The organism is Kitasatospora sp. NPDC051984 (assembly GCF_044593455.1).
Classification (GTDB): domain Bacteria; phylum Actinomycetota; class Actinomycetes; order Streptomycetales; family Streptomycetaceae; genus Kitasatospora.
In genome coordinates this window covers 1-53,944 of record NZ_JBIUCB010000024.1, presented here as the reverse complement: position 1 = coordinate 53,944, position 53,944 = coordinate 1, and the positions used below count along the sequence as shown (strand labels likewise).

General features: G+C 71.4%; 60 protein-coding genes and 1 pseudogene (1 of these 61 cut by a window edge). 30 read left to right on the top strand and 31 right to left on the bottom strand.

The features are described from left to right. A protein-coding gene (locus tag ACIHEI_RS31335; RefSeq protein ID WP_396609095.1) for a GNAT family N-acetyltransferase crosses the window boundary here: on the top strand, positions 1-411 show its 3' portion. The gene continues 387 nt to the left of window position 1, outside the view; only the last 411 of its 798 coding nucleotides appear in the window; its start codon lies beyond the left edge, outside the window; its stop codon occupies positions 409-411. Positions 412-418: 7 nt separating this feature from the next. Here ACIHEI_RS31335 and ACIHEI_RS31330 read toward each other — a convergent pair whose 3' ends face one another. Continuing rightward, a complete protein-coding gene (locus ACIHEI_RS31330; protein WP_396609094.1) occupies positions 419-1,195 on the bottom strand; it encodes a class I SAM-dependent methyltransferase in 777 nt (258 codons plus the stop codon). Further along, complete coding sequence (locus ACIHEI_RS31325; RefSeq protein ID WP_396609093.1) at positions 1,192-1,557, bottom strand: S26 family signal peptidase; 366 nt, start codon at positions 1,555-1,557, stop codon at positions 1,192-1,194. Before ACIHEI_RS31325 ends, ACIHEI_RS31330 begins: the two co-directional genes overlap by 4 nt. 159 nt (positions 1,558-1,716) lie before the next feature. Between ACIHEI_RS31325 and ACIHEI_RS31320 the strand changes: the two genes are divergently transcribed. Next, positions 1,717-2,316: a hypothetical protein gene (locus ACIHEI_RS31320; RefSeq protein ID WP_396609092.1), complete on the top strand. Its 600-nt coding sequence runs from the start codon at positions 1,717-1,719 to the stop codon at positions 2,314-2,316. A gap of 109 nt (positions 2,317-2,425) precedes the next feature. Continuing rightward, positions 2,426-2,623, top strand: coding sequence for a hypothetical protein (locus tag ACIHEI_RS31315; RefSeq protein ID WP_396609091.1), 198 nt, complete (start codon positions 2,426-2,428; stop codon positions 2,621-2,623). Between the two features lie 38 nt (positions 2,624-2,661). Here ACIHEI_RS31315 and ACIHEI_RS31310 read toward each other — a convergent pair whose 3' ends face one another. Then, positions 2,662-3,402, bottom strand: a complete 741-nt coding sequence (locus ACIHEI_RS31310; RefSeq protein WP_396609090.1) for an alpha/beta hydrolase — start codon at positions 3,400-3,402, stop codon at positions 2,662-2,664. 255 nt (positions 3,403-3,657) lie between these two features. Here ACIHEI_RS31310 and ACIHEI_RS31305 point away from each other — a divergent pair, with 255 nt between their 5' ends. Beyond that, positions 3,658-4,278 (top strand): GNAT family N-acetyltransferase, encoded by a 621-nt coding sequence (locus ACIHEI_RS31305; RefSeq protein WP_396609089.1) that lies wholly within the window; start codon positions 3,658-3,660, stop codon positions 4,276-4,278. A 38-nt stretch (positions 4,279-4,316) separates the two neighbouring features. Here the strand turns inward: ACIHEI_RS31305 and ACIHEI_RS31300 are convergent, their stop codons facing one another. Then, positions 4,317-4,946, bottom strand: a complete 630-nt coding sequence (locus ACIHEI_RS31300) for an NAD(P)-dependent oxidoreductase (protein ID WP_396609088.1) — start codon at positions 4,944-4,946, stop codon at positions 4,317-4,319. Between the two features lie 102 nt (positions 4,947-5,048). Here ACIHEI_RS31300 and ACIHEI_RS31295 point away from each other — a divergent pair, with 102 nt between their 5' ends. After that, entirely contained in the window at positions 5,049-5,420 is a 372-nt protein-coding gene (locus ACIHEI_RS31295) for a winged helix-turn-helix transcriptional regulator (protein WP_387641519.1), read from the top strand. Here ACIHEI_RS31295 and ACIHEI_RS31290 read toward each other — a convergent pair. Next, positions 5,417-6,247, bottom strand: a complete 831-nt coding sequence (locus ACIHEI_RS31290) for a class I SAM-dependent methyltransferase (protein ID WP_396609087.1) — start codon at positions 6,245-6,247, stop codon at positions 5,417-5,419. The genes ACIHEI_RS31295 and ACIHEI_RS31290 overlap by 4 nt on opposite strands. Positions 6,248-6,598: 351 nt before the next feature. Then, a complete protein-coding gene (locus ACIHEI_RS31285) occupies positions 6,599-7,096 on the bottom strand; it encodes an FBP domain-containing protein (protein WP_396609086.1) in 498 nt (165 codons plus the stop codon). Positions 7,097-7,183: 87 nt separating this feature from the next. Between ACIHEI_RS31285 and ACIHEI_RS31280 the strand changes: the two genes are divergently transcribed. Continuing rightward, entirely contained in the window at positions 7,184-7,753 is a 570-nt protein-coding gene (locus ACIHEI_RS31280; protein WP_387641511.1) for a TetR/AcrR family transcriptional regulator, read from the top strand. Positions 7,754-8,123: 370 nt separating this feature from the next. Here the strand turns inward: ACIHEI_RS31280 and msrA are convergent, their stop codons facing one another. Next, positions 8,124-8,627 (bottom strand): peptide-methionine (S)-S-oxide reductase MsrA, encoded by a 504-nt coding sequence (gene msrA, locus ACIHEI_RS31275; protein WP_392954530.1) that lies wholly within the window; start codon positions 8,625-8,627, stop codon positions 8,124-8,126. 131 nt (positions 8,628-8,758) lie between these two features. Then, complete coding sequence (locus ACIHEI_RS31270) at positions 8,759-9,337, bottom strand: YbaK/EbsC family protein (RefSeq protein WP_392954528.1); 579 nt, start codon at positions 9,335-9,337, stop codon at positions 8,759-8,761. A gap of 148 nt (positions 9,338-9,485) precedes the next feature. On the opposite strand from ACIHEI_RS31270, the gene ACIHEI_RS31265 reads away from it, so the two are divergent. Next, the gene (locus ACIHEI_RS31265; protein WP_396609085.1) at positions 9,486-10,766 is read left to right on the top strand and encodes a YhgE/Pip domain-containing protein; all 1,281 of its coding nucleotides are present in this window, start codon (positions 9,486-9,488) and stop codon (positions 10,764-10,766) included. Positions 10,767-10,855: 89 nt separating this feature from the next. Here the strand turns inward: ACIHEI_RS31265 and ACIHEI_RS31260 are convergent, their stop codons facing one another. Together ACIHEI_RS31260 and ACIHEI_RS31255 are read right to left on the bottom strand one after the other, a co-directional pair. Next, positions 10,856-11,425, bottom strand: a complete 570-nt coding sequence (locus tag ACIHEI_RS31260) for a maleylpyruvate isomerase N-terminal domain-containing protein (RefSeq protein ID WP_396609084.1) — start codon at positions 11,423-11,425, stop codon at positions 10,856-10,858. 41 nt (positions 11,426-11,466) lie between these two features. After that, complete coding sequence (locus ACIHEI_RS31255; RefSeq protein ID WP_387641497.1) at positions 11,467-11,841, bottom strand: VOC family protein; 375 nt, start codon at positions 11,839-11,841, stop codon at positions 11,467-11,469. Positions 11,842-12,124: 283 nt separating this feature from the next. On the opposite strand from ACIHEI_RS31255, the gene ACIHEI_RS31250 reads away from it, so the two are divergent. Next, complete coding sequence (locus tag ACIHEI_RS31250) at positions 12,125-12,850, top strand: class I SAM-dependent methyltransferase (protein WP_396609083.1); 726 nt, start codon at positions 12,125-12,127, stop codon at positions 12,848-12,850. A gap of 7 nt (positions 12,851-12,857) precedes the next feature. On the opposite strand, the gene ACIHEI_RS31245 is transcribed toward ACIHEI_RS31250, so the two are convergent. The 7 genes from ACIHEI_RS31245 to ACIHEI_RS31215 all read right to left on the bottom strand — a co-directional run bounded on the left by ACIHEI_RS31245 (position 12,858) and on the right by ACIHEI_RS31215 (position 18,219). After that, entirely contained in the window at positions 12,858-13,064 is a 207-nt protein-coding gene (locus ACIHEI_RS31245) for an Imm7 family immunity protein (RefSeq protein ID WP_396609082.1), read from the bottom strand. A gap of 10 nt (positions 13,065-13,074) precedes the next feature. Continuing rightward, positions 13,075-13,482, bottom strand: coding sequence for a DUF6193 family natural product biosynthesis protein (locus tag ACIHEI_RS31240; protein WP_396609081.1), 408 nt, complete (start codon positions 13,480-13,482; stop codon positions 13,075-13,077). Positions 13,483-13,506: 24 nt separating this feature from the next. Further along, on the bottom strand, positions 13,507-14,277 hold the full coding sequence (locus ACIHEI_RS31235; protein WP_396609080.1) for a MerR family transcriptional regulator: 771 nt from the start codon (positions 14,275-14,277) through the stop codon (positions 13,507-13,509). A gap of 86 nt (positions 14,278-14,363) precedes the next feature. Further along, positions 14,364-15,188, bottom strand: coding sequence for an alpha/beta fold hydrolase (locus ACIHEI_RS31230; protein ID WP_396609079.1), 825 nt, complete (start codon positions 15,186-15,188; stop codon positions 14,364-14,366). A 49-nt stretch (positions 15,189-15,237) separates the two neighbouring features. Then, the gene (locus tag ACIHEI_RS31225) at positions 15,238-16,176 is read right to left on the bottom strand and encodes a sigma-70 family RNA polymerase sigma factor (protein ID WP_396609078.1); all 939 of its coding nucleotides are present in this window, start codon (positions 16,174-16,176) and stop codon (positions 15,238-15,240) included. Positions 16,177-16,186: 10 nt separating this feature from the next. Further along, the gene (locus ACIHEI_RS31220; RefSeq protein WP_396609077.1) at positions 16,187-17,401 is read right to left on the bottom strand and encodes an NAD(P)/FAD-dependent oxidoreductase; all 1,215 of its coding nucleotides are present in this window, start codon (positions 17,399-17,401) and stop codon (positions 16,187-16,189) included. A gap of 80 nt (positions 17,402-17,481) precedes the next feature. Then, on the bottom strand, positions 17,482-18,219 hold the full coding sequence (locus ACIHEI_RS31215; RefSeq protein ID WP_396609076.1) for a transcriptional regulator: 738 nt from the start codon (positions 18,217-18,219) through the stop codon (positions 17,482-17,484). Here ACIHEI_RS31215 and ACIHEI_RS31210 point away from each other — a divergent pair. Further along, positions 18,170-18,580 (top strand): aldo/keto reductase, encoded by a 411-nt coding sequence (locus tag ACIHEI_RS31210; protein ID WP_396609075.1) that lies wholly within the window; start codon positions 18,170-18,172, stop codon positions 18,578-18,580. The genes ACIHEI_RS31215 and ACIHEI_RS31210 overlap by 50 nt on opposite strands. Before the next feature lie 13 nt (positions 18,581-18,593). Here the strand turns inward: ACIHEI_RS31210 and ACIHEI_RS31205 are convergent, their stop codons facing one another. Beyond that, positions 18,594-19,202 carry a TetR/AcrR family transcriptional regulator gene (locus ACIHEI_RS31205; RefSeq protein WP_387641473.1) on the bottom strand — a complete coding sequence of 203 codons (609 nt, stop codon included), beginning with the start codon at positions 19,200-19,202 and terminating at the stop codon, positions 18,594-18,596. Between the two features lie 91 nt (positions 19,203-19,293). On the opposite strand from ACIHEI_RS31205, the gene ACIHEI_RS31200 reads away from it, so the two are divergent. Then, the gene (locus ACIHEI_RS31200; RefSeq protein ID WP_396609074.1) at positions 19,294-19,677 is read left to right on the top strand and encodes a DUF4345 domain-containing protein; all 384 of its coding nucleotides are present in this window, start codon (positions 19,294-19,296) and stop codon (positions 19,675-19,677) included. A 193-nt stretch (positions 19,678-19,870) separates the two neighbouring features. Here ACIHEI_RS31200 and ACIHEI_RS31195 read toward each other — a convergent pair whose 3' ends face one another. Beyond that, on the bottom strand, positions 19,871-20,413 hold the full coding sequence (locus ACIHEI_RS31195) for a HEAT repeat domain-containing protein (RefSeq protein ID WP_396609073.1): 543 nt from the start codon (positions 20,411-20,413) through the stop codon (positions 19,871-19,873). A 106-nt stretch (positions 20,414-20,519) separates the two neighbouring features. Further along, positions 20,520-20,870, bottom strand: coding sequence for a 5-carboxymethyl-2-hydroxymuconate Delta-isomerase (locus tag ACIHEI_RS31190; protein ID WP_387641464.1), 351 nt, complete (start codon positions 20,868-20,870; stop codon positions 20,520-20,522). A gap of 485 nt (positions 20,871-21,355) precedes the next feature. Between ACIHEI_RS31190 and ACIHEI_RS31185 the strand changes: the two genes are divergently transcribed. After that, positions 21,356-22,174 (top strand): MBL fold metallo-hydrolase, encoded by an 819-nt coding sequence (locus ACIHEI_RS31185; protein WP_396609072.1) that lies wholly within the window; start codon positions 21,356-21,358, stop codon positions 22,172-22,174. Positions 22,175-22,205: 31 nt separating this feature from the next. Here the strand turns inward: ACIHEI_RS31185 and ACIHEI_RS31180 are convergent, their stop codons facing one another. After that, on the bottom strand, positions 22,206-22,580 hold the full coding sequence (locus ACIHEI_RS31180) for a nuclear transport factor 2 family protein (RefSeq protein ID WP_396609071.1): 375 nt from the start codon (positions 22,578-22,580) through the stop codon (positions 22,206-22,208). A 310-nt stretch (positions 22,581-22,890) separates the two neighbouring features. On the opposite strand from ACIHEI_RS31180, the gene ACIHEI_RS31175 reads away from it, so the two are divergent. Together ACIHEI_RS31175 and ACIHEI_RS31170 are read left to right on the top strand one after the other, a co-directional pair. Next, on the top strand, positions 22,891-23,385 hold the full coding sequence (locus tag ACIHEI_RS31175; protein ID WP_396609070.1) for a cupin domain-containing protein: 495 nt from the start codon (positions 22,891-22,893) through the stop codon (positions 23,383-23,385). 451 nt (positions 23,386-23,836) lie between these two features. Further along, positions 23,837-24,127, top strand: a complete 291-nt coding sequence (locus ACIHEI_RS31170; RefSeq protein WP_396609069.1) for a hypothetical protein — start codon at positions 23,837-23,839, stop codon at positions 24,125-24,127. A 161-nt stretch (positions 24,128-24,288) separates the two neighbouring features. On the opposite strand, the gene ACIHEI_RS31165 is transcribed toward ACIHEI_RS31170, so the two are convergent. Continuing rightward, complete coding sequence (locus tag ACIHEI_RS31165) at positions 24,289-25,320, bottom strand: NAD-dependent epimerase/dehydratase family protein (protein ID WP_396609068.1); 1,032 nt, start codon at positions 25,318-25,320, stop codon at positions 24,289-24,291. 90 nt (positions 25,321-25,410) lie between these two features. Here ACIHEI_RS31165 and ACIHEI_RS31160 point away from each other — a divergent pair, with 90 nt between their 5' ends. Beyond that, positions 25,411-25,998, top strand: a complete 588-nt coding sequence (locus tag ACIHEI_RS31160) for a hypothetical protein (RefSeq protein WP_396609067.1) — start codon at positions 25,411-25,413, stop codon at positions 25,996-25,998. A gap of 216 nt (positions 25,999-26,214) precedes the next feature. Here ACIHEI_RS31160 and ACIHEI_RS31155 read toward each other — a convergent pair whose 3' ends face one another. Continuing rightward, a complete protein-coding gene (locus tag ACIHEI_RS31155) occupies positions 26,215-26,427 on the bottom strand; it encodes a hypothetical protein (RefSeq protein WP_396609066.1) in 213 nt (70 codons plus the stop codon). A 425-nt stretch (positions 26,428-26,852) separates the two neighbouring features. On the opposite strand from ACIHEI_RS31155, the gene ACIHEI_RS31150 reads away from it, so the two are divergent. The 3 genes from ACIHEI_RS31150 to ACIHEI_RS31140 all read left to right on the top strand — a co-directional run bounded on the left by ACIHEI_RS31150 (position 26,853) and on the right by ACIHEI_RS31140 (position 29,794). Then, positions 26,853-27,650: a hypothetical protein gene (locus ACIHEI_RS31150; protein WP_396609065.1), complete on the top strand. Its 798-nt coding sequence runs from the start codon at positions 26,853-26,855 to the stop codon at positions 27,648-27,650. Between the two features lie 946 nt (positions 27,651-28,596). Further along, the gene (locus ACIHEI_RS31145; RefSeq protein WP_387641439.1) at positions 28,597-29,109 is read left to right on the top strand and encodes a tetratricopeptide repeat protein; all 513 of its coding nucleotides are present in this window, start codon (positions 28,597-28,599) and stop codon (positions 29,107-29,109) included. A gap of 262 nt (positions 29,110-29,371) precedes the next feature. Further along, entirely contained in the window at positions 29,372-29,794 is a 423-nt protein-coding gene (locus ACIHEI_RS31140) for a transposase (RefSeq protein WP_396609064.1), read from the top strand. Positions 29,795-29,827: 33 nt separating this feature from the next. On the opposite strand, the gene ACIHEI_RS31135 is transcribed toward ACIHEI_RS31140, so the two are convergent. After that, positions 29,828-30,256 (bottom strand): DUF6086 family protein, encoded by a 429-nt coding sequence (locus tag ACIHEI_RS31135; protein ID WP_396609063.1) that lies wholly within the window; start codon positions 30,254-30,256, stop codon positions 29,828-29,830. 638 nt (positions 30,257-30,894) lie between these two features. Between ACIHEI_RS31135 and ACIHEI_RS31130 the strand changes: the two genes are divergently transcribed. The 3 genes from ACIHEI_RS31130 to ACIHEI_RS31120 all read left to right on the top strand — a co-directional run bounded on the left by ACIHEI_RS31130 (position 30,895) and on the right by ACIHEI_RS31120 (position 35,767). After that, positions 30,895-31,941, top strand: coding sequence for a hypothetical protein (locus tag ACIHEI_RS31130; RefSeq protein ID WP_396609062.1), 1,047 nt, complete (start codon positions 30,895-30,897; stop codon positions 31,939-31,941). Between the two features lie 354 nt (positions 31,942-32,295). Beyond that, on the top strand, positions 32,296-33,123 hold the full coding sequence (locus ACIHEI_RS31125; protein WP_396609061.1) for an ABC transporter ATP-binding protein: 828 nt from the start codon (positions 32,296-32,298) through the stop codon (positions 33,121-33,123). Between the two features lie 121 nt (positions 33,124-33,244). After that, a complete protein-coding gene (locus ACIHEI_RS31120; protein WP_396609060.1) occupies positions 33,245-35,767 on the top strand; it encodes an FtsX-like permease family protein in 2,523 nt (840 codons plus the stop codon). A 121-nt stretch (positions 35,768-35,888) separates the two neighbouring features. On the opposite strand, the gene ACIHEI_RS31115 is transcribed toward ACIHEI_RS31120, so the two are convergent. Continuing rightward, the gene (locus tag ACIHEI_RS31115; RefSeq protein WP_396609059.1) at positions 35,889-37,265 is read right to left on the bottom strand and encodes an oxygenase MpaB family protein; all 1,377 of its coding nucleotides are present in this window, start codon (positions 37,263-37,265) and stop codon (positions 35,889-35,891) included. 284 nt (positions 37,266-37,549) lie between these two features. After that, positions 37,550-38,050, bottom strand: coding sequence for a DUF4253 domain-containing protein (locus ACIHEI_RS31110; RefSeq protein ID WP_396609058.1), 501 nt, complete (start codon positions 38,048-38,050; stop codon positions 37,550-37,552). Positions 38,051-38,332: 282 nt separating this feature from the next. On the opposite strand from ACIHEI_RS31110, the gene ACIHEI_RS31105 reads away from it, so the two are divergent. Then, positions 38,333-39,370 (top strand): NlpC/P60 family protein, encoded by a 1,038-nt coding sequence (locus ACIHEI_RS31105; RefSeq protein ID WP_396609057.1) that lies wholly within the window; start codon positions 38,333-38,335, stop codon positions 39,368-39,370. A gap of 36 nt (positions 39,371-39,406) precedes the next feature. On the opposite strand, the gene ACIHEI_RS31100 is transcribed toward ACIHEI_RS31105, so the two are convergent. Next, a complete protein-coding gene (locus ACIHEI_RS31100; protein ID WP_396609056.1) occupies positions 39,407-40,360 on the bottom strand; it encodes an EamA family transporter in 954 nt (317 codons plus the stop codon). Between the two features lie 91 nt (positions 40,361-40,451). On the opposite strand from ACIHEI_RS31100, the gene ACIHEI_RS31095 reads away from it, so the two are divergent. The 3 genes from ACIHEI_RS31095 (at position 40,452) to ACIHEI_RS31085 (ending at position 44,048) form a co-directional block, all read left to right on the top strand. Continuing rightward, positions 40,452-41,336, top strand: coding sequence for a LysR family transcriptional regulator (locus ACIHEI_RS31095; protein ID WP_396609055.1), 885 nt, complete (start codon positions 40,452-40,454; stop codon positions 41,334-41,336). A 241-nt stretch (positions 41,337-41,577) separates the two neighbouring features. Continuing rightward, entirely contained in the window at positions 41,578-42,897 is a 1,320-nt protein-coding gene (locus tag ACIHEI_RS31090) for a bifunctional o-acetylhomoserine/o-acetylserine sulfhydrylase (protein ID WP_396609054.1), read from the top strand. Positions 42,898-42,905: 8 nt separating this feature from the next. Then, positions 42,906-44,048, top strand: coding sequence for a homoserine O-acetyltransferase (locus ACIHEI_RS31085; RefSeq protein WP_396609053.1), 1,143 nt, complete (start codon positions 42,906-42,908; stop codon positions 44,046-44,048). A gap of 32 nt (positions 44,049-44,080) precedes the next feature. Here ACIHEI_RS31085 and ACIHEI_RS31080 read toward each other — a convergent pair whose 3' ends face one another. Then, a complete protein-coding gene (locus tag ACIHEI_RS31080) occupies positions 44,081-44,503 on the bottom strand; it encodes a DUF350 domain-containing protein (protein ID WP_392954455.1) in 423 nt (140 codons plus the stop codon). 145 nt (positions 44,504-44,648) lie between these two features. On the opposite strand from ACIHEI_RS31080, the gene ACIHEI_RS31075 reads away from it, so the two are divergent. From ACIHEI_RS31075 to ACIHEI_RS31065, 3 genes are all read left to right on the top strand, one after another. Then, the gene (locus ACIHEI_RS31075) at positions 44,649-44,987 is read left to right on the top strand and encodes a hypothetical protein (RefSeq protein WP_392954453.1); all 339 of its coding nucleotides are present in this window, start codon (positions 44,649-44,651) and stop codon (positions 44,985-44,987) included. Between the two features lie 6 nt (positions 44,988-44,993). Then, a complete protein-coding gene (locus ACIHEI_RS31070; protein ID WP_387641400.1) occupies positions 44,994-46,223 on the top strand; it encodes a glutathionylspermidine synthase family protein in 1,230 nt (409 codons plus the stop codon). A gap of 137 nt (positions 46,224-46,360) precedes the next feature. Continuing rightward, positions 46,361-46,513: a hypothetical protein gene (locus ACIHEI_RS31065; RefSeq protein ID WP_387641398.1), complete on the top strand. Its 153-nt coding sequence runs from the start codon at positions 46,361-46,363 to the stop codon at positions 46,511-46,513. A 78-nt stretch (positions 46,514-46,591) separates the two neighbouring features. On the opposite strand, the gene ACIHEI_RS31060 is transcribed toward ACIHEI_RS31065, so the two are convergent. Beyond that, a complete protein-coding gene (locus ACIHEI_RS31060) occupies positions 46,592-49,417 on the bottom strand; it encodes an AAA family ATPase (protein ID WP_396609052.1) in 2,826 nt (941 codons plus the stop codon). Between the two features lie 381 nt (positions 49,418-49,798). Between ACIHEI_RS31060 and ACIHEI_RS31055 the strand changes: the two genes are divergently transcribed. Continuing rightward, positions 49,799-50,293, top strand: coding sequence for a DUF5709 domain-containing protein (locus tag ACIHEI_RS31055; RefSeq protein ID WP_396609051.1), 495 nt, complete (start codon positions 49,799-49,801; stop codon positions 50,291-50,293). A 33-nt stretch (positions 50,294-50,326) separates the two neighbouring features. Here ACIHEI_RS31055 and ACIHEI_RS31050 read toward each other — a convergent pair whose 3' ends face one another. Both ACIHEI_RS31050 and ACIHEI_RS31045 read right to left on the bottom strand, forming a co-directional pair. Further along, positions 50,327-51,058 carry a carbon-nitrogen hydrolase family protein gene (locus ACIHEI_RS31050; protein WP_396609050.1) on the bottom strand — a complete coding sequence of 244 codons (732 nt, stop codon included), beginning with the start codon at positions 51,056-51,058 and terminating at the stop codon, positions 50,327-50,329. Between the two features lie 483 nt (positions 51,059-51,541). Continuing rightward, positions 51,542-52,114, bottom strand: a complete 573-nt coding sequence (locus ACIHEI_RS31045) for a chloramphenicol phosphotransferase CPT family protein (RefSeq protein ID WP_396609049.1) — start codon at positions 52,112-52,114, stop codon at positions 51,542-51,544. A 547-nt stretch (positions 52,115-52,661) separates the two neighbouring features. On the opposite strand from ACIHEI_RS31045, the gene ACIHEI_RS31040 reads away from it, so the two are divergent. Further along, a complete protein-coding gene (locus tag ACIHEI_RS31040) occupies positions 52,662-52,877 on the top strand; it encodes a heavy-metal-associated domain-containing protein (RefSeq protein ID WP_396609048.1) in 216 nt (71 codons plus the stop codon). 734 nt (positions 52,878-53,611) lie between these two features. Then, positions 53,612-53,944, top strand: a pseudogene (locus ACIHEI_RS31035) (hypothetical protein); the annotation flags it as partial.

The window sequence follows — 53,944 nt, the reverse complement described above, 5'->3', positions numbered from 1 at the left end:
ACGACGGCCCTCGACGGGCTGACGATCGAGGCCGCCGGGTTCCGCGGCGAACTCCCGCCCGCCGAACGGATCGAGGCGGTCGCGGCGAAGAACGCGGAGACCGTCCCGGCCGGCCACGGCGGCCTGCTCGTCGCCTATGTGGACGGCGAGCCCGTCGGCACCGGCGGCGTCTCGGTGGTGGACGGCGTCGCCCGGCTCACCGGCGGCGTGACCGCCGAGCCGTGGCGGGGTCGCGGGGTGTACCGCGCGGTGCTGGGCGCCCGGCTGAACTACGGTGCGGCGCACGGCGCGACGATGGCGCTGGTCAAGGCCAACCCGGCCACGTCCGGCCCGATCCTGCGCAAGTCCGGCTTCACCAGCTTCGGCCCGGAACCGGTGTACGCCATCCCCCTCCACGAGGACCGGCCCTGACCGCAGTTCACAGCCGACGGGCCCGCAGCACCCCCGTCAGCATCGGCAGGACGAACTCGCCGTCCGCCGTCTCCGGCCGGCCCGCCAGGTAGTCCCGGGCCCGGGCCAGCCGCGCCTCCCGTTCGGGCTCCGGCATGACCAGCAGGCCCGCCTTGGTGGCGAGCGTCGCCACCAGCGAATCGGCGGTCCGGCGCTGGCCGTGCGGGAATTCGGCCTGCTCGGCGGCCCCGAACCGGGCGGGCCCGCCGGCCGGGGGCAGGTGCATCCGGGCCGTCCCGGTGCGCCAGCTCGCGGGGACGTCGCGCGGCCCGATCGCCGCGCTCCCGCCGGCCTCGGCGAGCCCGGCGACCCAGGCGACTCCGTCGTCGAACAGGTTCCACAGGCCGGCCAGCGCCCCGCCGGGGGCGAGCACCCGGGCGATCTCGGGGCCGGCCGCGTCCATGTCGAACCAGTGCATCGCGTTGCCGGACAGCACGGCGTCAACCGACCCGTCCGGCAACGGAATCGACTCCGCACACCCCGTCAGCGCCCGCACCTCCGGCAGTTCCCGGCGCAGCTGGGACAGCATCGCGGGGTCGGGTTCGACGGCGACGACCTCGGCGCCCGCCGCGAGCAGGCACCCGGTGAGCTTGCCCGTCCCGGCCCCGAGGTCCAGCACCCGCCGCCCGGGCGCCGGTTCGAGCGCCCACCGGACGGCGGCCGGCGCGTAGTCCGGACGGTGCGCGGCGTACGCTCCGGCTGCGGCGCCGAACGACGAACGGTGTCGCAGGTGTTCGTCCTTCACGCGGAATCACCCGACCCGACCGGCATCGTCCGGCTCGACGCACCGGGCCGCGCCACGCCGTCGATCGAGACGCAGATGCCGAAGACCCGGTCGTGGCCCGTCCAGCCGTTCACGCGGCCCCGGTTGTTGCTGATCTGCACGCGCCGCCGGGCCGGATCGAGGGCGGACACCAGGTGGAGGTACACGGTGCCGGCGACCCGGGCGAGCACGATGTCGCCGACCTTCAGCAGTGTCGGGTCCACCGGTGCGACGAGCACCGACTGCCGACTGCGAATCAGCGGCACCATCGACGAACCGCTCGGCCGGAACTCAACGGTGGCCCCGTCGGCGACTCTTGCCGCCACGCCGTCCAATGCTCCCATTCGACGATCATGGCGGCTCCTTCTCGGTCGTTCCACCGAATTTCGGGCCCCGAACCTGAGTACGAGTACTCTGTCGGACGATCCATCGCACACGGAAGGATCGCCTGCCGGGGGGACGGGCCGCCCAGGGCCCGCCACAGTCTTTTGGGAGTACTCGCCGTGAAGCGTCCTGTCCTGGTCCTCGCCGCCGCCCTGTTCGCCACCGCCGGGGCCCTGACCGGCTGCGGCAGCAAGCACGTGACCGACTCCGGTCAGGCGGCCCCGACCCCGCAGACCTCGGCCGGCGTCAACCAGGCCCAGCAGGAGGCGCAGGAGCGCTGGCAGCAGCAACTCGCCGAAGTGGACCGGAAGTTCCCCGACGTGGCGAAGCTCTGCGCGGACAAGGCCACCACGGTGCCCACTCCGCCGCCCGCCACCTCCGGGACCGACCCGGAGAACTCCAAGTACGCCGAGAACCACGCCTACTTGCAGATGGCCACCCTGACGGACAACCAGCGCTGCCGCGGCGAGGCCCACGCGGCCCGCATCACGGCCGCCGTCAAGTCCGCCCCCATCGACGTGAGCCAGGCCCGCACCCTGATGACCGGCCTCGGCTACCCCGACGCCAACTTCACCCCCTACGGCGACGGCATCCACTTCACCCTCTCCGTCCCCGGCCCGGGCGGCTGCCTCACCGGCAACCTCTCCTCCGCCGCCCGCATCGAGGTCCACGGCGCCTACCTCGAAGGCGGCTGCGAACGCCCCCGCGGCGGCCACTGACCGATCCGGAAGGTGGCGGCGGCGCACCGCGACAACTCACACTGAGGAAGGCGAAGTTGTGACTCGGGGGGACGAAGTCGTCAGGGCCCTGCTGGCGGCGATCGCGGCCTTGGACGACCTCGTCGCGGTGGGCCATGACTCGCATATCACGCTGAACGCCCTGGAAGAGATCGCCCACGAGCTGGGCAGCATGGAGCCGGAGGAGCGCCGGCGGCTCATCGAGGGGCTGGACCGCGTTGCCGCACAGGAACCTGAACGAGCGGCTTGGATCGGAAGCATTCCCGACGCACTGGGGCTCGATCGCTGAACCCTTCGCTGCACTGCCGCCGCCTTCAGCGCGTCATCTCACAACCGACGGCCGGAGTTGCGCGCAGCGACGCCCGCCGCGCGCGCCAGCACCTCGGCGGTCCGCGTCCCCGCCCGCACGGCGTGGTCGGCGGTGCTGGGCAGGCAGCGGGCGTGTTCGGGGACGAACTCGGTCATGATGACGCCGGCGTGGTCGGTCACGTCCTCGTGGAGCAGCACCGGCCGGCCCCGTTCCGTGAGAGCCGTGAACAACTCGCGTGACCGCTCGACGTCCACCACCGCGTCGGCGGTGCCGTGCACCAGCCACACCGGTACCGGCGCCCCCTCGTCGCCGCCCACGCGCAGGTCGTCGAGCGGAACGGTACCGGTGGTCGGCGCCACCGATCCGTACGCGCCGGCGATTCCCACCACGGCTTGCGGCCTCCAGTCGCCAAAGGCTCCGGGGTTCACGGCGACGCCCACGGCGGCCTTGCCGCCCAGCGACCAGCCGGCGAGCGCGATCCGCTCGGGATCCCCGCCGAACTCGGCCACGTGCTGCCGCGCGAAGGCGGCCGACTCCCTCAGGTGCGTTCGCCCGCCGTCCGGGGCGTCGGGACGCCAGTCCGGCACCAGGACCACGACGCCCCGCTCCGCCGCGGCGCGGGCGACGGGCGCGAGGACGTCCCGTTCGTCGGGGCCCCGGCCGTGCCAGAGCAGCACCGCGGGCACCGGCTCCGGCGCGTCCGCGGGCCGGTGGACGTCCATGAGCTTGCCACTGGCCCCGTATCTGACGACAACCATGGTGGTCACCGCGACACCCCCGACTCGTCGGACCACGAAAGGCCTCACGCTACCAACCCCGGTCGACCGACCTGACGTCACCTCGACTCGCCGCCCCAGCCCTTCCCGGAAATCGAGGTGCCGGGGGCGCGGCAGGCCGGGCAGGATGCGGTGATGACGAACTCTTCGCTACCGCAAGCCGCTTGGCGTCTCTGGGAAGGCCTGGCCGGGGCAGCCTTCCCGCCACCGCCACCCGGCGGGGTGACCGTCGCCGTCGTGCCGCGCTCCGGTCTGTGCCCACCCGGGTGGGTCGGGCTGATCGCACTCGGGGGTGCGGTGCTGGCGACGGCGCCGGACGAGCGGCGGGCGCGGCTGGTGCGCGCGGCGCTGCGGAAGGACCCGACGGCGGTGGCCGGGGATGCCGAGCGGCTGCGCGAACTCCTCCCGATCGGCGAGTTGCTGGGGCCGGCCACGCTCTCCTACCTCGCCCCGGACGGGCTCCGACCCCAACCACCCACCACCGTCTCGACAGTCCAACTCCCGCCCACCGACCCCCGGTTGCGCGACCTGGAGAGCCGGGCCGGAGAGCAGGACGCCGACGAGGCCGGACTCGAAGACCTCACCTCCCCCGTCTTCACCGTGCTCGCCGACGACCGGGCGATCGCCGCCTGCGGCTACCGCGCCTGGCCGTTCGAAACGGCCCATCTCGGCGTGCTCACCGACCCGGCCCACCGCGGCCTCGGCCTCGCCGGTCACACCGCCGCCGCCTCCGCCCGGCACGCCCTCGCCGCCGGCCTTCTCCCCCAGTGGCGCGCCCGCGTCCCGGCCTCCCGCCGGGTCGCCGCCCGGCTCGGCTTCCGCGAACTCGGCACCCAGGTGTCCGCCGAGGTGCGCTGAGCGTTCAGGCCCCGGCGATGCCGAGGTGCGCTGAGCGTTCAGGCCCCGGCGATGCCGAGGTGGGTGCGGTGGTGGCGCGGGGTGTCGATCTCGTCGAGCAGGGCGCGGGCGAAGTCGGCGTGGGTGACGCGGGCGGCGAAGTCGCCGGTCGTGACGGTGTAGTGGCCGGTGGGTGCGGCGGTGTGGTCGAAGTCGCCGGCGGGGCTGACGATCAGCCAGTCCAGCACGGTACCGGCGGCGCGGTACACGGCGCTGCCGGCGGCGTGGGCGCGCGAGAACGGGCGGTACTCCTGCGGAAAGCCGGGGGCGTCCATCAGCGGTGTGCCGGGGGCGAGTTCGAGGGTGGCGGCCAGGCCGAGGGTGATCAGCCGTTCGACGCCTGCCCGTTCCAGTCCGTCGACCAGGGCGTGCGCGGCGGCGGCGAAGAACGCGTCCGGCCGGGCACCGGCGTCGTACGCGGCCATGACGGCGGCGTCGTGCCCGGCCGCCAGGTCGGCGACGACACCGGCATCGGTGACGTCACCGGCCACCACATGGAGGCCCGCCAGGTCCGGGTGGGCGTCGGGGTTCCGCACCACGGCGGTGACGTGGTGCCCTCGGCGGACGGCGTCCGCGACGGCCGCACGTCCGACGCGTCCGCCCGCACCGAAGATGATGATCCTGCGCATGAGTTGCTCCCTCGACCTGTCGCACTGCCGGTAGTGCCTCCGGACGGTAGCCACCCCTCTGGTTTCCGCCCGGATACCGGGGCGCGGCGCTACGGTGGGCCAATGCGCGAGCCCCTGGACCCGGAGATGTTCGATCCGGTGTGCCCGTCCGAGCTGGTGCCGATCCGGGTGGGCGGCGACAAGTGGGCGGGCATGATCGTCCAGTGCCTGGCGGACGGGCCCCGCCGCTTCTCCGAACTCCGGGTCCCGCTGCGCACCATCACGCCCAAGGTGCTCACCGCGTCGCTACGGTCGCTGGAACGCGACGGCTTCGTCCTCCGCACCGTCCACCCCGGCCCCGCCCGCCGCGTCGACTACGAGCTGACGCCGCTCGGCCGCAGCCTCCTCGACCTGCTGGCCACCGCCCGTACCTGGGCCGAAACCCACCTGGACGAACTGCTGGACGCCCGCGAAGCGGCCGACCGCACTGCCTAACGCCGCGCAGCCACCAGCACCGCCGCATGCGGCAGCTCCAACCCGCCGTCCTCGCCCACGAATTCGGCCGCCAGCCGATCGAACTCGCGCCGCACCCCGGCCCGCACCTCCGGCGACTGGCGGCGCAACAGCTCCCCCAGGAACGCGACCCCGTCGGCCGGGCCGCCCCACCACGTCTCCACGGCCGTACGGTGGTTCCACGCCACCACCCGGCCGTCCACCCCGCCGAAACCGGCTGCGGCAAGCAACGCGAGGAAGCCGTCGACCTCGGTGACGGCCCGCAGGGCGGCAGGTGGCGGGGGCAGGTCGGTGGGGCGGACGGCCCCGGCGGCCTCGAAGGCGCGGCCGAGCAGGGACTGTCCGGGCGGTGCGGGGGCGGCCCAGGTGGTGAGGGCGAGTCGCCCACCGGGGCGCAGCACGCGGCGCAGTTCGGCGAGCGCCTCGGCGGGTCGTCCGACGTGGTTGAGCACGAAGTTGCCGACCACCGCGTCGAACGTGCCGTCCGCGAACGGGAGTTCGGGCAGCGTGGCTACGTGCAGCTCGGCCTCGGGCGCGGCGCGCCTCGCTTCGGCCAGCATGCTCGGTTCGGCGTCCACGGCGGTGACGCGGGCACCGCGCGCACAGGCCGCCGCGGCGGCGGTGCCCGTCCCGGTACCGACGTCCAGCACCGCGCTGCCGGGCCCGACGCCGGCGGCGTCGAGCAGCGCGGGCACGGGGTGGGCGCACAGCCGGGCGACGCTCGCGGCGTAGGCGGTGGCCCGGCCCGCCCAGATCCGGCGCTCCAGCGCGTCGAACGCGTCCACGTCCGCCTCGGCGATCCCGCTCATTCCTGCCCCCTCCGGCATGTCGACTCGCTTCTGTCCTGTCTCAGCGAAGCGAAGGTTGAACAGTCTCACCAGAGGTTAAGTACACCGCCGGGAGGTCTGAGCACCCAGGCCCTGGTCGGCTACCGGTCAACTGGTCCATCGCCGGGGAGCATTGGTGACCGCCGCTGCAAACTCCGGCCTTCCCGGCGGGCCCTGGTCCGGTGAGCGTCGTATCTCCCGGCGCTCCCGCGAGCTTCCCCACCGCCACCCTCGCCCCTTGGCAGCCGAATCGCTCAATCTTCGGTGAGACGAAGCTGGCGGTCACCAGGGTTCGGCGAGAACGCGCAGCCTTCGTCGAGGCGGGGACACCTGTCAACTCGCTTCCGAGCCCTCCACCTTGGCGAGGAAGCCTGCCAGATTGTCTCGTACGCGATCGATCCGCTGTTCCACCGTCAGCGATTCGTGGATCCGGGTGCCGGTTTCGCGCAGGCCGCGGACGTACAGCGAGCAGGCGAGGTCGCTGCACATGTACGCGCCGACGGAGTTGCCCTGGCGGCCGGCGGGGCCGGCGAGCGGGGCGACGAGGAGGGAGACGCCGCCGGTGTGGGTGGTGACGCAGAGGGAGCAGATGCTGCGCCGGGGCTGCCAACTGGCGGCGGCGGAGCTGCGCAGGACGACGGCTCGGGGGCGGTCGTCGTGGACGGTGACCAGGTAGGCGCGGTCGGGGGCCTGCGGGTCGCGCCAGCCGAGGAAGTCGAGGTCGGACCAGGGCAGGTCGGCCAGGTCGCGGGGGAGGTTGAGGCGTTTCGCCTCGCCCTTGGAGCAGTTCAGGAACGCGGCGCGGATCTCGGGATCGGTCAGCTCTCTCACGAAGCGCCACGTTAATTTGCCTAAGTCGTTTAGGCAAATGGATAATCACCGGAGAAGGAACGATCGAGCAGCAGGAGGCGGGTCCAGTTGGCGCGTGCAGGTCTGTCGGCGGAGGTCCTGACCAGGGCGGGTGCGGAGCTGGCCGACGAGGTGGGCTTCGAGCAGGTCACGGTGACGGAGCTGGCGCGGCGCTTCGATGTGAAGGTGGCCAGCCTGTACTCGCACGTGAAGAGCTCGCAGGACCTGAAGGTGCGGATCGCCCTGCTGGCGCTCACCGAACTCGCCGACCGGGCCGCCGACGCGGTGGCCGGACGGGCGGGCCGCGACGCGCTGGCCGCGTTCGCCGAGGCGTACCGCGGCTACGCCGTCGAGCACCCGGGGCGCTACCAGGCCACCCGCCTGCGGCTGGACCCGGAGACTGCGGCAAGCAGCGCGGCGCCCCGCCACGCCCAGCTGACCAGGGCGATCCTGCGCGGCTACCACCTGCCGGAGCCGGACCAGACCCACGCGGTCCGCCTGCTCGGCGGCGCGTTCCACGGCTACATCGAACTCGAGGCCGCCGGCGGCTTCGCCCACACACCGGTCGACCCCCAGGCGTCCTGGGACTGGATCGTCGACTCCCTGGACACCCTCCTGCGCGCCCGCGCCGAACACTGACCCGACCCGGAACCACCCGCCCCGAAACCTGCTGCGCCCCCGCGCCAAGCACTGACCCCACCCGGAACCACTCGCCCTGAAACCACCCGCCCCGAAACCGGCTGCGCGCCCGCGCCGAGCACTGACCCCACCCGGCTCGACCCGGCTCGACCCGAAACACGCGACCGCCGACCGGGCATACCCGATCGGCGGCCAACCCCCGACTACGCGTCAGGCGCCGTCACGCACCGGCAGCTTCACCCCGGCCGCAGCTGACACCACCCCGAACCACCGACCGCCGACCGCCGACCACCGACCACCGGCCGTCGACCGACACACGATCAACCGCACCCGGCCGACGATCATCCCCGCACCGCCCGCCGACCCGCCGTCAGGCGTCTCGCACCGGCAGCTTCCACCCCGGCCGCGGGAAGTGGCAGGTGTAGCCGTTGGGGTAGTGCTGGAGGTAGTCCTGGTGCTCCGGCTCGGCCTCCCAGAAGTCGCCCACCGGCGTCACCTCGGTGACCACCTTTCCGGGCCACAGGCCGCTCGCGTCGACGTCGGCGATGGTGTCGAGCGCGGTGGCGCGCTGCTGCTCGTCGCCGTAGAAGATCGCGGAGCGGTAGCTGCTGCCGATGTCGTTGCCCTGCCGGTCCACGGTGCTCGGGTCGTGGATCTGGAAGAAGTACTCCAGCAGCGTGCGGTAGCTGATTCGCTCCGGGTCGTAGACGATCTCCAGCGCCTCGGCGTGGCCGGGGTGGTTGCGGTAGGTGGCGTGCGCGTTCTCGCCGCCGGTGTAGCCGGTGCGGGTCGACTGGACGCCGGGGAGGTTGCGGATCAGCTCCTGCATTCCCCAGAAGCAGCCGCCGGCCAGGACAGCCCGGTCCGTGGTCATCTCGTTCTCACTCCTCGCGTGGGACGTCCGCACCCCTGGTGCGGTGCGTGGCCCGTCCGCCGGGGCGCTGCCCGGCGGGACCATCCCCTCCAACCTCGGCCGTCCGCCCGGTGTTCCCGCTGCCGAAAGGTTCAGCCGGCCAGCCCGTCCAGCACCTGCGCGCCGGGCAGTGCGGCCAGTGCCGCGCCAGGCAGGATCAGCTTGCCGCGGCGCCGTCCGCTGCCGATCAGCACCCACGGGGTGGCGGCGACGGCGGCGTCGATCAGCAGTGGCCAGTGCGCGGGCAGGCCGACGGGGGTGATGCCGCCGTACTCCATGCCGCTCTCGCCGACGGCGGTGTCCATGGGCGCGAACGAGGCCTTCCGCGCGCCGAGGTGACCGCGCACCGCCTTGTTGACGTCGAGTCGGGTGGTGGCCAGCACGAGCCCGGCGGCCAGCGTGGTCTCGCCGCCGCGCTTGGCGGCGACCACCACGCAGTTCGCGGACGCCTCGGCGGGGACGTCGTACGCGGCGCAGAACACGGCGGTGTCGGCGAGTTCCGGGTCGGTGTCCACGTACCGCACGGCGCCGGCGAGTTCGGCGTCCCAGTGCTTCAGCGCGGCCGCCACCGGCCCGGCCAGTTCGGCGACGGCGTCCAGCGCCCGCCGCACGTCCGGAAAGTTCCCGAACGGCGCCGTCACCTGCTCGTCCAGGGAGTCCTGTTCGTCCATGGACCAACCCTAGCGAACGCCCCCGCGCAACCGGAGCTGGCCCATTGGGGTGAGCCCGGCCGGTGTCGCGGCCGTTCGGACGGCGCCCGGACCCTATCGTCATGGGGGTTTCGGGGGACGGCAGCTGGCGTCGACAGGGTGGAGTGGCATGGCGACCGAGGTTCCCCCGCAACGACCCGCCCGGCAGGCCCGCGCGTGGCAGGTGCTGCGCCGGTGGCGGATGTGGCTGGTCCCCGGCGTCCTGAGCGCGCTGGTCGCGCTGGTGCTGTCGCTGCTGTACATGGGCGGCATCCTGACCCCGACGGACCATCTGCACCGGATGCCGATCGCGCTGGTGGACGCGGACGCCGGACCGCCGTTGCCGGGCCAATCCGCGCCGCTGGGAGTGGAGTTGACGGACGCGGTGGCGGCGGGGACGCCACCGGGGCAGGTCCAGTGGCAGCGGGTGTCGCGCGAGCGGGCACAGGAGCTGCTGGCCTCGGGGCAGGTGTACGGGGCGCTGGTGGTGCCGGAGGACTTCTCCCGCACCGTGGCCGCGCTGACGACGAACCAGGCCTCGGCGCGTCCGGTGCTGTTCGCACTGACCAATCCGGGCACCGGTTCGCTGGCGTCCTCGCTGGCGAGCCAGATCACCCAGCAGTCGGCGCACCGCTCCTCGCAGGCGCTCGGCAAGCAGCTGACGGCGGCCGCGCCGAACGCCTCCGCGACGGCGCGGCTGCTGCTGGCCGACCCGGTGGACGTCCGTGTGCAGCCGGGGCATCCGATCGGACGGCACAGCGGGCTCGGACTGAGCGCCTTTTACTACACGCTGCTGCTGGTGCTGGCGGGGTTCCTGAGCGCCAACCTGGTGCACAACGGGGTGGACACGTCGCTCGGTTACGCGGACAGCGAGATCGGGCCGTGGCACTGGCGCCGGCCGACGGTGCCGATCAACCGGACCCAGACGCTGGTGGTGAAGATGGAGATGACCGCGGGGCTGTCCGTCGTCACCACCACGATGATCATGCTGGCGACGATCGGCATCCTCGGCATGGACGCCCCGCACCTGCCGCTGCTGTGGGTGTTCTCGTTCGCCGCCTGCGTCACGGTGGGCCTGGGCGTGCAGGCGATCAACGCGGCGTTCGGCACGCTCGGCCAGCTGGTGGCGATGTTCGTCTTCATCGCGCTCGCACTGCCGTCCTCGGGCGCGACGGTCCCGCTCGAGGCCACGCCGTCCTTCTACCACTTCCTCGGCGCGTTCGAACCGATGCGCCAGGTCGCGGGCGGGGTGCGGGCGATCCTGTACTTCGACGCGCAGGCCGACGCCGGGCTGACCCGGGCCTGGGTGATGATCGCGGTGGGCTTCGTGGTGGCGCTGGTCTTCGGCTTCGCGATGACCTTCTACTACGACCGCAAGGGCCTGCACCGGATGGTCCCGACGCCGTCCTGACCACCGCGCTCAGGACGCGCCGGCTGCACGACTCGCGCCGCCCTGACCACCGCCCAGGACGACAGCACCGCCCAGGACGACACCACCGCTCAGGACGAAAGCGCCGCTCGCCACCCCCACGACTCACGCCGCGCCAGGCCCGGCAGTTCGCCGCGTCCGGTGCACCAGAGCAGCACCCGCACCGGGTCGCCGGCCGGCGCGTCTTGGAACAGCCGGGCCAGCACGGCGGCGCAGAGCGCCGGCGGCGGGGTGCGGTCGAGGCCGAGGCCGGTGGCGATGTCGTGGGTGTGCAGCAGGATTTCGGCGACGCCCATCGCGGCGAAGCCGGTCCGGTCGGCCGGCCCCCAGTGCCAGGCCCGCAGGTCGGGCCCGGCGGCGGCCAGCGCGAGAGCCAGCAACTCGCCGCAGGCCAGCGCGATCTGCAAGGTGGTGACGGGGGCGGTGCCCGGCCGGACCGTCAGGTCGAACGGCAGGTACCGGTCGTCGGGACGGGCCGCCAGCTGCCCGGCGTAGGCGAGCAGATCGTGGCCGATGTGCGCCAGCGTCTCCTGGCACGACCACTCCAGCCCGCCGGCCGGGACGCTCCAGTCGGCGTCCAGGTGCGGGGCGAGGGTGAGTTGCAGCTCCGCGAGGGCCGCGCGCAGATCCTGATCGTCCATCAGGTCATCCTCGCACCCGCACCATGGAACAGCTACGGCGCCTACAGGTAGGGGCGGGTGATCAGCTCCAGGCCGTGCCCGGCCGGGTCGAGCAGGTAGACGCCGCGCCCGCCGTGCTCGGTGTTGGTCTCGCCGAGGCGCTGCATCTGCGGGTCGGCCCAGTGCGGGATGTCGCGCTCGCACAGCAGCGCGTAGGCGCGGTCGAAGTGCTCGTCGTCGAGCAGGAACGCGTAGTGGTGCATCTGGATCTCCACCGGCGGCTCGGCGAACTGGAGCAGCACGCCGTCGGCGATCGTCAGGTTGCTGAACGGCCCCCAGGACGGGGCCTCTTCGGCTTCCAGCAGCTCGCGGTAGAAGAGCGCGGAGACCGCGCGATCCACGGCCGGGATGATGGTGTGGTTGAAAGCAGCAGGCATGGTGGTAGGTGAACCTCTTTCCGGTCTCGGGGGGTTGGCGCAGGCATGGCCGGCCTGCTCGGTCTGGGCGGTTACGTGCTCCCAGGACCGGGCGGTCCCCTGACCGGTGGGCACCCCGAAGGCACCCGGGGCGGCCTCAGCCGCCCACCGGTTCACCAATCCGTGCGTGGCCCATGGCCGTTCCGGTGTTCACCCGAGCACCGTACGCAACACCCCGTCCCGGCGACAACCGGTTTTTCCAGCCCTCCCCGAACGGCAGGTGCCCGGGCGTACCCTCGCCCGCATGGCCGACGAGTGCTTCACCGACCCCCAACTGGCCGCGCTCTACGACACGCTGGACCCGGACCGCTCCGACCTGCTCTCCTATGTCGCCCTGGCCGACGAGCTCGGCGCCCGCAGCGTCCTCGATCTCGGCTGCGGCACCGGCGTGTTCGCCCTGCTGCTGGCCGAGCGCGGCATCGAGGTGACGGGCGTGGACCCGGCGGCGGCCTCCGTCGAGGTGGCCCGGGCCAAGCCGGGCGGCGACGGCGTCCGCTGGATCTGCGGCGACGCGACCACGCTGCCGCTGCTGCGGGTCGACCTGGTCACCATGACGGCCAACGTCGCCCAGGCGATCACCGACCCCGCCGACTGGCTAGCGACCCTGCGCGGCGCCCACGCGGCACTCCGCCCCGGCGGCCACCTCGTCTTCGAGACCCGCGACCCGTCCCGCCGCGCCTGGGAGGGCTGGACCCGGGAGGCCACCCACCAGCTCGACGACCTGCCGGAGGTCGGCCAGGTGGAGTCCTGGATCGACCTGCTGGACGTCAACAGGCCGCTGGTGACGTTCCGTTCGCACTACGTCTTCGCCTCGGACGGCCGGCACCTCACCTCCGACTCCACCCTGCGCTTTCGCGAACGCGCCGAGGTGACGGCCGACCTTCAGGCGGCGGGCTTCGACCTCTCCGAGGTCCGCGACGCACCCGACCGCCCGGGCCGCGAGTTCGTCTTCCTGGCCCGCCGCCCCTGACCTCGCGTCAGGAGACCCAGGGGTCCTCCAGCACCGGGATGCACGGTGACAGGTGGGTGTCCTCGTGCACGCTCACCTGCCCCCGCACCATCCGGTGCACCTCCTCGATGGCCTCCACCAGCCGCCACAGGCGCGCCTGTTCCGCCGCGAAGTCCTCGTCGTCCTCCGCGTCGGCGCGTTCCCGGATGGTCACCCAGCCGTGGTACTCGAACATGCCCGGCAGCCTACCCGGCGCCCATCGGCCGCAGCGCCGAGCCGAGAATCACGGGCCCGATGTCGGACGGGAGTTCGCGCACGGCGCACGCGACCGCCTCCGCCGCGGTGGTGAAGCGTCCGAGGTTGGGCGCGAGAATCCCGGTGCCCACCCCGAAATCACCGTCGCCGTTCGCCGACACGACGGGGCCGACCGCCGCCATCAGGGGCCCGGTGGTGGTGGAGAAGCGCAGTCCCCAGTGGCTGGTGAAGGGATACAGGGCCCGCAGCACCGGCTCCGTGTAGGCGGCCTCGATCAACTGCCGGTACGAATCGGCCCAGGAGTACTCCATCGCGGCCGCCTCCGCGCGCTTGAACTGCCACTGGGACTCCACCACCTGATCAACCGTGGCGTCGGCGGGGTTCGGTGAGTCGTTCACGTCCCTCATCGTCCCAGATCGCCGTCAGGGCGGTTCGGTGCCGGCCGCGCGCAGCTTCTGCTGGATCAGCGCGGTGAGCCGGCGCCACCCCGGCCGGTCGTCCTCGCCGTGGTGGGTGAGCAGGTCGTGGCGGGTGACGGCGTCGTCGTGGTGCTGAAGGCCGGTCAGGGTGGGCAGCAGGGACGGGTCGGCGAGGAAGTGCTGGGCCATCTCCTCGGCGAGGTCCTCGATCCGGGGGTCGTCGGCCGCCCAACTCCCGGCGCTCCAGGTGAGTTTGATCAGGGCGACGTGCCGGGGGTCGTCCAGGCCGTGCTCGATCTGCGCAAGATAGTCCTCGAAGCCCTCCGGCATCAGTGCCCGGACCAGGATCAGGCCCTCGCGCGCGATGGCCATGTCCTGGGCGGAGAAACCGAATCCAGGCATCCGGTCGAGAATGGCGCAGGCCCGGTCGGGCAGCAGCACCCGGTCGCCGGTGGCGAGGCGGCGCAGCGTGGCGCGGCGGGCGGTCAGTTCCTCGACCCGCCGGGTGAGGTTCTCCTCGACCTGGTCGAGCGCGGTCGCGAATTCCTCGCCCTCGGCGTCCAGGATCGGCCCGATCTCGGCCAGTGGCACGCCCGCCCCGGCCAGGGTGCGGACCTGGACCAGGCGCAGCAGTTCGGCGGTGCCGTAGCGCCGGTAGCCGGAGCTGTCGCGGCGGGGTTCGGCGACGAGACCGGTGCGGTGGTAGACCCGAACGGCCTTCACCGTGATGCCGGCGAACGCGGCGGCCTGGCCGATGGTGATCCCGTCCGTCATCCCGCCTGCCGATCCGCCTGCCGATCCGCCTGCCGACCCGCCTACCGACCCGCCTGCCACTCCGCCTGTCATCCCGTCAGAAAACCTCACTGCAAGCTGTCCTGTCCAACCTCCCGAACCGCGGTGGCGATGGCCCGGAAGTCCTTGCGCACGATGGTGGTGTGCTTGCTCGGGACGGTGGCGCTGACCTGCACGTGCGGGTTGCGGGCGAGGATCGGGTCGAGGGTGGCGCGCATCGCGGCGAGCCCTTCCGCGGTGCCGCCGAGGCTGGCGCCGGTGGCGACCAGGAAACGCATGGGAAAGGTCACTCGGTCGAACACCGGGTCACTGTCGGCGACGATCTCGTTCAGTTCGATGTTGATCTCGGCGTGCTGTTCGGCGGACATTCGCGCGGCCATCCCCAGCGGCCGGACCAGCGGCATGATCCAGCCGAACTTCCGGAACATGGTGCGGATCTGCTCGCGGCCGGCCTCCCGGCCGCCCTCGACGGTGGCGAGGTAGTCCCAGGGGTAGCCGCCGTCGACCATCACCACGCCGGCGGTCCGGTCCGGGTTGCGGGTGCTCCAGTGCAGGGCCAGCGCGGCGCCGTAGGACCAGCCGACCAGCAGCGGCCGCTGCACCCCGGTGGCGTCCAGGACGGCGTCGATGTCGCGCAGGCAGGCGGCGAACGAGTAGTCGGCCGACTGCTTCGAGCGGCCGCGGGCCCGTTCGTCGAAGGTGATGTGACGGTGGCCGTCGCCGAGTTCGGCGATGACGTGCCGCCAGTTCCGCTGCGTGGCGTAGGAGCCGTTGAGGTAGAGCACGGGCTGCCCGGGGCCGCCGGTGTCGGTGACGGCGAGCGCCGTGTCCTCCACCGGGACCAGCCCGGACCAGGCAGCGTTGCGGGTCTTCGTGTTCGCGTTCTTCGTCATGCCCTCCAGCGTGGGGCTTGACCTTGGGTCAAGGTCAAGCCGCTTCCGCTCACCACTCGGCGACCACCGGCGCCCCGGGTTCGTGGTGCTGCCAGGCCGCGTCGAGCCGGACGAGCCGGGCGGGGGCGGCGACGCCGCACAGGCCGGCGACCTTGCCGTCGCGCAGTTCCAGTACCACGGCGCCCTTGACCCGGCCGTCGACCACGGCGACGACCGCCGGGGCACCGTTGACCTGCGCGATGTGCAGCGCGGAGATGCCGCCCGCCAGCCGTCGTTTGGCGGGGGTGGACCGGAAGCCGGCCCGCAGGCCGGCGGCGATCTGTTCGCGGCTGGTGAGCCGCAGCAGCCGCTTGGCCAGGCCCGCGCCGTCCGAGACCGCGGTGGCGTCGGCGGTGAGCATCGCCACCAACTGGTCGACCCGCCCGGAGGTGGCGGCGATCAGGAACTCCTCGGCCACCCGCCTCGCGGACGCCGGATCCGTCTCGGGGCCGCCGCGCCGCTCGGCGGCCACCCGCCGGCGCGCCCGGTGGACGTGCTGCTGGCTCGCGGACTCGCTGATGTCGAGGATCCCGGCGATCTCGGCGTGCGGGTAGGCGAACGCCTCGCGCAGCACGTACGCGGCGCGTTCGACGGGCGCGAGGCGCTGCATCACGGTCAGCACGGCCAGCGACACCGACTCGCGCTGCTCGAAGGTGTCGGCGGGGCCGAGCATCGGGTCGCCCTGGAGCAGCGGTTCGGGGAGCAGGTCGCCGGCGGCCCGCTCGTACCGGGCGTGGGCCGAACGGAGTTGGTCGAGGCAGAGGTTGGTGACGACCTTGGTCAGCCATGCCTCGGGCACCTCGATCCGGTCGCGGTCGGCGGCCTGCCAGCGCAGGAAGGCGTCCTGCACGGCGTCCTCCGCGTCGCCGGCCGAACCGAGCAGACGGTACGCGAGCGAGGCCAGCCGGCTCCGGCTGGCCTCGAAGCGGTCGATGGCGGCGCTGTCCATGCACAACAACTTAGGCGGCGCTCCGCGTGCGGGTCTGCTGGGGGGTCTGTGCGGGGCTCTTCACCGGAACTGCCGTCAGGTGGCGCCTGCGCCTGGGCATGCCGTAGGTCGGGTGCGCGATGGTCCACGCGGAGGCCTTGAGCACGCTCGTCTTGAACCGCACGGCGGTCCGGCCGCCCAGGTACCAGGACTTGGAGCGTTCGGCGCCGTCCACCATCTGCACGAGCGCGTCCCGCTGCCCGAGGCTGATGTGGTTGCCGAAGTACTTCAGCGCGGAGACCGGGGTCTCCCGGCCCGTCAGGCGGGCGATGATGGCGGCGGTGGCCTGGGTGGCGGTGAGGCCGGCCGAGGCACAGGACATCGGCAGCGGACGACCGTTGACGCCGATCGCGTGGGCGCTGTCCCCGGCGACGTAGACGTCCGGGTGCGAGACGGAGCGCATGCTGCGGTCGACCAGGATCCGGCCGTCCGCAGCGAGCTCCAGGCCGCTGGCGGCCGTCAGCGGGTTCACGGCGAACCCGGCGGCCCAGACCGTCACTTCGGCGAGCACGGCGCGGCCGTCGGCGGCGAGCGCCCGGCCCGGCTCGACGGCTTCGATGGCGGTGTGCTCGTGGACGGTGATGCCGAGCCGGGCGAAGGACGCCCGCAGGTAGCGGCGGGCCTTCGGGGAGAGCCAGGCGCCGAGTTCGCCCCGGGCGGCGAGCGCGACCGCCAGGTCGGGGCGGGCCTCGGCGATCTCGGCGGCGGTCTCGATGCCGGTCAGCCCCTCCCCCACCACCAGCACGGTGCCTCCCGCGCCCAGCTCGGCCAGCCGGTCGCGCAGCCGCAGCGCCGAGGGCAGGCCGGTGACGTCGAACGCATGCTCCGCCACGCCGGGGACGTCGTGCCGGTCCACCGCGCTGCCGAGCGCGAACAGCAGCGTGTCGTAGGCGAGTTCGGCGTCGCCGTCCGCGTCGCTGACGGCGACGGTCCGGCGCTCGGGGTCGAGCCCGGTGACGCGGGCCACCCGCACCCGCACCCCGGTGCCCGCGAACATGTCGGCGAGCGGGCGGAATTCGACCTTGTGCCCGCTGGCGAGCTGGTGCAGCCGCATCCGCTCGACGAAGTCGGGGGCGGCGTTGACGACGGTGATCTCGATGTCCTCGGCGTTCAGCCGGCGGGCCAGGTTCCCGGCGGCGAAGGCTCCGGCGTAGCCGGCGCCGAGGACGACGATGCGGTGCCTCATGAGGGTGCTCCTGTCTGGTTCGCGTGCCCTCTGAACGGGACGGCGCACCGATTGCTGACAGCCCTCGGATGTGAGCTGGGTCACCACGAACTCCGCTGCCCCCGGCCGGTGTTGGTAACGGCCCAACTGGCCGGCAGCGTCAGCGCGTCCGCGGCGGCGCCGTGCGCGGACGCGCTGTACACGACCACGGCGAGCCCCTCCAGGAGTTCCATCCTCTCGTGGTCGAGTTCGAGTTCGCCGACCACCGGGTGCCGGAAGCGTTTGACGCCCTTGCGGTGGACGTGCACGTCGCGGCCGCCCCACAGGGTGCGGAACTCCTCGCTGTGGGTGGACAGTTCGCCGATCAGCCGGGTCAGCTCCGGGTCGTACGGGTTCTTGCCCGCCGCGACCCGCAGCACGCCCACCGCGTCGTGCGCGACGCGTTCCCAGTCGGCGTAGAACCGGCGGGCGGCGGGCGTGAGGAAGGCGAACCGGGCGCTGTTCGCGCCGCTGGTGGGGTCGTCGAACATCGGGGCGAACAGGGCCCGGCCGAGCGGGTTGGCCGCCAAGGTGTCCAGCCGATCGCTCGTCACGAACGCCGGCAGGTTCGGCATCCCCTCGATGATCCGCAGCGCACTCGGCCGCACCGTCGGCTCAGCATCGGGCCGCCGTGCGCGGGACCCCGGCCCGGCGGCCCGCGCCAGGTCGTACAGGTGCATGCGTTCGGTATCGTCCAGGCGCAGCGCCCGGGCGACGGCGTCCAGGATGCTGTCCGACACACCCTTGAGGTTGCCGCGCTCCAGCCGGGTGCAGTACTCGACGCTGACGCCCGCGAGCATCGCGACCTCGCCGCGCCGCAGCCCCGCCACCCGTCGCAGTCCGTGCACCGGCAGCCCCGCCTGCGGGCGTGATCCGGTCGCGGCGGGAGCGCAGGAACGCGGCGGCCTCTTCCCGGTTGTCCATGCCCGCCAGCCTAGGCAGGCCGCGCCAGTCGCCCTGCGCTGGCTGCTCCAGCACGGCATCCCGCTGGTCGCCAAGAGCACCGACCCCGGGCGGCTGCGCCGGAACATCGCCGTGTTCGACTTCGAGCTGTCCCCCGACGAGCTCGCCGCCATCGCCCAACTCGACTGCCACCAGCCGGGGTTGGGATTCACCCACCAGGACCCTCGGATGCCCGAACTCCTCCTGAAGTACGCGTGACCCTGTTGGGCGCTCAGTGCGGCCAGTCCGGGGCGGGATCCTCGTCGAGCAGCGGCCTGATCGCGCCCAGGACGGCGCCGATGCAGATGTCGCGCAGCTCGGCGCGGGTGCAGTGCGGCTCGATCAGCCAGTCCACGCACAGGACTTGAACGAACACCAGCCAGCTCTTCAGTACGCCCGACACGGCCTCCCTGGTCCGGTCGCCGGCGGGCGGGAGCGCACTCAGCAGGCGCTCGCGCAGCGCGTCGAGCTCGTCGGCGATGATCGTCTGGACCAGCCGGTCACCGGCCAGCACCCGGTTCGCCGCGAGCACGGTGTTGCGGTTCTCCGCGAAGTACTCGATGTGCGCGTCCAGGCCCTCGGCGAGCTGCTCGACCAGGGAGTCGGCGGGGTCGAACCGGGTCTTGGCGAGCAACTGCTCGGCGACCTGCCGGTAGAGGGCCGCGAACAGGTCTCGCTTGCTCGGGAAGTGCCGGTAGAGCAGCGCCCGGGACACCCCCGCGCGCTCGGCGACGTCCTCCATCAGCACCTCGTCGTACGTGTGCGCAGCGAAGAACTGGGCAGCGACAGCGAGGAGTTGGGCTCGGCGGTCGGCGGGGCTGAGGCGCTGGCGAGGAGGCACCCGGCCATCCTACTTGACACGTGTCTACTAGCGGCGCGTAGCCTGCTGCTCCTGGTTGACGCGTGTCTACTAACAGGGGGTCGGCGCTGTCATGACCAAGGACAAGGCACTGCACGCACTCATGCTCACCATGGGCTACGGCTGCGTGGCGATCGGGCTCTTCCACGTCCTGCTCGGCAACTCCGCGATCCCCGGCGAGAGTTCGGCCGGCCCGACCATCGACAGCCTCGGCCGGTTCTTCGGCGCGATCTTCGCCGGCTACGGCGTCGCCTGGATCCAGGCCGCCCGCCGGTCACCGATCCGCACCACCGCCGTCCGCCGGCTGGCCGGCATCCTGTTCCTCGGCGGCCTCGGACGAATCCTCTCGCTCGCCGTACACGGCTGGCCGCACTGGTTCCAGGTCGCCCTGGGCATCGTCGAACTGGCCCTGCCGCCGCTGTTCCTCTGGCTGGCCCGCACCGACTCCGAGCAGTAGGCGCACGATCAACTGCCGGCCAGGGAGCAGCAGTCCGACCGGTGGAGAACGCGGGCCAGGGCAGACTCTGTGGTGTCCCACTCCTCCCGCCGGCCCCGGAGTCGAGCACCAGCGGTTCGTCCGCCACCTCGGCGATCCAGTCCGACAGCATGCGCGCGGCCTGCCGCCCCTCACCGGGGCACCGCCCGCCCCGTCACCTGAACGCCCGCGGACCCGTCCGCTCGTAAACGGCCCCGCCCGGGATGTACCAGCCCGCCTTCTTCCGCACAGCCGGACTCGGATCCTGCCGGTGCGACACCTGCAGAGCGGCAACAGCCCGGGCATCGGCACGGGCGAACTTGCCGACCAACTCGGCGGCCCGCGGCCGCACCTGCGGGTCGGGGTCGGAAGCCAGGTGCCGCAACGCAGGTTCGAGCACCCGGTCCGCACCCGGCGCGCACGCGTCGTCCTTGCACCGGTCGCACGCGAGAGCATGGAACGCGGCGATCCTGACCCGGGCGTCCGGATCGTCGGCCATCGTGATCAGCTGCCCCATCGACTCCGTGTCGACCAGGTGGTCCAGCAACCGGCAGCAGCCCTCCCGGACAGCCGCACTCTCATGGGACAGGCCGGCCCTGATGACACCCACCGCATCCCCCTTGCGCCGCAACAGCTCCCAGTACGCCGCCACGGCACGCTGCGGGTCGCCCAAGTACGCGACGAGGGCTTCGTTGTCGGTCCTCACGAATCCGAGCATGACCTCAGTGTCGAACCGTCCGACACCCCCCGACAACCGAATTCCCCCACGCCCACCCCCCACCGCCGAAGGCCGAGGCGCCCCCTTCCACCCCGGCCCGCCGACCTCAGTGCCCGGCGTGATGCACGAACACGTAAGTCTCCCGGTCCAGTTCACTCACCTCGACACAGAACGCGGCCGGCACCCGAACATGCGACCGCAGCAAATCCGTCACCCGCACCGACAGTTCACTACGCGCCGCGACACTGCGCCCGCCCAGAATCTTGATCTCCACCAGCACCACCGCCTCCCCCGACGCCCCGTCCCCGACCAGATGCGAAACCGCCGGCCGCACCAGCGTCTTGCAGTCACCCGTCGCCGTGTCGATCACCTCAGGAATCAGCTGATGAACCTCCTTCGCAAACGCCGTGGCGTCGAACTCGAGCCCCGGCGAGTGATCGATCAGGATCTGCGGCATGACAAACACCCTCCCGGACGCACAACGCCCCGGGACCCTCCCGGCACGACGGCGCCCATGGTCAGCTGACTCTACTGACCCGCCAACCCACCCGACCCGACGCAGCCGCCCCTCCCCCCGCGCGCCGATGTCGGACCACGCTGACATGCTCGGGCGTCATGCGCACTCAGCGCTTCTGGAACTCGATCGAGGATGCCCGCAGCCAGGTCCCCGATCCCGCCGACGGAGACGCGGTCGCCGCGATGGCCGTCGCCATGCTCCCCACCCGCTCCCCACCCCGACCGCGCGCCCGAGGCACGCTCCCAGACGCCACCGACACCGGCCGCGCTCCACCTCCTCGGCCTCCGCGCTGCGGTTCGGCCCCGCATCCGCCCGCTCGACCACCGTAGGTACCTCACCGCGCGACCGCCTAATGTTCTCCCGAAGGAGACGACCCCTTCCATCGAACACGGAACGCGATCCACCCCCAACCCGACGGAGGCTCCATGCACTTGGTCTCAAGTGGCAGGCACCACGCCACGTTCGACTTCGGCAACCTGCGGGTGGTCTCGCTGCGGGACGGGTACATCGACATGCCGCCGACCCGCCTCCGCGACGAGGACGGGCGCACGCTCGACGTGCTGCCGGCCGCCGTCCCGCTGGTCGGCGAGAACCTGCGGCTGTCGGTCAACGCCTTCTTCGTCACCGACGGCACCCGGTCGGTCCTCATCGACACCGGCGCGTCCAACGTCTGGCACGACCCCACCATGGGCTTGATCTACGACGCGCTCGACGAGGCGGGAGTCGAGCGCGCGCGGATCACCGATGTGGCCATCACCCACCGGCACGAGGACCACGTCAGCGGCCTGATCACGCCGGACGGTTCGGAGGCGTTCACCGGACTCGAACGCGTCTGGATCGGCGCGGGCGACACCTCGGTCTTCACGGGGCGCCTCGCGCCGATCCGCGACCGGGTCGTCCCCGTCACGGAGAAGGTCGCGATCAACGACTGGACCACCGCGATCCCGACACCGGGCCACACTCCCGGCCACACCGTCTACGAGATGAGGAGCAGCGCCGGCCACCTTCTCGTCTGGGGCGACACCGTCCACGTCCCCACGCTCCAGTTCGACCAGCCGAAGGTGTCCTGGGAGTTCGACGGCAACCAGCCCCAGGCCCGCACCGCACGCGCGGCCCTCCTCGAACAACTCACCCGCCCCCACCACTTCGTGGCCGGCGCCCACCTCGACTCCCCCGGCATCGCCCGCGTCACCCCCGCCGGCGACGGCTATGCCCTGGAATACCTCGCCCCACCGATCGGCTGACCGATCCCGGCCTCGAGCCACTCCGTGAGGATCAGCGCACGTCGCCGGGGCTTTCGAGGACCAGGGTGGTCTCGTTGACACGACGAAAGCGGCCGTCCGAGGCGAACTCGCCGAAGAGGTGGACCTCCATGAGGAGGGTGGAGCCGTCCTTCATCGAGATCGTGGCGGTGTGACGGTCGGCGTACTGGTCGCCGTCGAAGAGCTCCTGGTGCACCTCGATCACCCCGGAGGCCACGCTCGCACGGAGGTGGGCGATGTGGGCGAGAAAGGCTTCCCGGTCAAGGGAGTTGCCGTCGGTGCGCTGGACGTAGTCGGGCGTGATGTGACGCTCGGCGGCCTCGTTCAGGTCGAGGTCCGGGGAGAAGACGAGGTCGTTGAGGGCGGCACGGATGTCGGTGCGAGGCATGGATGCGCTCCCTGGGTAGAACGGCGGCGGTGGCCGCGTACGTGACGAAGGACTACCGGACGGCAGACCCGTAGGCACGACCAGGGCCGAAATGACCCCCGCCGCCACCACAACTTCCCTTATATCAAAGGAGTTTCATACACCGCGACGGTACGCCGACGGCCCGCCACCGAAAGGACGCCCACCCCTCGGCGCCACCGACTTCGCCGCGCAAGCTCCGCAGTCCCACACAGCAGCGATACCCACAAGGCATCAGCCCCGCAGAACAGGTCTTGGACACCGACCCACCCCCAGCGGTGCACTCGTCCACATGACCGAGCAAACGAAGACCGGCGACCCGCAGACCGCCCACACCGTCTCGGTGGTGACCCCCGGCGAAGGCGAGACGATCGTTCTGGGCACCACCCGCATGCGCATCCTGGAGGACGGCAGCCACACCGGCCACCGCCTCGCAATCGCCGAGTCCGTCCTCGCCCCGCACACCCAGGGACCGCCGCAGCACCGCCACGCCCTACACGACGAGGGCTTCTACATCCTGGCCGGCACCGTACGGTTCACCGTCGGGGACGCGGACTACGACGCCACCCCGGGCACCCTCGTGATGGTCCCGCCCGGCACCCCGCACACCTTCGCCAACCCGACCGACCAACCCGCCGTCCTGCTCAGCACCTTCACCCCCGACCTGTACGTGCAGTACTTCCGGGACCTCCAGCAAGTCCTCACCGACGGCCGCCCGTTGACGCCACAGGCCAACATCGACGCAATGAGCCACTACGCGACCGAGCCCGCCACCGACCACGCCTGAACCCCCGGCCCGGCCTCGTCCGGCACGCGACACAACCGACGGGTCCCGCGTGAACCGGCGGCCCAACCGGCCTGATCCTCCCCCCAACTGACCGACACCGCCCTCTCCCTGGCCCCGGCCGCGGCCACCGGCTCCGTCCTCCTCCAAACCGGCGCAATCACCGAAGGCCGTCGCGGCGAAGCCACTCCAAGGTCCCGAGCGCGTCATCGCCCCCACGGCCCGCTCCGGAAAGGACTCGTCCAGCGCCCGACGCCACTGCTCCACCGGAATCCCGAGCGGGGCCGCACTGCGGGCCGCATGTTCGTCCCAGATCCCGCTGGGCGTGCTCGGGGTCAGCGTGCCGAAGAAGTCGAAGATCACAGCGGAGAAGGACATGGCTGGAACACCATCGGCCTCGCCGATCCGACATCTGCGGAATCGATCTTCAGCGGAGGACCGATAGCCTGCGCCCGTGAAGGTCTACCCCCTGTGGCACATCGGCCACCAGAACGAAGCCGGCCCGAACGGCGAAACGATTCACGTCAACGACACGATCGTGTTCCTCGACGAGCTGGACGGCGACGACGTCAAGCTGCTCGGCATCTACTCCTCCGAGGCCGAAGCCGAAGCACGAATCCGCCGCGCGCGCCTTCAATCAGGCTTCGCCAACGAGCCGGACTGCTTCCAGGTCGGGGAGTACGACCTCGACGAGGACCACTGGACCGAGGGCTTCGTCCGCGTGCCGGCCCAGCCCCTCGAGTAAACGCTCCTACCGAGCCGGGCCATTGACACACCGTCCAAGTACCTCACAAACCCTGCTCGGCCCAACAGTTGCCGCCGCATGGACAGACACCGAGCAGGCCGGGCCTACCTCACCGGCCGACCGACCGCCGCTGAACAGCTCACGGACCACACCGAGCCGACTCACCTCAGCTCGTCCAGCAGCCGCTGCTCCTCCGCAGCGGTGAGCCCCTCCTCGTCGACGGCCGGTCCACCGCGGGCGGTGTCCCAGGCGAGTGTGTCGGCAACGGTCTCGGCGAGCGGACGGTACATCAGGCCGGCGGCCAGGGCGCGGGAGATGTCCACCCGGTTGATCGCCACGCACTCGGGGGCGCCGATCCACATCGGGACGCCCATCCATGGGTTGACGCCGGCTTTCAGCAGCTTCTCGCTGCTGACCCAGACCGGCTCCGCACCGGGGTTCACCAGTACCCGGCAGACGGCGAAGAACTCACCGAACGACAGGGTGCGACCGGTGACGTTGTAGATGCCGGCGAAGAACCCACCGAACGACAGGGTGCGACCGGTGACGTTGTAGATGCCGCCGCGCTGTGCTGCGATGCACCCCAGGATCCACGCCGCGACATCGCGGACATCGATGAACTGGGCCGCGTCGGCCGGGTCGCCCGGCAGCAGCACCGTGCCGCCGCGCTGGAAGCGCCGCGGCCAGTAGGGGAAGCGGTCGGTCGGGTCGTGCGGCCCGACGATCATGCCGGGGCGGACAATGCTGGCACGCTCGCCGTATGCGCCCAGCACGATCCGCTCGCAGGCGGCTTTGCGTGCGCCGTAGAGCTGGTGTGGCGGCAGATCCTCGCCGAGGACGAGCAGATTTCCGTCCTCGTTCTGCACGGTCGCCTGATCGACAAGGACCGACAGGGAGGAGACGAAGACGTACCGGTCCACGCGCTCACCCAGGGCGGTGACCGAGCGGCGGACCACCTCGGGCTCGTAGCCTGCGACATCGACCACGGCATCCCAGCGGCGGTCACCGAGCGCGGACAGGTCGGTGGTGCGGTCGCCAATGATGGTCTCGACCTCGGGGAAGACCTCGGGCGCGGTCCGGCCGCGGTTGAACAGCGTCACCTGGTGCCCCTCGGCCAGTGCGGCCTCGGCAAGGGTGCGACCCACGAAACGCGTGCCACCCAGCACGAGCAGGCTCAGCGGGCGGGGGGTCATGCTCTGCATTGTTGACGAACTCCTGAACCCCGACTCTCCACCGAGTTCCTGCAAATCCGTGACCACTCCGGCCAGTTGACCCCCGCGCCTATGATGCTGATCATCCGCCGGGAGGGATTCGAGCAGAGGTACGGCGGACTCCGCTACCAAGTCCGAAGCAGCTGCACCATCGAGGGCGAACGCCACGAGACGCTCCGCGACTGGCACTACGACCTGGGCCAAGGCATGTGGGCCGGCCCCGCCAACGGCTGGTACTTCGACTGGTTCGGGGAGTACGTGTCCTCCCCGGTCCGCTACCTGGTGCACACGGACGGCCGGGTCGGAGTAACCGACGGAGGCGGAACGTTCCTCGAAGTCGCCCCGTCCATCCCGGCACTCATCGAATCCCACGCCCTCACCGACACGCTCGCGACCTGGGACCGCGTCGCCACCAATGTCGACAGCTTCGCACTCGCCCAGCATCTCGACGGCCTCACCGACATCCCCGAAGCATCAGGCCGCACCGTCCGATGGCGACTGTCCGACAACGTCGCGGTCCAGGAGTTCCGGATCTGGAGCAGCGACGCACCGCGCCGCTGGTGTGCCTTCCTCTGGAGCCGAGGCGAATCCGGCCGCCGCCAGGTCGAAGCGGCCACCGCCCGAGCAGCGACCACACAGCGGGCTCCGGCAGCTACTTGACCCGTTGCCGACACCATCCCCGGCGTTCCGCCGCCATACCAACGAACGAACTGACCCACCGGACGCGAGCATCGAACTCGGCACAGGATCCAGGCCGGTCCCGGCTCGGTCCGAGCCTCCGCCGTCATGGCGCCGGGCCGTCCTGTCAGCAACTGCTGCAACGCTGTCCCCATGGCACTCCCCGGCTCCCGTACGAAGACGACAGATGTCTGGCTGCTACCGGAGGACGAGGCCCTGGTCGGGCAGCGGATCGGGGAGCTCCTGCCGGGTGCTGGATGGCTTTGCAGCCAACCGGGCCCACTGGGCCTGCACCAGGTACATGTGCACTCGACGGTCCAGGAGGCTCTGTGCTGCGGCGGCGTTCAGGCCTTTCTGGCCCTGCCAGGAGGGGCTGCCGCCCCCACGGCTGTCCAGGACTTGACCGGCCACGCGAACGGTCCTGGGCTGCCGCGCGCTGCGGTGGTTCAACTGCTGTGCTCACGGCGCAGGCCGAGTCACCGCGGCGAGGCGTTCGAGGCCGGTCGCCTCGCCGTGCGCTGGTTCGAACCCGAGGTTGGGCCCGAGATGCACCAACTCCTGACCGAACAGACACGCACCGTCTGGCAGGCTCTGCGGTCAGGCACCCGGCCGGCCGTGGTCGCGACCGCGGACGGCCGAAGGATCTCCGGCATGCGCATCGGCCACGCAGCCCACGCGCTCGCAGCCGACACGGGCATCCAGCTCACCCGCGGAGGGTCCCAGCGTCTGCACCTGGTCACCGCGCCCTCCGGCCCCGGCCAACCGTCAACCGCGAACAGCTAGCGGGTCAGCCCGCGGCAACGGCCCTGTCCGGCCTGCGTGAAAGACTGCGACGCATGTCTCTCGCCGACCTCACCTTCGACCAGTGGCGGTCGTTCGACCTCTCGACCGCCCGCCAAATCGCGCAGCAGGCAGCTGATCTGGCCGGCGGCCGCGTGATTGCCGTCGAAACCGGCGAACATCTCGGCTCCCGAATGCAGCGCGTCCTGATCAACCGGAACGCACAGGAATTCGCCCTGATACCCGGCGGCCCAGTAACGCTCGGATTCGACCTCGACACCTGGCGACCGACGCCCGAACAGGCCGCCGACTACCAGGAGAGCCTGGAGCAGGGCTTCGGCAACGACCCCGACCTCCGGGCCCACCTCGCCCAACTGCTCAGCCCGCGCCGACGCGTCAACCTGGCGACGGTACTCATGGCCGTCGAGGACGAGAACCTGACCGAGCCACCCACCGACATGCCCGCCGTCCTCGCGGCCCGCGGCCTGCGAATGCCGAGCTCCGACGAGTGGGAACACGCCTGCGGAGCCGGCGCCAGCACCCTGTTCCGCTGGGGCAACGACTGCCCCCTCGACCGCATCCCCTACGACGATCACACCGGCCCCCAGCACCAACCGAACGCCCTGGGCCTCCGCATTGCCCACGACACGTACCGCACCGAACTGACCAGCGACCTCACCGCAGTACACGGCGGCGACGGCGGCGAGTCGGCCTGCGGCGGCTACGGCCACCTCCTCGGATGGCTCCCGCTGGCCACGGCCAACCGCAACCCCTTCTACGCCGAGTTCGTGTACGGGCCCGACGGCGAAGACATGTACGAGGAGTTCTCCACCCGACCGGTATTCGAACTCTGACCCGCCACCACCCACCACGGCACTCACGATCCTCGCACCAGCCGTGACCACGCACAGTCAGACCAGGCCGGCACCGATGCGGCCCTCAAGCGGCCGTCCGGGACCCGACCCCAGACCCCGAACCCACCCGAGAACGCGGTCATCATGGCGTTCGCAGGCAAGTTGGGCGATCGCCGGGATCAGGCTCCCACGAACCCCCCGCATCGTCTTCCCTCTCCAACCTGGACCGTCCAGCCCACCGGACACACCGTGCTGCGCTCAACCATCAACCGCTCCTCGGCAACCCGGAGCAGGCCTTCCCCCGATCCGTCCGCCATGTGCTGACACCGACCGATCTCGGCAACCGAACCAAGGGTTCGGGCACGAAGCTCCGGCCGCCCGGTCGCCGCAAATCCGAAGCAGGAACGGCGCCAATGCTCCCACCGCGATCGTTCCGCCCTGCTGGTGAAGACTCGTCCAGAGCCGCCACAAAGCCCCACCGGCAGCTTCGGCGTCCCCGGACACGAGCGTGGCGAGCAGGCCGCGGATCTCCTCGCACGGGCCATCGAAGTGCCGGAACCGCCACCAGGGAACCTCGTCGTACCTGAGCCCGTCCCTGGCCTCCCCCGGGCTCGCGCCCACGGCCGTCCGTACGTCGCCGTCCGTGCCGCCCCACCGTTCCAGCCGGCCGGCCAACAGCCATCAGGCCGGCAGCGGCCCACTCCCTACGAGGCAGGCATCCGCATCCGCAGCCGCATCCGCATCCGCATCCGCATCCGCCGAGAAGCATGCGCCTCGCGCGCACACGCTGTGCGCACTGCGCCTGACCAGCGACATAGTGGGAAGAAACCGTCAAATAAGGACGAAAGAACCGCAAATGCCGGGCCGATCCACAAGTAGGCGCCTGTGGACGAGGCTCCGATAAGGTGAGTTGATCTCCGAACTCGTACGCATGGGGGGCGTAGCAATGACGACCGAGGTGACGCCCGAACTGGCCGAGGCGATCCAGCGTGGCTATGACCAACGCGACCGGGCGAACATGGCGCCGACGATCGCCTACTTCCAGGCGCTGCTTGCCGAACACCCGGACCACCCGGTCCTCGTGTACGAGGTGGGCGGCGCCTACGACACCGCGGGCGAGGAGGAGACCGCCCGCGGCTACTACGAGCGCGCGCTCGCCCTCGGCCTCGACGGCGACGTCCTGCGCCGGTGCCTGTGCCAGTACGCCAGCACCCTGAGGTGGCTGGGCAAGTTGGACGAGTCGCTGGCGGTGCTCGACCGCGCCCGCAGGGAGTTCCCCGACTCCGACTCCGTCCGCGTCTTCCGCGCTCTGACCCTCAACGATGCCCAGCGACCGGACGAGGCGGTCGCCGAGTTGCTCACCGTCGTCACCGGGCATGCCGAGGTCACCGACCTCGGGCGGTGGGCGGTCGGGCTCCGCGGCCTCGCCCAGTGGCTCGCCGACGGCCGCCCCGAATAGGAAGCATCTGCCCTGTAAAAGGCCGGCGCAGGGGAATCGGCACGTGGTGACCTTGACTGATGCGCGCATCCGCGACCAGCGTGCACACCGCAGTGTTCGCCGTGGGACCGGCTCTCTGCCGCGATGAGCGGCTGGGGCGAGGGCTCCTCTCGCACCCTAATCCTGGAAGCTCTAGGAGTAGATCATCCCGCTCGGCCACAAAGGCAGCTGCCACCAGCGCATCGGCGCCTCCCTACGGCAGAAGCGGACCTCGCCGCAGCCCGTGACCGCCCAGCCGCCGTCGTCCTGGACCGTCACCAGCTGGATTCTCCGGCGACCCACGGCACTGTCCGAGGCAGAACAGCTCCAGTTCAAGACCGTCCTGGCCCACTGCCCACAGCTCAACGCCCTGACCCGGCACGTCCGCACCTTCGCCGTCATACTCGCCGAGCACCAGGGCGAGCGTCTCCCGGAACGGCTCGACGCGTTCCGCCGGGACGACCTGCCCAACCGGCACACACTCGCTGCTGGAATCGACCGAGCCCGGGCCGCCGTCATCGCAGGCCTCACCCTTCTCTGGAACTCCGGCGTCATCGAAAAGCACGTCAACCGGATCAAGATGCTCAAGCGCCAACGGTTCGGCCGAGCCGACTTCCCTCTCCTCCGCAAGCGCGTCCTGCTCTACTCACAGGACATCGCGTTCTGATGGCATCCCTGTACTTCGCCGAGCAGACCAGGCTCAGGCCGCCATGAATCGGCCCAGCTCGCGCGCCCTGTGCTGAAGGGCGGCCATCCAAGCCGCCTCAGCGGAACCCGGGGCCGCCGGCACCTGAACATCCTTGAGGCCGCCGTCCTCGGCGGAGCCTGCTGACTGCCAGTTCACCTCGATGCCTGCCCTTTCCGCCAGGACCAGCATCGTGACGACGAAGCCCTCGGAGGGGGCAGCCATGACTTCGTAGGTCGTTCTCCGGTGCCACGCGAGCAGGGCGTCGCCGAACTCCTTGAACGCATCGGGGTCGATCTGCCACTCGTCAGCCCGCATCGGCCCGATGCCGGACTGCAGCCCCATTTCCGTCTGGTAGACGCTCACTTGACTTATGAACAGCCGGGAGGCCCCGTTGGACGGGTTCCGCACGGTCTCCTCGCCTATGCCGTAGCACTGGCTCAATGCAGCCCCTCCTTGCTGGTCATACCGGCCAGCATCGCGAGCGCATGACCTTTCGGTGAGTCAGCCCTCCAGGAAAGTGAGCCAGAACCACTTCGCATGAACGAAGCCAGCATCAAGCCAACAAGACACACTCGCGCAGAACTTCGAAGCCACCGTGCCGCAGCGCCCGCAGGTGCTGACCGACCGACTTGGCGCAGGTCCGACACAGCAGTCCATCCCCGCCGGTCCGGTTACCTCCCGGATCTCACCGCAGCCGGAGCAGGTTCCCTCGCAATCCGGCTTCCGGGACCGGCAGTTCGTTCGGGTCCCAGCCCCGCCAGCATCCCAACCTACGACCGGCTACGCGTATCACGCCACATCTTGAATCGCACCGACCAACGCCAGCCCACGACAACACGGGTGACCCGCCGACCCCACGTGACCTGTGTGCCGGCCAGCCCGGTCACCGGCAGGGGCCAACCGCATGAACCGCGCACCGCAGCAACCATGTCCGCCTCCACCACAACCGCCCGGACTCCCAACCTCCCCTTACGCCGACCGGGCACCCCACCGATGAGCGATGAGCCCATGAGGATTGCCGCAGAGAAGATCGAAAAACATGGCCCCGCTATGTCGCCGGCGGCAGGCATACTGGCGCAATGTCCGACCATCGCCCGTCCGATGCCATCGAACCGCCGGACCCGTTCGAAGGTCTGGTCCTGGACGAGGAGTTCGTCCGCTCCGCCACCGTGACCGAGCCGTCCGCGCGGGCCCGGATGCTGGCGGAACGCTGGCGTCATGAGCCGTCGGTCGACCCGGGTGGCCGCCACTGGTCGCCGGGCGGGTCGCGACCGTCCCGGCGCAGTCGGCGGTCCCGGCGGGCAAGACAGGCCCAAGCTCCCTACCACACCCGGCGATTGGGGCGGCTGCGACGGTTCCGCTCGCTCAGCCGGGGTGAGCAGTGGACGGTGGTGCTCGGGCTGCTGATCGTCCTGCTGGTGGTGGGCGGGGTGCTGTTCGAACCGCAGCGCGCCCACACCCCGCAGCTGGCCCGCCCGGCAGGAGGGCCGGGCAGCCCGTCGCCCTCGCAGGACCGTGCGCTGCCGGGCGGTGGGGTGTTCGTCGGCAGCCGGTGCGGGACTCGCGGCTACCACCGTTTCCCGGCCGCGCCCGCCTCGCTCAGCGTCGACGGGTTGTCAGGTCCGGCGTTGCTGCTGGCCGCCCACGGTTACCGACACCTCGGCACCGACCGGCCCGGCGAGTTCACCTTCGACCTGCGGCTCAGCTCGGGCTCCGCGACGCCGATGGTGCTGTCCGGACCGCTCGGCCCGGAGGGCGTGGCGGTGGAGATCGAGGGACCGAACGGTCTGGTGGCCGGCGCGTACGGACTGCCCGCGACAGTCGAGGGCGCGCCGCACACCTCCGACGGCCGCGGCTGGCTGATCTCCGACTACGGCGCGGTCGCGCACGTCGTGCTGCCAGCGGCGGCGCTCTGCCCGGGCGTCGACGCGCAGGCCCTGGCGACCGGGCTGGCAGTGCGCACCGACGGCGGCAACACCATCACCGGCCCAGCGCCGTACACCGTCACGATGTCGCTGGCCGACCCGGAGGTGGGCGAGCTGCGGCGCACCCTCGGGGTGCTGACCCGGGGCGAGGTCCTGGCGGTCACCAACCAGATCCCGGCGCGCGCAACCAGCCCGATCTGATCCTGTCGCGAACCATCTTCCTGAGGCTGCCCCAATCTCCCCAAACCTTCCGGGGGTTGGCCGCCGGACAGCGGTGGGGATAACCCCACCTCGAACCCTCGTGCCCCCTCCATGGCGAGTGACCTGCGGTTTTCCTAGCGTTGGTGAGGCCCCGGCAGAGAGAACCACTGGGGCCCCATCTCCGAGGAAGGCTTCACCATGTCGCCCCGCCTGCGCCGTTCCCAGCCCGGCCGGCCCGCCCATTCCGCCACGCCGGACGCTGCCGCCGCACCGGGGTCGCCCTGGCCCAGCCATGCCGCGCCCACGTCCACGCCCGGCCTGCCCACGCCCGGCCTGCCCGTAAACGGACGGCCCATGGACGGACGGCCCATGGACGGACGGCCCACCGGCGGGCAGCCGGCGAGCGGGCAGGCCACGGGCGGACGGCCCGTCGACGGGACGCCGGCGGTCGAACTGCGCGGCGTGCGCCGGGTCTACGGTCGCGGCGCCGGGGCGGTGCATGCCCTCGGCGGGATCGACCTGGCCCTCCCCGCAGGCAGCTTCACGGCCGTGATGGGCCCGTCCGGCTCCGGCAAGAGCACCTTCCTGCAGTGCGCCGCCGGCCTCGACCGGCCCGATGCGGGGCAGGTGCTGCTGGCCGGGAGCCCGATCAGCTCGCTCGGGGAGGACGCGCTGACCAAGCTCCGGCGCAGCAGGATCGGCTTCGTCTTCCAGGCGTTCAACCTCCTTCCGTCGCTGACGGTCCTGCAGAACGTGCTGCTCCCGCAGCGCCTGGCCGGCCGCCGACCGGACAAGGCCCGGGCCCACGAACTGCTCGCCCGGGTCGGCCTGGGCGAACATGCCGCCCGCCGCCCCGGTCAGCTCTCGGGCGGCCAGCAGCAGCGCGTCGCCCTGGCCCGGGCGCTGATCACCCGGCCCGACGTGATCTTCGCCGACGAACCCACCGGGGCGCTCGACACGCGCAGCGCGCACGAGGTCCTCGGCCTGCTGCGCAACGCGGTGGACGGCCTCGGCGCCACAGTGGTGCTGGTCACGCACGATCCGGTCGCCGCGTCCTTCGCCGACCGCGCGGTCTTCCTGGCCGGCGGTCTCCTCGCGGGCGAACTCCACCGGCCCGATCCGCGCACGGTCTCCGAGCACATGCTCACCCTCTCCGCCCAGCCTGCCGGTACTCGCGCATGAACCCGCGCCGTCCCCGCTCACGCCCCGGAGTCGGCCGCGCAGCCGACGGACCGGCCCGCGCCGGCGTCGCCTCCAGGCATTCCGTCACCCTCTTCCCCTGCCACGCCCCGGAGTTGACCGCATGACCAACGGACTGGCCCGCGCCGCCATACGCTTCCGGCCCGCGTCGTTCGTGGGCACCTTCCTTGCGCTGCTGTTCGCCTCGGCGATCGTGACCGCCTGTGGCGTGCTGCTGCAGACCGGGCTCACCGCGAGCATCACGCCCCACCGGTACGCGGACGCACCGATCGTGGTCTCCGCCGACCAGCAGGTGAAGATGACGGTCGTGCACGGCAAGAGGCCCGACACGATCGCCCAGACACTCCCCGAACGGGCCCGGCTGGACGCCTCGTTGACCGCAGTTGTGGCCGCCGTGCCCGGCGTCGAGCAGGCCCGGCCCGACTCCGCGTTCCCGGTGTCGGCCGGCCGATCCGGCCTGCCGGCGCTCACCGGCCGCGGCTGGGCCGCACTGGGCATCGCCCCCGGCGAGCGGCTCACCGAGGGCCGCGCCCCGGCCGACGGCGAACTGGTCCTGGACGCCGCGAGCGCCCGCGCCGCCCACCTCTCCCCCGGCACGGACCTGACCGTCGACACGCCCGTCGGCACCGCGTCCTACCGGATCTCCGGCCTCGCCGAAGCCCAGCCCGGCCGGGCCACCGCCTGGTTCGCGGACGGCACCGCCGACCGGATCTCCGGCCACCCCGGCCGAATCGACGCTCTCGCCGTCCGCCCCGCGCCGGGCACTACCCCGGCCGCACTGGCCGACGCGCTGCGCCAGGCGCTGGACGGCAAGGCGCAGGTGGCGACCGGCCAGCAGCGCGGCGAGGTGGAGCAGCCGGTGCTGCTGAAGGCGAAGGAGGTGCTGGCCGGCATCGGCGGTTCCTTCGGCGGGACGGCCGCCACGGTCGCCGTCTTCGTGCTGGCGAGCACCATCGCGTTGGCCACCGGCCAGCGGGCCCGCGAATTCGCGCTGCTGCGGACCGTCGGGGCCACGCCCCGTCAGATCCAGCGTTCGATCGCCACCGAGGCGGTGCTGATCGCCCCGGTTGCCGCCGCGATCGGCATCCTGCCCGGGCTGGCGCTGGCCCGCTGGTGGTTCGGCGAACTGGTCGCCCGCGGTGCGGTGCCCTCCGGGGTGTCGCTCGACACCGGCCCGCTGCCGCTGCTCGTCTCGGTGGCGGTCTGCACCGGGACAGCTCTGGCGGCCGGTCTGCTCGCGGCCCGGCGCAGTGCCCGGATGCGGCCGACCCAGGCACTCGGCGAAGCCGGCACCGGGCCGGGCACGCCGGGCGTGGTACGCGCCGTGTTCGGTGCGCTGTTCGGCGCGGGCGCCGTCGTGCTGGCGGTGGTCGCCGCCAACCTGGCGGGTGCGACCGCGGCGAACCTGGCCCTCGGTGTGGTGCTGTGCTTCATGGTCGCGGTGGGGCTGCTCGGCCCGTGGCTGGTGCGCGGCGCGGTCGGTCTGGTCGGTGTGCTGCTGCGCGCCGCCGGGGCGTCGGCCTCGCTGGCTGCCGACAACGCCCGCGCCGGCTCGCGCCGGCTGGCCTCGGCGACCGTCCCGATCGTGATGGTCATCGCCTTCTGCGGGACGCTGGTGTTCCTGCAGTCCAGCCTTCAGCACGCCGCCTCCGAACAGGTCCGCGACGGTCTGAAGGCGGATCTGGTGGTCACCGCCGAAGCCGCTCCGGGACTGCCGGCGAACGCGGTGGAACGCGCGGCCAAGATGCCGGGCGTGGACGCCGCGGTCGGCCTGCTGCCCACCGGTCTGGCGTACCAGAGCTCCGGCGCGCTCGGCACGGCCACCGCCGAGGCGGTGGACGGCAATCCGGCCGCACTGGCGAAGCTCCTGGACCTGGGTGTGACGTCCGGTTCGCCGGCCGACCTGTCCCGCTCCGCCGACACCGTCGCGCTGGACAGCCTTCTGGCCGAGAGCCTGCATGCGAAGGTCGGTCAGCGGACGGCGTTCTGGCTCGGCGACGGCACCCGGGTTGAGCCCACGGTGGTCGCGATCTACCGCCGCGGACTCGGTTTCGGGCAGGCCCTGCTGCCGAAGGCCGCGGTCGCCGCGCACACCGACTCGCCGTACGCGACCCGGCTGTTGGTCGCCAAGACCCCGGGCACGGATGGAGCGGCCACCGCGAAGGCACTCTCCGAACTCGCACCAGCGGGCCTGACAGTGACGGATCGCCAGGGCTACGCGGCGCAGACCGACCAGGACCGCGAGCTGAACGGCTGGGTGAACAACGTGATGGCGGGCGTGCTGGCCGGGTTCGCGGCGCTGACAGCCGCGAACACCCTGGTGATGACGGTGCTGGACCGCCGCCGCGAGATCGCCCTGTTGCGACTGGCCGGCACCACCCGCCGTCAGGTCCGCGCGATGCTGCGCTGGGAGGCGTTGCTGATCACCGCGATCGGCCTGGCGACCGGTGCCGCGATCGCCTGGGCAACGCTCACCCCGATCACCCGCGCGCTGACTTCCGCAGCTCCACATGTTCCCCTCACCACCGCCCTTCCGCTCGGCGCAGCGACCGCTCTGCTCTGCCTGGCCGCCACTGCTCTCCCCGGACGCGCCCTGCTGCGCACCCGTCCCACCACCGCGCTCTGACACCGCGCCCGAACTCCGCGATCCCGACCGGCGTACCCGCGCGCCCTCGGCAGCCGCCCTTCCCGAGGGGGCGGCCCTGCCGCGTTCCCCGGCGCCGGGCGCGCCGGGCACCGGGCATCCGTCATGGTCGGCCCAGGAGTTGAGTGCCGGCCGTGCTGCTGGAGCGGGCGGTGAAGAACTCGGTGAAGCCCCGGACGAATTCCTCCTCGGTGATCTGGCCGTCCCCGTCGGTGTCCAGTTGGCGGAAGCCGTGGGAGAGTTCGGCCGGGTGGACGCGGGAGCCGCCGAACAGGGTGCGGTACTCGTCGGCACACAGCTGGCCGCTGTCGTCGACGTCGGCGGCGTGGAACATGGCGCGGACGGCAACGTGCAGGCCCTGCTCCAGGTAGCCGGGGTCACGGTCGGTCCCGGCCAGCATCGCGGTGACGAACTCCTCGCAGGAGATCTCCCCATCGCCGTTGGCGTCCATGGTGGCCAGCAGGTGCTGCCACCAGGTGTCGAAGGCGGTGTAGACGGCGGACTCGGTCTCCTCGTCGCGCTCCAGTGGCCAGCAGATGTTGTGCGCCATGGCCCGGAAGTCGGCGGCGGTGAGGCGTCCGTCGCCGGTCTGGTCCATCACCTGGTGGTAGAAGGCGGCGATCCGGGCCGGTCGGTCGTCCCGCCGTGGCGTACGTGGTGTGCGTGACGGCCTGGGCGGTGCGGTGGTGGCCGCCCGGGGCTGCTCGCCGCCGGAATGGGTGCGGTAGCGGAGCCGGTCGGGCAGCCGCTCGGCGATCAGGCGCGCGCCGCGGTGGACCGTCCAGGAGAGTAGGGCGGCGCTGCGGCTGCGTGGCAGGCCGCACTTGGCGCGGAACTCCGCCGGAAGGTCGGCCAGGGTGAGCGTGGTGAGGAAGCGGGCGACGAATCGGCGCAGCAGCGGCCAGGCGGGTCGGAGCCGGCCGAGGCGGCGTGGGGCCGGTGCGCGGGTGAGGACGGTGTACAGCATGTCCTTGGCGGCTTCGGTGAGTTCGAGCGTCTCCCTGATGGTGTCCCGGAGGTAGCCGGGCACGGCGGCGGCGGTGGGCGGGAACAGCTCCTCGGGGAGCCGGAAGGCGGTGCAGACCTCGCGGAACTCCCGGTAGAGCTTGTCCAGTTCGGCAGGGCCCAGCGGGCGGCCGGAGAGTGCCCGCATTGCCGTCATGGCCTCGTACAGGGTGACCAGCACCCAGACCCGGACGGCGGGGTCGAGGGCCGTGTAGGGGCGACCCTGGGCGTCGACTCCGGCGATCCGGCGGTGGCTGCGTTCGAGGCGCTCGATCTCGCGGCGCAGCGCCTCCTGATCGGAGAAGAACAGGCGCCTGCCGCTGTCCATGGTGTGTTCGATCCGCCGCCAGGGGTGGCTGCGGTAGGTCGACAGTTGGTCGACTCCGGCGCCGACGGCGGGGTGGGCGTTCTGCAGGACGAGCAGCCGCCAGGCGACCAGGGCGATGCGCCGCTCGCCGAGGGTGCGGCGCAGCATGGAGTCCGATTCCGCTCGTGCGGTGTGCGTCATAGGTCCGTACCCCCCTTTCGCTCCGGCTGGCCCGACGGCTGCTCAATGGCCGTTCGGCTTCGGCCCGTTCCGGATGTTCCGAAGCCTAGGGGCGGCTCCCAGCCGGACCCGCTGGCACAGGCCCCAAACCACCCGGCGGGGTGAGCCGAAGGGCAATTCTCCGCCCGCACGGGTGGATCAGCCCGGAGTGAAGTTGACGTTCACTCAATCTCCTTTTGTGAATGGCACATTGCAGAAGAAGCGAAGGCAGCTCAGTCCCGCCAGAAGGACCACCGGTCGGCATTGACCAGGCCGGGGGCGTAGTCGGCGATCGTGCCGACTCCCTGGAAGATGTCGTCGGGGCAGAACGCAAGGTGTTCGGCGGCGATCCGAAGCGCCGGTTCGTGGTCCTGGGGTGGCGCGCCGACGCTCAACTCGAGTTCGGCGAAGCCGACCTGGACCAGCGGCGAGTTCGGCGCTCTCGTCCGGGTCGAGGGAGCGTCGGCGTCGGGGGTTGCGTAGTACTCCCAGTTGGTGCGCAGCAGCGCGGCGGGGTCGTACCAGTCGGGTTCGATGGCATAGCGCGGTTGGAGTTCGCCGGAGCCCCAGGGGCGGAATTCGACGTCGGTGGTGGAGAGTGGGGCGAGCAGTAGCGGCCACAGTCCGCTGGCCGGGTGCTCGTGGTGCAGTTTCTCCCAGAGCCCGAGGGGTGCCGGCCCGTCGCTGATCCAGAGCACGGGGGCGGTGTCTTCGTCGTTGTCGTACGGCTTCACCAGCCGTCCGGCGGTCAGCAGTGCGGCGACGGCGGCCAGGTCGGCGTCGGGCCGCGGGTGGCGCAGTTGGTGGAGGGTGTCGGTCGCGCGGGCAAGCTAGCGAGCCCTCCTGGCAAGGCATTTTCTACTGATGGGTAGTCATGCGGCAGCCGTGCGAGCCGGTTCACGGACCTGCGGAAGTGGACGTAGAGGCCCTGCCTTGATTACGGTCTGGCACCAAACCGATTGTCGGATGATCACGCACTCAGACGCATCCGACCGGAGCAGAAAGAAGGAGCCCACATGGCTTCCCATCGACGCCCGAAACAACCGAGCCGCGCCCGCGCCTACGTCCTGACCGGTGCCGCCGCGACCGCGGTCGTGCTGTCGGCCCAGGTGAACGCGCACGCCGCGCCGGCCCAGCCGAACAAGAACGAGGTGAAGGCCCAGGTCGACAAACTGCTGGAGGAGCAGGAGCAGTCGACCGAGAAGTACAACGGCGCCAAGGAACGGGCGGACCAGCTGCGCAAGCAGGCCGACCAGTTGCAGGACCAGGTGGCCCGCGGCCAGGAGCAGTTGAACGAGCTGGCCTCGGGGCTGGCGGCGGTGGCCGGCGACCAGTACCGGCACGCCGGCGTCGACCCGTCGATGCAGCTGATGCTCTCGTCCGACCCGGACAAGTACCTGGACCAGGCGTCGTCCTTCGACCAGGCCGCCAGCACCCAGACCGCCACTCTGAAGGCGTTGCAGGAGCAGCAGCGCCGCTTGGAGCAGCAGAAGCGGGAGGCGGCGACGGTACTGGCCGAACTGGACAGCCGGACCCAGGAACTCAACGGCGCCCGGAGCACGGCGCAGTCCAAGCTGGCGGAGGCGCAGCGCCTGCTGTCCACGGTATCGGCGGCCGACCGGGCCTCGATCGTACGGGGCGACGACGGGTCCGCCTCGCGGAGTGCCTCCCGGGTCGATCCGGCCAGTCTGCCGGCAGCCAGCGGCGCGGCGAAGGTCGCGGTGGACGCCGCGCTCAGCAGGCAGGGTTTGGACTACGTCTCGGGCGCGACCGGTCCGAACACCTTCGACTGCTCCGGCCTGATGGTGTGGGCTTACGCGAAGGCCGGTGTCTCGCTGCCGCGCACCTCGCAGGCTCAGGCCGGCGCCGGCGTCAACGTGGGCACCGACTGGCACAATGCCCAGCCCGGCGACCTGGTGATCTACAAGTCCGACCGGAGCCACGTCGCCATGTACATCGGCAACGGCATGGTGGTGCACGCGCCGAAGGCCGGTGACGTGGTCAAGGTCATGAAGGTCGACGCGATTTCGATCAACGTCATCCGCCGGGTCTGACGCGCGGGGGCCGAGGCCCCGGCACCCGATCGCCGATCAGCTCCGAGCGGGGGCGGGGCGGCGGTCGGGCAACTGTCCGGCGACGATCGAGGCCAGCGCGAGGGCGAAACCCACCAGCTGGACCGGGCCGAGGGTCTGGTCGAGCACCACCGCACCGAGGACGGCAGCCACCAGCGGAGAGAGCAGCCCGAGCACCGCGACGCCGGTGACCGGAAGGCTGGTGATGCCCTGGAACCAGAGGGCGTAGGTGAGCAGTCCGCCGATCAGGCCGAGCCACAGGTAGCCAAGCGCGGCTCGCCCGTCGATGGCCGGCGGGGCGCCCTCGAACAGGAAGGTCAGCGGCAGTAGGAACAGGCCACCGGAGGTGAGTTGCCATCCGGTGAGCGCGAGCGGGGAGACGCCTTCGGGGCGGCCCCAGCGCTTGGTGAGGGTGACGCCGAGCGCCATGGTGGCGGCGCCGCCGAGCCCGGCAGCCACGCCGACGGCGTCCAGGGCGGCGCTCGGGCCGATCACCACCAGTCCGACGCCGAGTACGCCGACCAGGCCCCACAACAGTCGTCGGCCGGAGAGCCGTTGGCGCAGGACCACCACGGCCAGTACGGCGACGATCATCGGCTGGGCGGCGGCGAGGGTTCCGGCCACTCCGCCGGGCAGGCGTTCGGCGGCAGTGAACAGCAGCGGCAGGAACAGTCCGATGTTCAGTACCCCGAGGACGGCGGCCTTGCCCCACCAACTTCCGCGCGGCAGAGTCCGGGTGACGGCCAGGGCGATCAGGCCGGCGGGCAGGGCGCGCAGCAGGGCGGCGAACATCGGGTGGCCGGGCGGCAGCAGCTCGGTGGTGACCACGTAGGTGGTACCCCAGACGGCGGGGGCGATCGCGGTCAGCGCGGTGCGCGGCAGGACGCCGCGGCCACCGCCGCCCGAACTGCCGGACGGTGCACGGGTGGTGAGCGGTTCGGCGGACGGGGTGGCGGTGCTGGTCGCTGTCATGCGGAGAGTCTGACTTTCACCGGATAGATGAGTCCAACACATGTTTGTCAGTGCATTGATCTCGTTTCGCGATGGATGCAGGATGGGGCGCATGGAGCTCCAGCAGGTGCGCTACGTCGTCGCGGTGGCCGAGACACTCAACTTCACCCGTGCCGCGGAGCGCTGCCTGGTGGTGCAGTCGGCGCTCAGCCATCAGATCTCCCGACTCGAACACGAGCTGGGCGCCCGGCTGTTCGAGCGCACCAGCCGTCGGGTGCGGCTGACCGCGGCCGGCGAGGCCTTCCTGCCGGCCGCCCGCCAGTGCCTGGAGGCGGCGGAGCGGGCGGCGGCCGAGGTCGCGGCGGCAGTCGGCGAGGTACGCGGGCGGCTCGCGGTGGGCCTGATCCCCACCGTCACCGCCGTGGACATCCCGTCCGGGCTGCACGCGTTCCGCGGCCGCCATCCGCAGGTCCGGATCAGCCTGCGGGTCGGCGCCAGCGACGACCTGATCGAACTGGTCCGCCAGGGCGTACTGGACGTGGCCTTCCTCGGTCTGCCACCGACGCTGCGCCCGCAGGGGGTGACGGCCCATGAGCTGGCCCGCGGCCGCCTGGTCGCGGTCGTCGCGCCGGACCATCCGCTGGCCGCCCGCAGCCGGGTGAGCTTGCGCACGCTGGCCGCCGAGCCGTTCGTCGACCTGCCTGCGGGCACGGCCGGCCGTGCCCAGACCGATCTGGCGTTCAGCGCGGCCGGCCTGGTCCGTGATGTGGCATTCGAGGTCACCGACGCCGCCTACATTCCCCGGCTGGTCGGCCCTGGCCTGGCTGTGGCGATGCTGCCCGCAGCGTACGTGGACCGGTTGACGGGCGTCGCCACCGTCGAGGTCACGGACGCGCCGACCCGGATCGAGACGGTGGTGTGGAGCCGCACGGGCCGCACGCCGGCCACCGCGGCATTCCTCGATCTGCTGGGCATCCCGGCCGACGCGTCCACCTGAAATCGGCTCGTCCGAAGATCAGATGATGACCCGTCAGGTCTCCGTGGCGTTTCGCCACATGTCCCCGGGTGTCCGCTCCTGCGATCCGCTGGCGGGTCGATCCCGCGCTGTGCTTACCTGACGCCGTGACCGCCCGGGCGGCCTTCCTCCCCCGCCCCGCGCATCTCCCACCTCCCCGTCCCGCGCCGGCTTCGCCCTGCCCGCGCAGCCGTCGTTATCCCCGCACGCGTACAGGAGCAGCATGTCCGAGCAGAGCCCCGTCGCCACCCCCGGCTGGTCGTTCGAGACCCGGCAGATCCATGCGGGCGCGCAGCCCGACCCCGCGACCGGGGCCCGGGCGGTCCCGATCTACCAGACCACCTCGTTCGCGTTCCGGGACACCGCGCACGCCGCCGACCTGTTCGCCCTTGCCGAGCCGGGCAACATCTACACCCGGATCCACAACCCGACCACCGACGTGCTGGAGCAGCGCCTGGCCTCCCTCGAGGGCGGGGTGGCGGCGGTCGCGCTGGCCTCCGGGCAGGCCGCGGAGACGCTGGCACTGCTGACGGTGGCCGGGGCCGGCGACCACCTGGTCTCCTCGGCGTCGCTGTACGGCGGCACCTACAACCTGCTGCGGCACACCCTGCCCCGGTTCGGCATCGAGGTGAGCTTCGTCGACGACCCGGACGACCTGGGCGCCTGGCGGGCGGCGATCCGCCCGAACACCAAGGCACTGTTCGCGGAGTCGCTGGGCAATCCGCGCGGCAACGTGCTGGACGTACGCGGCGTCGCCGAGGTCGCGCACACCGCCGGGGTGCCACTGATCGTCGACAACACCGTGCCCACGCCGTTCCTGCTCCGGCCGATCGAGCACGGCGCGGACGTGGTCGTGCACTCGGCGACCAAGTTCCTCGGTGGGCACGGGACCACCATCGGGGGCGTGGTGGTGGACGGCGGCACCTTCGACTTCGGCGCCCACCCCGCACGGTTCCCCGGTTTCACCGAGCCCGACCCAAGCTACCACGGCCTGCGGTTCTGGGACGCCCTCGGACCGGGCGCGTTCGCCGCCAAGCTGCGGGTGCAACTGCTGCGCGACCTCGGTCCGGCGCTCTCCCCACACTCGGCGTTCCTGCTGCTGCAGGGCATCGAGACGCTGTCGCTGCGACTGGAGCGGCACACCGCCAACGCGCTGGAACTGGCCCGCTGGCTCCAGGCCCGCGACGAGGTCGCGGCCGTCCACTACCCGGGCCTGCCGTCCAGCCGTTGGCACGCCGCCGCGCAGCACTACCTGCCGCGCGGCGCGGGCGCGGTGCTCTCGTTCGAACTGCGCGACGGCGTCGAGGCCGGGCGGCGGTTCGTGGACGGGCTCGAACTGTTCAGCCACCTCGCCAACATCGGGGACGTGCGCAGCCTGGTGATCCACCCGGCATCCACCACGCACAGCCAGCTGGACGCCGAGCAGTTGGCGGCCACCGGCACCTCGCCCGGCCTGGTGCGGCTGTCGGTCGGGCTGGAGAGCGTCACCGATCTGAAGGCGGACCTGGAGGCTGGTTTCCGCTCGGCGAAGGGCGCGTCCTGAACGGCACCTTGGGCCTCGCCGTCCCGCCCGCCACCGGGGCCTGGCGGGACGGCGACCCGGCCGGCCGGCGGCGCTGGTTCACGCTGCCCGGGCCGCTCCCCCTGGAGGCGGGCGGCACCCTGCCGGGCGGGCGGCTGGCATACGAAACCTGGGGGACGCTCGCTCCGGACGGCTCCAACGCCGTCCTGGTGCTGCACGCGCTGACCGGCGACAGCCACCTCGCCGGGCCCGCTGCGGCCGGGCACCCCACGCCCGGCTGGTGGGACGAACTGGTCGGCCCCGGCCGGGCGTTGGACACCGACCGCTGGTTCGTGGTGGCGCCGAACGTGCTGGGCGGTTGCCAGGGCTCCACCGGGCCGTCCGCTGCCGCGCCGGACGGACGGGCCTGGGGCGGACGTTTCCCGTTCCTCACCCAGCGCGACCAGGTCACCGCCGAGGCCCACCTCGCCGATGCGCTCGGCGTGGGGCACTGGGCGCTGGTGGCCGGCGGGTCGATGGGCGGGATGCGGGCGCTGGAGTGGGCGGTGACACACCCTCGACGGGTGGGTGCGCTGCTGGTGCTGGCCACCGCGGCCGCCGCTTCCGCCGAACAGATCGCGCACGCCTCCGCGCAGCTGCACGCGATCCGCACCGACCCGGGCTGGCACGGCGGCGACTACCATCACTTGCCGCTCGGCGCCGGGCCGCACCGCGGCCTCGGCCTGGCCCGCCGGCTCGCCCAGATCACCTACCGCAGCGAACCCGAACTCGCCGCCCGCTTCGGCCGCGCCCCGCAGCCCGGCGAACACCCTTGGCGCGGTGGACGGTTCGCCGTCGAGTCCTACCTCGACCATCACGCGTCGAAGCTGGCGCACCGCTTCGACGCGGGCAGCTATGTCGTCCTCAACGAGGCGATGAACGCCCACGACCTCGGCCGCGGTCGCGGCGGGACGGCCGCTGCCCTGCGGCGGGTGACCGCGCCCGCGCTGGTCGCCGCCGTCGACTCGGACCGGCTCTACCCGCCCTCCCAGCAGGCCGAACTCGCCGCGCACCTGCCGCACGCCGACGCCCTGCGGGTGATCTCCTCGCCGTACGGCCACGACGGCTTCCTGCTGGAGACCGGCCAGGTCGCACCGCTGCTCGCCGAACTCCTGCCGGGCGCCGGCCGATGAACACGCACCGGGGCCCCAGGGATGACCGGCCGTCAGGCGATCGAGGCGGAGACGATCGCCGCGGCAGCCAGGTTGCAGCTGGCCGACACCCACACCGCCGGGTGCGGCTGATTCGACACCAGGATCGCGCCCAGCCGCCCCGGGGTGAGCAGGTCCAGCAGCCAGAACGCGAGCGCCATGAGCAGCAGCCCGAGAACGCCGAAGGCCAGCGTGGAGATCAGGCCCTTGCCGAAGTCGTCGTAGGTGGTGCGAATCGCGGTGTAGACGATGCCGCCGACGCCGAGCAGCGCCGAGCTGAGCAGCAGGGCGGCGTTGCGATTGCCCTCCGCCCAGATCAGCCGGCCGAGCTTGCCCGGGGTGAGCACATCGATCAGCAGGTAGCCGAGCAGCAACAGCACCAGGCCGACCAGACCGTAGACGGCGGCCGCGCCGAGGCCGTGGACTATGTCGTTCATCAGCGGGGCTCTCCCGGGGTCGGGCAGCCGCGCCGGGCCGCACCATGGTCAAGGGTCGGCAAAACATAACCCATCTCCCTGGAAGCCCGTCAGATTCCGACGGCACTGGACCTGACATCACATCTTCCGCGTACGATGGTCCGCCATGACACCGCCGCCGCCCGCCACTTCCGCCCCGGGCCTTCCGATACCGGACGGCCGTCGCCGGTCCGGCTTCGTCACGCTGGGGATGGTCGGCACGCTCGCCCTCACGCTGTCCGGCTGCTCCTCCTCCAGCACCCCGCCCAGCCGCTGCGTCGACCCGACCACGCTGAAGGTGCTGGACAGCCACTCCTGCTCGGGCGGAGGCTCCGGCGCGGGCCGCTGGTACTACTGCGGGTACGGCACCGACACCGCCAACGGCGGCACCTTCGACAAGGCCGCCACCAAGCGCGGTGGCTTCGGTTGCCCCAAGGGCAGCAGCAGCGGCTCGGGCGGCGGCTGACCCCTGATGCGCCGTCACACCATCACCCCGCGCCCCGACTGGCTGGCCACCGTCGAATCCCAGGGCCTCGTCTACGCGATGTGCTCCGACCCCTGCAACCAGGGCGGCCCGCACCCCTACTGGGACGAGAGCGCCTACTACGAGTTCTCGCTGCCCGAGGTCGAGGCCCTGGAGGAGGTCGTCGAGGAACTCCACGAACTCTCCCTCGCCGCCGCCGACCACGTGGTGCGCAGCGGCCGCTTCGCCGACTTCGGCATCACCGACCCCCGGCTCGCCGCGATCGTCGCCGAATCCTGGCACCGTCGCGACGAACAGCCCAGCGTCTACGGCCGGTTCGACCTCGCCTACGACGGCACCGGACCCGCCAAGTTGTTCGAGTACAACGCCGACACCCCGACCTCGCTGATCGAGGCCGCCGGGCCGCAGTGGTTCTGGCTGGAGGACCGCTTCCCCGACGCCGACCAGTGGAACTCCCTTCACGAACGCCTGATCGCCTCCTGGCAGCGCCAGAAGCACCTGCTGCCGCCCGGGCCCGTGCACTTCGCCCACTCCCGCGGCGACACCGAGGGCGAGGACTGGCTGACCACCCTCTACCTCCAGGAGTGCGCCGAACAGGCCGGCCTGCAGACCATCGGCATCGCCATGGAGGACATCGGTTGGGACGGCCTGACCGGGCGCTTCGTCGATCTCGAACACCGCTTCATCCGCTCCGCGTTCAAGCTCTACCCCTGGGAGTGGCTCGCCGAGGACGAGTTCGCCGACCAGCTCCTCGACGTCATCGACCTCGGCGGCAGCACCGGCTCCACCCTGTGGATCGAGCCCGCCTGGAAGATGCTGCTGTCCAACAAGGCGCTGCTGGCCGTCCTGTGGGAACTCAACCCCGGCCACCCGAACCTGCTGCCCGCCTACCTCGACGGCCCGCGCGAACTCGCCGACCCCGACGGCCCCGGCTACGCCGCCAAGCCGCTGCTCGGCCGCGAAGGCGCGGGCATCCGCATCGTCGAACCGGACGGCACCCAGACCCGCCTCGCCGACTGGGCCGGCGACCCCGACCGCTACGGCGCCGAAGGCCACTGCTACCAGCAGTACCACCCCCTCCCCGACTTCGACGGCAACCGGCCCGTCCTCGGTACCTGGGTCGTCGACGGCGAATCCGCCGGCCTCGGCATCCGTGAAACCGACGACAGCCCCATCACCCACCAGGGCGCCCGCTTCCTCCCGCACGTCATCCGCTGAACTCCTTGTCCTGTCGCCCCACCTCGGCCACTACGTACTCTTCGCCGTGCCGGATGGGTATCCCCTACGCATTGATCAGCCCCCCGCCCACCGCAAAGCTGGTATTCGCTCTCCCCACCCCCAGTCAGGAGATCCGGATGACCCGCCGCGAACGCTTCCGCCTGTACGCCAGCGAGCACTTCACCGCACTCGCCGAACGCCCCGCCCCCCGCCGCGGCTTCGTCGAACGCCAGACCCGCCGTGCCACCCTCTCCCGCCTCGCCCGCCTGCCCCACCGCCCTCGTCCCTGAGTCCCGCGACTCGCTGATCCACCGCCTCTCGGCCCACACCTGCCAACTCGGCTCCCACGCCCGTCGGCTCACCGGCCGTCACGTCGCCGCCAACGCCTCCGCCACCTCCTTCCGCCCCACCCCGAGCTTCCGCAGCACGCTCGCCACGTGGTGCTCGACCGTGCGTGGCGACAGGAACAGCGCCTGGGCGATGTCCTGGTTGGTGGCCCCTTGCCCAACCAGCTCCGCGACCTGCCGCTCGCGTGGCGACAGTGCCTCGCCGTAGCCCCGCCGCCCCGGCGACGCCATCCGCCCGAGGCCGAGATCGCGCCGGACGTGCTGGCAGCGCGCTGCGTCGGACGCGGCCCCGAGCGTGGTGAACGTCGCCTCCGCGGCGGTCAGCCGCTCGGCCGCGCTCTGCGCGTCGTGCTCGGCCAGCACCCGGGCCAGCCGCTCCTCCGCGCGGGCGGCCTCGTACGGCCGCCCGATCGCCCGCCAGGCGTCCCGCGCCCGCCCGAAGGCCTCGGCCGCGCCGTCGCCACCACTGGAAGCGCCGCCGACACCGTCCAACAAGAAGCCCCTGGCCAGTTCGAGTCCGGCGTGCGCGGCCGGCGCATCGACGCCTTCCAACGCCTCCGCCGCCTCTTCCGTGAGGTGCCGGGCGGCGTCGATGTCGCCGACCGCCCGTGCGGTCTCCACCGCCAGCGGCAGCAGTTCCGCACTGCGCGCCCACGCCCCCGCCTGCCGCAGGATCGCCACGGCGGGTGCCACCACTGCGGCAGCCGCCGCCCCTCCGCGCTCGGCCAGTTCGAGCGACCCCAGACCGGCGGCAGCCCGCAGCGCGGCGGTGACCTGTGACTCCCGCTCGCCGTACCTGGCCGCGCTGGTGAACTCGGCCCTGGCCACCGCCAACCGCCCCTGGGCGGCGGCCAGCCGGCCCAACAGCATGGCCCGTTCGGCACCCGCCATGGCCACGTCGGGGAACTCCGTCCCGAGCGCCGCGAACCGCTCCTCGAGCCCCTGCCACCGCCCGGCCAACCCGTCCAACCTCAGCAGGGCAATTCGGCTGTAGCACTCCAGGTAGGCGATCGAGGCCTGCCGGGCCAGCGCCCGGCTCTCGGCGAGCAGCCGACCCGCCTGCTGGTCGTGCCCCGTGTCGAGGGCGATGTCGCCGACGTTGTACAGGGCGCGGGTGGTCTGCCGGACCACCTCGGGGTTGGTGGAGTGGCGCGGCAAGCGGTCCAGTTCGGGCCACAGTTCGGGGTCACCCTCGCGGGCCTGGAAGGTCAGCAGGGTGGCCCGGTATGCGGCGGTGACCTCCTCGTCCGGCTCGGCCTCCAGCGCTGCCGCAGCGTTCGCCATGCGCTCCCGGGCGGCAGCACCGGCACCGTCTCGTTCGTTCATCGCCAGCGCCAGCAGTGCCCGCGCCGCCCGGGCGGGACGCCCGGCGAGCTCGTCGGCAGCCTGCTCGATCTGCGCGAACCCGGCGCGGTCGCCGCCCTGCACGGCCACCCGCAGGCCGAGCGTCAGCCGGATCTCGCCCCGATCGCCGACCGGCAGACGCGGGTCCGCGATGATGCCGACCAGCGCCGCGGTACTCGCGGTGTCGTCGGCGGCGTTCGCGGCGATCGCCGACAGGGCCCGGGCGACCCGTACCCGTCGCTCGGATGCCAAATCCGTTTCGGCCAGCAACTCGCGCAGCAGCAGCCCCGCAGCCGCCGGATCACCCTGCTCCATCGCCTGCTCGGCCGCCGCTTCGGCCACCTGCTGCCACGCCTCCCGATCACCGAGGGCCCCGGTGTGTGCGGCGATCCGGATGAGCGGCTGCGGCTCGAGGCCGCGCAACACAGCGATCGCCCGCCGGTGCAGCGCCGACCGCGACGGCCCCGGAATACGCCGGTACGCCACCTGCCGGGCAGGCTCCCGCCGGAAGGCGTACCGGGCTGCGGTGGGCTCGGCCAGCACCCCCGCCCGCAGCGCCTCCACCAGGCCCGCCGCCACCCGTTCGGCCGATAGCTGCGCCACCTCGCCGATCATCTCCTCCCCGGCCGGCTCACCCAGCACTGCGGCTGTCTCCGCCACCGCAAGCGCGTCCGATCCGAGCGCGGCCAGGCGTTCGGTGACCGCGTCCCGCAAACCCCGCGGTGGCTCCGCGGCCATCAACGCCGCAACCGGATCGGAATGCGGGCCGCCGTCTCGCAAGGCCGTCAGGTCCTCCAGGACGACCACCGGAAGCCCCCCGGACCGCTCGCCCAGCACGGCTGCCAGCCCGGTCACCGCATCAGCACCCCACTCCCCGCCGACCATCTCCCGCACCTCGGACTCCCGCAAAGGACCGAGCTGGACCACCCCACCGGCCACCCCGGGCGGGCAGCGATAGGCCGCACCCAGCACCGACACACCTACCGCCATCTCCTCCGCCCGGTAGGTCACCAGCAACGACAGGCCCGGCAACGGATCCCTGGCCAGCAACAGCAAAAGCTCGCGGCTCGCCGGGTCCGCCCACTGCGCGTCCTCGATCAGCAACACCACGCCACCCAGCGCACCCAGCAGCGCCCGCATGCCCTGCATCAGCCGGTACCGTTCGTCGCCGCCCTCGACCTCTCCCGGAAGCCAGGCTCCAATGTCAGGCAGCCACGGCCGAAGCGCACCCGCACTCGGTGGCAGCTCCGCCGCCTCCGCAAGCAACGGACCACTGCGTCGCAGCGCATCGAGCACCGGCCCGTACAGCGTCGGCTCGGCAACCGGATGGCAGCGCCCGGTCAGCACCCGCCCCGGCGCCACGCCGGCCTCCGCCAAAGCCTGTCGCACCAGTGCGGACTTGCCGACACCCGCCTCACCTTCCACCAATACCACCGAAGGTGCCGCCCGCAAGGCGGCGACCAACCGGGCCCGCTCACGCCGCCGCCCGACAAACCCCGGCACCCTCAACACCGCACACCTTCTCCGTCGACCGTTCCGAGCTCGCCCATCGGCGGGAGCACATCGCTTCCGCTCCGCTCATCATGCGCTGCTGCTCCACCACCCCGACCAGCTCCGCTCACCACCTCCCGTCGCCGCCGTCGATCCGTTGGCCACTCGACACGCCACCTCGTGGACCAACGGCTCCAAGCACCGCGGCGGGACCTGCCTCCGCCGCAATCTGCGCGCGACCCCACCCCACCCGCAACGCCAGCCTGTCCGGCCTTCCCGCACCCTCCCTCTCAGGCTGCTGCCGCCGCGCCGTGTTGCGAGCCGGGTAGCTCCCTGGCGAGCATGAAGAAGCTGCGTGGGACCTCACCCCGAGTGACGAGGACAGGTGCTGTCATGACCGACTGGGACCCTCAGGACCCGGAACCCGCCGAGGACGACGGCGTTCTCGAACCGGCCGACTCCCTGCTCACTGACCGGCTCGACGACGACCCGTTGGACACCGGAGTCATCCCTCCCGACGGGTACTACGGCTCGACCGCGTACGGAACGACACCCGGGGAGGCCGCGCGCGGGGAGTCCCTCGACCAGTTGCTGTCCGAGGAGGAGCCCGACGACACCCCGGAGACGGTCGACGACCGCTGGAATGAAGGGCCGTCCCCACGCGCCGGACGCCTGGTCGAGGACGGAATCGACACCGCAGGTTCCGATGTCGGCCCCGACGGTGGGGCGGCCAGCGCTGAGGAGGCCGCCGTGCACCTGGTCTACCCGGACGAGGACGCCGAGGCACAGTTCGATGACGCAGCACCCGACGAGCCATTGCGCGAGGCCGTCCAGTTCACCGTTCTCGACGACCTGGCCGACAGGGTGCCCGACGACGAATTCCGCTGACGACCAACGCCCACCTCCGACTCCCGGCCTGTCTCACTTGCTCATCTCCACCTCCAGGTCAGCCACCAGCACCTGCGGACCAGTCTCGTCCGCCTCCGCCACCACGGCGCCGTCCGGAGCCCACACAGCGCTGCCTCCGCAGCCCGTCCACGGCCCGGCGACGCCCACATGATTGGCCAGCATCACGTGCATACCGGTCGCCTTCGCTATCGCCGGATGCACCGTCCGCCGCTCTTCCCTCCCACCTTCGGTGCCGTACAGCGAACTGGCGAGGTGCACCCGGCATCCCAGCGCCGCATTTCGCGCCGACACCTCTGGAAAGTGGTTGTCAAAACAGGTGGCCAGCGAGAAGCCGACCCCATCCAGCCAGAACCGGCCACCACCGCTGCCGGCTGCGAACACCTCCTGCTCGTTCTCGTACAAGTGCTCCTTCGCGTACGTCGTCACCACGTCCCCAGTCGGCCCGTACACGGTGCTGACGATCTGCGGTTGATTCCCCGGCCCCGCAGCGACGCCATTGACCACGACCGCGATACCGACACCGCGCACCGGATCGAGTCGCGCGTCGTTCGGCTCCGTCCACAGCCCCCGATCCGCGGCGATCATCCCGAGCTCATATCCGGTGAGGCACAACTCCGGCCCGAACACCACAGCCGCGCCGGCCTCCCGTGCCTGCTGCGCCAGCGCCGTGATCCGCTCGATGTTCGCCTCCACATCTCCCGGCACACATTCGAACTGAGCCGCCGCCACCCGAACCCGTCCCATGCTGCTTCCTTCCTCCGACACGCCATCACCCGTCTCGTTGACCGGCCATCACCACACCGCCCTTGCCCGGGCCCGCGTTGCGGGCCCGCCACCACCGCGCCACTTGCAACAGCACTTGTGGATCGCCCCGCGCCCGACTGCTCCCGTCCGATCAGGACAGTTCGAGGTACACCGTAGGGCGTCCGGCCCTGGCCTCCGGCGGGACTCCCAGTCGCCACCCGGAACCGGGCTTACGCGCCCTGCCGACCTGACCGCGACCGGCCCTCTGCTCTCCGTTGGCGGTTCGGGGCTGACCTTCAGTCAGCCCCGAACCGCACCTCACCGCTCAGACCTGCGAGCCTCCGTCACCGACTCGTTCCGGTCGTTGCGACCGGCGACGCCACCCCATCAGCTCGCCAATTGGGCGGTGTCCCAACGTGATCGCTCTGTCCACTTCTCCCAAATTCCCACCCATTGCTCGGGCGGCTTTCTGGGACATCGGGACTACCGGCGTATGCCCTCCCGCAGTCGCTCGAAGGCGGTCGGGCCCGGTTGGTTCGGCAGAAACGCTTTGATCCGCTCGGCACACTCGCGAGGCGAGTACGCTCCGCTGTCACATTCGAAGTCGTAGTCGCCGTGCTGGTGCACCAGGCCGTGCTGCTGGGCTGCCAGACCGGGGGGCCGGTCACCCCGAGCTTCCTCGCGCCGGGTCAACTCCTCCACGTCACAACGAACCCCAACGAACATGACTCGGTAGGGACTGAGCACGTCCAAACAGTCGGACAGCCGCCACGGCTCGCTCAGGACATGGTCGACGATCACGTTGTTGCCGGCATCCGCCATCGCCGCGATCGACCGGTGAAATCCCTTCCTGGTCCGTTTCAGCGCCTCATCAAACTGGGCCTGCTCTATCGCGCGCATCGTCCGCATGGCGTTGAACATGTCGACGCCAAGATGGAACCAGACCTCGTCATCGAGAATTTCCAGCAACTCACGTGCGATGCTCGACTTTCCCGAGCTCGACGTTCCGTTGAGGAAGATAATGCGCCCTGGCGCTTCACTCATGCGATCACCCATTATTTCATTCTATTGATTTGACATCTCGACAAGTCGAGTCTCCGGCACGCCCATCGACCCCATCAGCCACCCATGCCAGAAACCTCATGCCGATCTACAGATGGACCAAGGACGCCAAAGCCTCACCGACCCAACCACAACGGCCCATCTGACCACCCAGCCCAGCCGAGCAACCCAAGACGGTTCACATTCCCGTCACCATCACCACCCGAGCCTTCACAGGTTCAAGGCCAGAGTGAGCATTTCACAAAATTTCACCCCAGGCCCCTACGACCCAAAACCTTCCTATCAAATCCACACATCACGAACACTTCGGCAAGCACCATCGCCCCGGCATGAGCGTCAGGCGACAGCGAATGCCGCTTATGCCTCACGCAGTCCGCCCTCGAGGCTCGGCCACCCTCCCTCCCTGTCGAGACACCACTCATTGGGGGCATTTGACAGCGCGCCCCGATGCCCCCGTCGCGGCGCGCCCGTTGAGCAACACGGCGGCGCCTTGCCCCGCCGGACAACCCGCCACACCCAACCAGCTCAACGGAGGTAACCCATGTCCACCACCACTGCCTTCACCGTCGAAGGAATGAGCTGCGGCCACTGCGAACGGACTGTCACGGCCGAGCTGACCGCATTGCCAGGTATCACTGATGTCACCGTGGACACGCGGGCCGGCCAAGTCACCATCGAGTCGGCCCAGCCACTGGATGACGACCAGGTCCGATCCGCCGTAACCGGATCCGGCTTCATCCTCGGTGTCCGTATCTGATCCCCTGGCATCCCCCAACACCGCCCGAAGTGCTAGCGGCCGGTGCCCACGTGCGCCGGCCTGCCACTCCACCCGCTCATTCGCCGACACCTCCTCCCAGGTTCGCTGCCGCCAGTGACATTTCTACCGCCGCCGGATCAGCACCAACCGCACTCATGGTCGATATTTCCCGATCCACTCTTTCGAGTAATTCAGCGTAACCTGCTGCAGCCCTTCACCATCTACGCACCACGACCCTGATGCACGTCGCTGCCCGGCCCCCTGTCGCACCCAAAACCAACCCAGCCTCAAATGGATGCTTATAGAAAAAGCTTCATAAAGCAGGCTATTTCAACAGTGCTTCACAACACAGGAACCTGCCGAGCTCTCCCGCTGAACATGCAAGCTCCACCACTCGGCACCACCCCCGGAGCAACCCATTTTCCCGGCCGCAACAAGCCTGCGAAATAATCTCCGAAAAATACTTTGCGAACCACCCACCAACCTCTCTAAGCTTCGGGCCACTGACGGTGGATCAACTCTACCGACGGTCCAGTGCACGCCCAGCCGCAGAGTGGCTTCGCACCCACGATGCCCCGCACCGAGAGGAGGTCCTGTGGTGGTCCCGATAACTCAGCTCCGTCCCACAGCGCATCCGATCACCCGCGCGTCCAGCTGACACGCCCCCACTTGGGCGGTCGCCACGGATCATCGCGGTCGGGCTGCGTCCACTACTCCCTTGCCTCGGAGACCCTGTGATCTTCCGCCCGATCGTCCATCAAGAACTCGACACGGCCCTGACCTGCCTTCGGTCCGACCCGTCCACCACGATCTCCGCCGAGGTCGTCCGCGCCCGCATCGCCGATGGCGAGTACCGACCCGAATGGATCTGGATCGCGGAGGCCGGCCCTGAACGAGTGCCCTCGGCGCTCGCCATCTGGTGGGGCCTGCCCGACGACATCCTTCCCCGAAGCCTGGACGCACTGTTCACCACTGAGCCCGGATTCACCGGCCAATTGCCGTTCCAGGGGCCGGACATGAAAACGGAGATGCCATCTGACCTGGGAGGATGTGACTTGTCTAGGGTT

Coding starts and splice junctions, on each gene's coding strand:
- ACIHEI_RS31325 (WP_396609093.1), bottom strand. CDS start 1,557: ATGGGAGCATTGGACGGCGTGGCGGCAAGAGTCGCCGACGGGGCCACC.
- ACIHEI_RS31310 (WP_396609090.1), bottom strand. CDS start 3,402: ATGGTTGTCGTCAGATACGGGGCCAGTGGCAAGCTCATGGACGTCCAC.
- ACIHEI_RS31300 (WP_396609088.1), bottom strand. CDS start 4,946: ATGCGCAGGATCATCATCTTCGGTGCGGGCGGACGCGTCGGACGTGCG.
- ACIHEI_RS31295 (WP_387641519.1), top strand. CDS start 5,049: ATGCGCGAGCCCCTGGACCCGGAGATGTTCGATCCGGTGTGCCCGTCC.
- ACIHEI_RS31290 (WP_396609087.1), bottom strand. CDS start 6,247: ATGAGCGGGATCGCCGAGGCGGACGTGGACGCGTTCGACGCGCTGGAG.
- msrA (WP_392954530.1), bottom strand. CDS start 8,627: ATGACCACGGACCGGGCTGTCCTGGCCGGCGGCTGCTTCTGGGGAATG.
- ACIHEI_RS31270 (WP_392954528.1), bottom strand. CDS start 9,337: ATGGACGAACAGGACTCCCTGGACGAGCAGGTGACGGCGCCGTTCGGG.
- ACIHEI_RS31265 (WP_396609085.1), top strand. CDS start 9,486: ATGGCGACCGAGGTTCCCCCGCAACGACCCGCCCGGCAGGCCCGCGCG.
- ACIHEI_RS31260 (WP_396609084.1), bottom strand. CDS start 11,425: ATGGACGATCAGGATCTGCGCGCGGCCCTCGCGGAGCTGCAACTCACC.
- ACIHEI_RS31255 (WP_387641497.1), bottom strand. CDS start 11,841: ATGCCTGCTGCTTTCAACCACACCATCATCCCGGCCGTGGATCGCGCG.
- ACIHEI_RS31250 (WP_396609083.1), top strand. CDS start 12,125: ATGGCCGACGAGTGCTTCACCGACCCCCAACTGGCCGCGCTCTACGAC.
- ACIHEI_RS31245 (WP_396609082.1), bottom strand. CDS start 13,064: ATGTTCGAGTACCACGGCTGGGTGACCATCCGGGAACGCGCCGACGCG.
- ACIHEI_RS31235 (WP_396609080.1), bottom strand. CDS start 14,277: ATGACGGACGGGATCACCATCGGCCAGGCCGCCGCGTTCGCCGGCATC.
- ACIHEI_RS31230 (WP_396609079.1), bottom strand. CDS start 15,188: ATGACGAAGAACGCGAACACGAAGACCCGCAACGCTGCCTGGTCCGGG.
- ACIHEI_RS31225 (WP_396609078.1), bottom strand. CDS start 16,176: ATGGACAGCGCCGCCATCGACCGCTTCGAGGCCAGCCGGAGCCGGCTG.
- ACIHEI_RS31220 (WP_396609077.1), bottom strand. CDS start 17,401: ATGAGGCACCGCATCGTCGTCCTCGGCGCCGGCTACGCCGGAGCCTTC.
- ACIHEI_RS31215 (WP_396609076.1), bottom strand. CDS start 18,219: ATGCTCGCGGGCGTCAGCGTCGAGTACTGCACCCGGCTGGAGCGCGGC.
- ACIHEI_RS31200 (WP_396609074.1), top strand. CDS start 19,294: ATGACCAAGGACAAGGCACTGCACGCACTCATGCTCACCATGGGCTAC.
- ACIHEI_RS31195 (WP_396609073.1), bottom strand. CDS start 20,413: ATGCTCGGATTCGTGAGGACCGACAACGAAGCCCTCGTCGCGTACTTG.
- ACIHEI_RS31190 (WP_387641464.1), bottom strand. CDS start 20,870: ATGCCGCAGATCCTGATCGATCACTCGCCGGGGCTCGAGTTCGACGCC.
- ACIHEI_RS31185 (WP_396609072.1), top strand. CDS start 21,356: ATGCACTTGGTCTCAAGTGGCAGGCACCACGCCACGTTCGACTTCGGC.
- ACIHEI_RS31180 (WP_396609071.1), bottom strand. CDS start 22,580: ATGCCTCGCACCGACATCCGTGCCGCCCTCAACGACCTCGTCTTCTCC.
- ACIHEI_RS31175 (WP_396609070.1), top strand. CDS start 22,891: ATGACCGAGCAAACGAAGACCGGCGACCCGCAGACCGCCCACACCGTC.
- ACIHEI_RS31165 (WP_396609068.1), bottom strand. CDS start 25,320: ATGACCCCCCGCCCGCTGAGCCTGCTCGTGCTGGGTGGCACGCGTTTC.
- ACIHEI_RS31160 (WP_396609067.1), top strand. CDS start 25,411: ATGATGCTGATCATCCGCCGGGAGGGATTCGAGCAGAGGTACGGCGGA.
- ACIHEI_RS31150 (WP_396609065.1), top strand. CDS start 26,853: ATGTCTCTCGCCGACCTCACCTTCGACCAGTGGCGGTCGTTCGACCTC.
- ACIHEI_RS31145 (WP_387641439.1), top strand. CDS start 28,597: ATGACGACCGAGGTGACGCCCGAACTGGCCGAGGCGATCCAGCGTGGC.
- ACIHEI_RS31130 (WP_396609062.1), top strand. CDS start 30,895: ATGTCCGACCATCGCCCGTCCGATGCCATCGAACCGCCGGACCCGTTC.
- ACIHEI_RS31125 (WP_396609061.1), top strand. CDS start 32,296: ATGGACGGACGGCCCATGGACGGACGGCCCACCGGCGGGCAGCCGGCG.
- ACIHEI_RS31120 (WP_396609060.1), top strand. CDS start 33,245: ATGACCAACGGACTGGCCCGCGCCGCCATACGCTTCCGGCCCGCGTCG.
- ACIHEI_RS31115 (WP_396609059.1), bottom strand. CDS start 37,265: ATGCTGCGCCGCACCCTCGGCGAGCGGCGCATCGCCCTGGTCGCCTGG.
- ACIHEI_RS31105 (WP_396609057.1), top strand. CDS start 38,333: ATGGCTTCCCATCGACGCCCGAAACAACCGAGCCGCGCCCGCGCCTAC.
- ACIHEI_RS31100 (WP_396609056.1), bottom strand. CDS start 40,360: ATGACAGCGACCAGCACCGCCACCCCGTCCGCCGAACCGCTCACCACC.
- ACIHEI_RS31095 (WP_396609055.1), top strand. CDS start 40,452: ATGGAGCTCCAGCAGGTGCGCTACGTCGTCGCGGTGGCCGAGACACTC.
- ACIHEI_RS31090 (WP_396609054.1), top strand. CDS start 41,578: ATGTCCGAGCAGAGCCCCGTCGCCACCCCCGGCTGGTCGTTCGAGACC.
- ACIHEI_RS31080 (WP_392954455.1), bottom strand. CDS start 44,503: ATGAACGACATAGTCCACGGCCTCGGCGCGGCCGCCGTCTACGGTCTG.
- ACIHEI_RS31075 (WP_392954453.1), top strand. CDS start 44,649: ATGACACCGCCGCCGCCCGCCACTTCCGCCCCGGGCCTTCCGATACCG.
- ACIHEI_RS31070 (WP_387641400.1), top strand. CDS start 44,994: ATGCGCCGTCACACCATCACCCCGCGCCCCGACTGGCTGGCCACCGTC.
- ACIHEI_RS31065 (WP_387641398.1), top strand. CDS start 46,361: ATGACCCGCCGCGAACGCTTCCGCCTGTACGCCAGCGAGCACTTCACC.
- ACIHEI_RS31055 (WP_396609051.1), top strand. CDS start 49,799: ATGACCGACTGGGACCCTCAGGACCCGGAACCCGCCGAGGACGACGGC.
- ACIHEI_RS31050 (WP_396609050.1), bottom strand. CDS start 51,058: ATGGGACGGGTTCGGGTGGCGGCGGCTCAGTTCGAATGTGTGCCGGGA.
- ACIHEI_RS31045 (WP_396609049.1), bottom strand. CDS start 52,114: ATGGGTGATCGCATGAGTGAAGCGCCAGGGCGCATTATCTTCCTCAAC.
- ACIHEI_RS31040 (WP_396609048.1), top strand. CDS start 52,662: ATGTCCACCACCACTGCCTTCACCGTCGAAGGAATGAGCTGCGGCCAC.